This is a genomic window from Amnibacterium endophyticum, from assembly GCF_042680685.1.
Lineage (GTDB): Bacteria > Actinomycetota > Actinomycetes > Actinomycetales > Microbacteriaceae > Amnibacterium > Amnibacterium endophyticum.
Genome location: NZ_JBHUEA010000014.1, coordinates 54833 through 97996, shown reverse-complemented (window position 1 = coordinate 97996; position 43164 = coordinate 54833). Strand labels below are relative to the sequence as shown.

General features: G+C 76.1%; 45 protein-coding genes (1 of these 45 running past the window's edge). 24 read left to right on the top strand and 21 right to left on the bottom strand.

What is annotated here, in order from left to right:
* On the top strand, positions 1 to 631 hold a 631-nt coding region (locus ACFSBI_RS10350), incomplete at its 5' end, for a ketopantoate reductase family protein (protein WP_377934643.1).
* A gap of 3 nt (positions 632 to 634) precedes the next feature.
* On the opposite strand, the gene ACFSBI_RS10345 is transcribed toward ACFSBI_RS10350, so the two are convergent.
* Positions 635 to 1636: an NADP-dependent oxidoreductase gene (locus tag ACFSBI_RS10345; RefSeq protein WP_377934641.1), complete on the bottom strand. Its 1002-nt coding sequence runs from the start codon at positions 1634 to 1636 to the stop codon at positions 635 to 637.
* Positions 1637 to 1819: 183 nt separating this feature from the next.
* Here ACFSBI_RS10345 and ACFSBI_RS10340 point away from each other — a divergent pair, with 183 nt between their 5' ends.
* Both ACFSBI_RS10340 and ACFSBI_RS10335 read left to right on the top strand, forming a co-directional pair.
* Positions 1820 to 2521 (top strand): response regulator transcription factor, encoded by a 702-nt coding sequence (locus ACFSBI_RS10340; RefSeq protein WP_377934640.1) that lies wholly within the window; start codon positions 1820 to 1822, stop codon positions 2519 to 2521.
* Complete coding sequence (locus ACFSBI_RS10335; protein WP_377934638.1) at positions 2521 to 3732, top strand: sensor histidine kinase; 1212 nt, start codon at positions 2521 to 2523, stop codon at positions 3730 to 3732. Before ACFSBI_RS10340 ends, ACFSBI_RS10335 begins: the two co-directional genes overlap by 1 nt.
* An 82-nt stretch (positions 3733 to 3814) precedes the next feature.
* Here the strand turns inward: ACFSBI_RS10335 and ACFSBI_RS10330 are convergent, their stop codons facing one another.
* The 7 genes from ACFSBI_RS10330 to ACFSBI_RS10300 form a co-directional block, all read right to left on the bottom strand.
* Positions 3815 to 4381 carry a DJ-1/PfpI/YhbO family deglycase/protease gene (locus tag ACFSBI_RS10330; protein WP_377934636.1) on the bottom strand — a complete coding sequence of 189 codons (567 nt, stop codon included), beginning with the start codon at positions 4379 to 4381 and terminating at the stop codon, positions 3815 to 3817.
* 93 nt (positions 4382 to 4474) lie between these two features.
* Positions 4475 to 4696, bottom strand: a complete 222-nt coding sequence (locus tag ACFSBI_RS10325) for a hypothetical protein (RefSeq protein ID WP_377934634.1) — start codon at positions 4694 to 4696, stop codon at positions 4475 to 4477.
* A gap of 61 nt (positions 4697 to 4757) precedes the next feature.
* On the bottom strand, positions 4758 to 6404 hold the full coding sequence (locus ACFSBI_RS10320; protein WP_377934632.1) for an APC family permease: 1647 nt from the start codon (positions 6402 to 6404) through the stop codon (positions 4758 to 4760).
* Between the two features lie 103 nt (positions 6405 to 6507).
* Positions 6508 to 6987, bottom strand: a complete 480-nt coding sequence (locus ACFSBI_RS10315; RefSeq protein ID WP_377934630.1) for a BLUF domain-containing protein — start codon at positions 6985 to 6987, stop codon at positions 6508 to 6510.
* Positions 6988 to 7117: 130 nt separating this feature from the next.
* The gene (locus ACFSBI_RS10310; RefSeq protein ID WP_377934628.1) at positions 7118 to 8053 is read right to left on the bottom strand and encodes a helix-turn-helix domain-containing protein; all 936 of its coding nucleotides are present in this window, start codon (positions 8051 to 8053) and stop codon (positions 7118 to 7120) included.
* 57 nt (positions 8054 to 8110) lie between these two features.
* On the bottom strand, positions 8111 to 8554 hold the full coding sequence (locus ACFSBI_RS10305) for a MarR family transcriptional regulator (RefSeq protein ID WP_377934626.1): 444 nt from the start codon (positions 8552 to 8554) through the stop codon (positions 8111 to 8113).
* Between the two features lie 53 nt (positions 8555 to 8607).
* On the bottom strand, positions 8608 to 9831 hold the full coding sequence (locus tag ACFSBI_RS10300; protein WP_377934624.1) for an alpha-amylase family glycosyl hydrolase: 1224 nt from the start codon (positions 9829 to 9831) through the stop codon (positions 8608 to 8610).
* 85 nt (positions 9832 to 9916) lie between these two features.
* Between ACFSBI_RS10300 and ACFSBI_RS10295 the strand changes: the two genes are divergently transcribed.
* The 4 genes from ACFSBI_RS10295 to ACFSBI_RS10280 all read left to right on the top strand — a co-directional run bounded on the left by ACFSBI_RS10295 (position 9917) and on the right by ACFSBI_RS10280 (position 12355).
* A complete protein-coding gene (locus ACFSBI_RS10295) occupies positions 9917 to 10315 on the top strand; it encodes a hypothetical protein (RefSeq protein WP_377934622.1) in 399 nt (132 codons plus the stop codon).
* A 15-nt stretch (positions 10316 to 10330) separates the two neighbouring features.
* The gene (locus ACFSBI_RS10290; protein WP_377934620.1) at positions 10331 to 11389 is read left to right on the top strand and encodes a DNA glycosylase AlkZ-like family protein; all 1059 of its coding nucleotides are present in this window, start codon (positions 10331 to 10333) and stop codon (positions 11387 to 11389) included.
* Positions 11390 to 11553: 164 nt separating this feature from the next.
* The gene (locus ACFSBI_RS10285; RefSeq protein WP_377934618.1) at positions 11554 to 12102 is read left to right on the top strand and encodes a DUF2306 domain-containing protein; all 549 of its coding nucleotides are present in this window, start codon (positions 11554 to 11556) and stop codon (positions 12100 to 12102) included.
* On the top strand, positions 12062 to 12355 hold the full coding sequence (locus ACFSBI_RS10280; protein ID WP_377934616.1) for a DUF503 domain-containing protein: 294 nt from the start codon (positions 12062 to 12064) through the stop codon (positions 12353 to 12355). The genes ACFSBI_RS10285 and ACFSBI_RS10280 overlap by 41 nt, the downstream gene beginning before the upstream one ends.
* A gap of 7 nt (positions 12356 to 12362) precedes the next feature.
* Here the strand turns inward: ACFSBI_RS10280 and ACFSBI_RS10275 are convergent, their stop codons facing one another.
* The 4 genes from ACFSBI_RS10275 to ACFSBI_RS10260 all read right to left on the bottom strand — a co-directional run bounded on the left by ACFSBI_RS10275 (position 12363) and on the right by ACFSBI_RS10260 (position 15667).
* Positions 12363 to 13115: a class I SAM-dependent methyltransferase gene (locus ACFSBI_RS10275; protein ID WP_377934614.1), complete on the bottom strand. Its 753-nt coding sequence runs from the start codon at positions 13113 to 13115 to the stop codon at positions 12363 to 12365.
* 79 nt (positions 13116 to 13194) lie between these two features.
* Entirely contained in the window at positions 13195 to 13929 is a 735-nt protein-coding gene (locus tag ACFSBI_RS10270) for an amino acid ABC transporter ATP-binding protein (protein ID WP_377934612.1), read from the bottom strand.
* A complete protein-coding gene (locus ACFSBI_RS10265; protein ID WP_377934610.1) occupies positions 13926 to 14795 on the bottom strand; it encodes an amino acid ABC transporter permease in 870 nt (289 codons plus the stop codon). Before ACFSBI_RS10265 ends, ACFSBI_RS10270 begins: the two co-directional genes overlap by 4 nt.
* Entirely contained in the window at positions 14792 to 15667 is an 876-nt protein-coding gene (locus tag ACFSBI_RS10260; protein WP_377934608.1) for an ABC transporter substrate-binding protein, read from the bottom strand. Before ACFSBI_RS10260 ends, ACFSBI_RS10265 begins: the two co-directional genes overlap by 4 nt.
* A 149-nt stretch (positions 15668 to 15816) precedes the next feature.
* On the opposite strand from ACFSBI_RS10260, the gene ACFSBI_RS10255 reads away from it, so the two are divergent.
* On the top strand, positions 15817 to 16191 hold the full coding sequence (locus tag ACFSBI_RS10255; RefSeq protein ID WP_377934607.1) for a hypothetical protein: 375 nt from the start codon (positions 15817 to 15819) through the stop codon (positions 16189 to 16191).
* A 1-nt stretch (position 16192) separates the two neighbouring features.
* On the opposite strand, the gene ACFSBI_RS10250 is transcribed toward ACFSBI_RS10255, so the two are convergent.
* The 4 genes from ACFSBI_RS10250 to ACFSBI_RS10235 all read right to left on the bottom strand — a co-directional run bounded on the left by ACFSBI_RS10250 (position 16193) and on the right by ACFSBI_RS10235 (position 19840).
* A complete protein-coding gene (locus tag ACFSBI_RS10250) occupies positions 16193 to 16573 on the bottom strand; it encodes a nuclear transport factor 2 family protein (protein ID WP_377934605.1) in 381 nt (126 codons plus the stop codon).
* Positions 16570 to 17028, bottom strand: coding sequence for a cupin domain-containing protein (locus ACFSBI_RS10245; RefSeq protein WP_377934603.1), 459 nt, complete (start codon positions 17026 to 17028; stop codon positions 16570 to 16572). Before ACFSBI_RS10245 ends, ACFSBI_RS10250 begins: the two co-directional genes overlap by 4 nt.
* Before the next feature lie 51 nt (positions 17029 to 17079).
* Positions 17080 to 18363 (bottom strand): amidohydrolase family protein, encoded by a 1284-nt coding sequence (locus tag ACFSBI_RS10240; RefSeq protein ID WP_377934602.1) that lies wholly within the window; start codon positions 18361 to 18363, stop codon positions 17080 to 17082.
* An 85-nt stretch (positions 18364 to 18448) separates the two neighbouring features.
* Positions 18449 to 19840 (bottom strand): adenosylhomocysteinase, encoded by a 1392-nt coding sequence (locus tag ACFSBI_RS10235; protein WP_377934601.1) that lies wholly within the window; start codon positions 19838 to 19840, stop codon positions 18449 to 18451.
* Between the two features lie 52 nt (positions 19841 to 19892).
* Here ACFSBI_RS10235 and ACFSBI_RS10230 point away from each other — a divergent pair, with 52 nt between their 5' ends.
* The 9 genes from ACFSBI_RS10230 to ACFSBI_RS10190 all read left to right on the top strand — a co-directional run bounded on the left by ACFSBI_RS10230 (position 19893) and on the right by ACFSBI_RS10190 (position 27573).
* Positions 19893 to 20954 carry a trans-sulfuration enzyme family protein gene (locus ACFSBI_RS10230; RefSeq protein ID WP_377934599.1) on the top strand — a complete coding sequence of 354 codons (1062 nt, stop codon included), beginning with the start codon at positions 19893 to 19895 and terminating at the stop codon, positions 20952 to 20954.
* A complete protein-coding gene (locus tag ACFSBI_RS10225; RefSeq protein ID WP_377934597.1) occupies positions 20951 to 21793 on the top strand; it encodes an alpha/beta fold hydrolase in 843 nt (280 codons plus the stop codon). The genes ACFSBI_RS10230 and ACFSBI_RS10225 overlap by 4 nt, the downstream gene beginning before the upstream one ends.
* Before the next feature lie 258 nt (positions 21794 to 22051).
* Entirely contained in the window at positions 22052 to 22927 is an 876-nt protein-coding gene (locus ACFSBI_RS10220; RefSeq protein WP_377934596.1) for a DUF4349 domain-containing protein, read from the top strand.
* Positions 22924 to 23520, top strand: a complete 597-nt coding sequence (locus ACFSBI_RS10215; protein WP_377934595.1) for an RNA polymerase sigma factor — start codon at positions 22924 to 22926, stop codon at positions 23518 to 23520. Before ACFSBI_RS10220 ends, ACFSBI_RS10215 begins: the two co-directional genes overlap by 4 nt.
* Positions 23517 to 24047, top strand: a complete 531-nt coding sequence (locus tag ACFSBI_RS10210; RefSeq protein ID WP_377934593.1) for a hypothetical protein — start codon at positions 23517 to 23519, stop codon at positions 24045 to 24047. Before ACFSBI_RS10215 ends, ACFSBI_RS10210 begins: the two co-directional genes overlap by 4 nt.
* Positions 24048 to 24103: 56 nt before the next feature.
* Positions 24104 to 24685, top strand: coding sequence for a nucleoside deaminase (locus ACFSBI_RS10205; protein WP_377934591.1), 582 nt, complete (start codon positions 24104 to 24106; stop codon positions 24683 to 24685).
* Positions 24682 to 25644 carry an NAD(P)/FAD-dependent oxidoreductase gene (locus tag ACFSBI_RS10200; RefSeq protein WP_377934590.1) on the top strand — a complete coding sequence of 321 codons (963 nt, stop codon included), beginning with the start codon at positions 24682 to 24684 and terminating at the stop codon, positions 25642 to 25644. The genes ACFSBI_RS10205 and ACFSBI_RS10200 overlap by 4 nt, the downstream gene beginning before the upstream one ends.
* A 127-nt stretch (positions 25645 to 25771) precedes the next feature.
* Positions 25772 to 26335 carry an RNA polymerase sigma factor gene (locus ACFSBI_RS10195; protein WP_377934589.1) on the top strand — a complete coding sequence of 188 codons (564 nt, stop codon included), beginning with the start codon at positions 25772 to 25774 and terminating at the stop codon, positions 26333 to 26335.
* Positions 26332 to 27573 carry a hypothetical protein gene (locus ACFSBI_RS10190; RefSeq protein ID WP_377934587.1) on the top strand — a complete coding sequence of 414 codons (1242 nt, stop codon included), beginning with the start codon at positions 26332 to 26334 and terminating at the stop codon, positions 27571 to 27573. The genes ACFSBI_RS10195 and ACFSBI_RS10190 overlap by 4 nt, the downstream gene beginning before the upstream one ends.
* A 134-nt stretch (positions 27574 to 27707) precedes the next feature.
* On the opposite strand, the gene pepN is transcribed toward ACFSBI_RS10190, so the two are convergent.
* Positions 27708 to 30242, bottom strand: coding sequence for an aminopeptidase N (gene pepN / locus ACFSBI_RS10185; RefSeq protein WP_377934585.1), 2535 nt, complete (start codon positions 30240 to 30242; stop codon positions 27708 to 27710).
* 83 nt (positions 30243 to 30325) lie between these two features.
* Entirely contained in the window at positions 30326 to 31354 is a 1029-nt protein-coding gene (locus ACFSBI_RS10180; protein WP_377934583.1) for an Atu2307/SP_0267 family LLM class monooxygenase, read from the bottom strand.
* A gap of 133 nt (positions 31355 to 31487) precedes the next feature.
* On the opposite strand from ACFSBI_RS10180, the gene ACFSBI_RS10175 reads away from it, so the two are divergent.
* The gene (locus ACFSBI_RS10175; protein WP_377934581.1) at positions 31488 to 32054 is read left to right on the top strand and encodes an HhH-GPD-type base excision DNA repair protein; all 567 of its coding nucleotides are present in this window, start codon (positions 31488 to 31490) and stop codon (positions 32052 to 32054) included.
* A 172-nt stretch (positions 32055 to 32226) separates the two neighbouring features.
* Here ACFSBI_RS10175 and ACFSBI_RS10170 read toward each other — a convergent pair whose 3' ends face one another.
* Positions 32227 to 33405 (bottom strand): MFS transporter, encoded by a 1179-nt coding sequence (locus ACFSBI_RS10170; RefSeq protein WP_377934579.1) that lies wholly within the window; start codon positions 33403 to 33405, stop codon positions 32227 to 32229.
* A 149-nt stretch (positions 33406 to 33554) separates the two neighbouring features.
* On the opposite strand from ACFSBI_RS10170, the gene ald reads away from it, so the two are divergent.
* Positions 33555 to 34640, top strand: a complete 1086-nt coding sequence (gene ald, locus ACFSBI_RS10165) for an alanine dehydrogenase (protein ID WP_377934577.1) — start codon at positions 33555 to 33557, stop codon at positions 34638 to 34640.
* Between the two features lie 51 nt (positions 34641 to 34691).
* Here ald and ACFSBI_RS10160 read toward each other — a convergent pair whose 3' ends face one another.
* Positions 34692 to 35651, bottom strand: a complete 960-nt coding sequence (locus ACFSBI_RS10160; protein ID WP_377934575.1) for a DUF5937 family protein — start codon at positions 35649 to 35651, stop codon at positions 34692 to 34694.
* A gap of 65 nt (positions 35652 to 35716) precedes the next feature.
* On the opposite strand from ACFSBI_RS10160, the gene ACFSBI_RS10155 reads away from it, so the two are divergent.
* Positions 35717 to 36916, top strand: a complete 1200-nt coding sequence (locus tag ACFSBI_RS10155; RefSeq protein WP_377934574.1) for an MFS transporter — start codon at positions 35717 to 35719, stop codon at positions 36914 to 36916.
* Positions 36917 to 36950: 34 nt separating this feature from the next.
* On the opposite strand, the gene ACFSBI_RS10150 is transcribed toward ACFSBI_RS10155, so the two are convergent.
* Positions 36951 to 38156 carry an MFS transporter gene (locus tag ACFSBI_RS10150; protein ID WP_377934572.1) on the bottom strand — a complete coding sequence of 402 codons (1206 nt, stop codon included), beginning with the start codon at positions 38154 to 38156 and terminating at the stop codon, positions 36951 to 36953.
* 101 nt (positions 38157 to 38257) lie between these two features.
* On the opposite strand from ACFSBI_RS10150, the gene ACFSBI_RS10145 reads away from it, so the two are divergent.
* The 4 genes from ACFSBI_RS10145 to ACFSBI_RS10130 all read left to right on the top strand — a co-directional run.
* A complete protein-coding gene (locus ACFSBI_RS10145) occupies positions 38258 to 38851 on the top strand; it encodes a PadR family transcriptional regulator (RefSeq protein ID WP_377934571.1) in 594 nt (197 codons plus the stop codon).
* Positions 38848 to 39567, top strand: coding sequence for an ABC transporter ATP-binding protein (locus ACFSBI_RS10140; RefSeq protein ID WP_377934569.1), 720 nt, complete (start codon positions 38848 to 38850; stop codon positions 39565 to 39567). Before ACFSBI_RS10145 ends, ACFSBI_RS10140 begins: the two co-directional genes overlap by 4 nt.
* Positions 39567 to 42326: an FtsX-like permease family protein gene (locus ACFSBI_RS10135; protein WP_377934567.1), complete on the top strand. Its 2760-nt coding sequence runs from the start codon at positions 39567 to 39569 to the stop codon at positions 42324 to 42326. Before ACFSBI_RS10140 ends, ACFSBI_RS10135 begins: the two co-directional genes overlap by 1 nt.
* Before the next feature lie 120 nt (positions 42327 to 42446).
* Positions 42447 to 43164 carry the 5' portion of an SDR family oxidoreductase gene (locus ACFSBI_RS10130; RefSeq protein WP_377934565.1) on the top strand. Its footprint extends 176 nt past the window's final position, so the window shows 718 of its 894 coding nt (coding positions 1-718); it begins with the start codon at positions 42447 to 42449; its stop codon lies off the right edge, out of view.

Below are 43164 nucleotides of genomic sequence, written 5' to 3'. Positions count from 1 at the left end.
GGGTGCGGCGGCGGGCGCGGCCGCGCGCGTGGTCGCGCAGAACGGGGTGGAGCACGCCGAGCGCGTCGCCCCCTTCGCAGGCGCCGCGCCGGTGGTGCCGCTGCTCGCCTACACGCCGGCCGAACGCCGCGGCCCCGGCCTCGCGGTGCTGACGCGGCCGGGCGGCCGCGAGGCCGTCGTGCCCGACGACGCGCCCTCCCGCGAGGTCGCGGGGCTGCTCGGCCCGGGCGGCCTGGCCGTCGAGACCGCGGCCGACTTCCGCAGCGCCGCGTGGCGGAAGCTGGTGCTGAACACGGCGAGCATGACCGCGACGACGCTGACCGACCGCCCGATGGACGTGCTGCGGGAGCCGGCGGTCGCGGCGTTCGCGGAGCGGCTGCTGGCCGAGGTCGTCGCCGCGGGCCGGTCGGCGGGCGCGCGGCTCGCGGACGACCTGCCGCGCGAGTCCGTCGCCTGGCTGCAGTCGATGCCGGACGGCACGACGACCTCGATGCTGCAGGACCGGCGAGCGGGCCGGCCGCTCGAGCACGAGGCCGTGCAGGGCGCCGCCCTCCGCGCCGCCGACCGGGCCGGGCTGCCCGCTCCCCTGCTGCGGTCGGTGACCGCGCTGCTTTCGGCGCTGCGCCCCTGAGCGTCAGCCGGCCGCTGCGGCCCGCTCGTGGTGGGCGCGGAGCGTGCCGCGCAGGTACTCCGACGGCGGCGCCGTCGTGTCCATCCCGACCACCACGACCCCGCGGCTGTGCCGGGCGTCGAGGTCGACGAGCGCGCGATCGAGCGCCTGGAACGGGTAGAAGCCGGAGACGAGGATCCGCACGTTCCACTCCGCGACCAGCTCGGCGACGTCGCGGAGCCGCACCGCGAGGCGCGGGTCCGCGCCCGCCGTCCAGAGCTCGATCTCGGCGTCGCGGCGGCGCTCGGTGCGGACGAAGCGGTCGCCCGTCACCTCGAGCGCCTCGGCGAGCGCCTCGTAGCGCCCGTAGTTGTCGAACAGCGCGGTGACGGGCCTCGAGTCCGCGGCCTCCCGCACCGCCTTCTCGACGTCGTCGCCGTACGCGACGGGCTTCACGCCGATCGAGCGCAGGTAGTCGTGGTTCTCCCGGCCGGCGATGCCCACCACGCGGGCGCCCGCGAGCCGGGCGAGCTGGCACTCGATGTGGCCGACGCCGCCCGCCGCGGCCGTCACCACGACGACGTCCTCCGCCCCGAGCCGCACGGACTGCACCAGCTCGTACGCGGTCAGGCCGGTGAGGTACAGGCAGCCGGCCACCTCCCACGACAGGCGCCGCGGCTTGCGCACGACCGCGGCGGCGTCGACGACGACGTGCGTCGCGTGGGCGCCGTGCGCCGGGTCGTGCCCGAAGACCTCGTCGCCGACCCGTAGCTCCCGCACGCCCTCGCCGACCGCGCGCACGATGCCGGCGAGGCTGACGCCCTGGCGCGCTGGCAGGGCCAGCTCGATCGCGTCCTGGAAGCGCCCCTCGCGCACGTAGGCGTCCATGTGCGAGACGCCCGCGGCGACCACCTGGAGCAGCACCTGGCCGGGGCCCGGCTGCGGTCTCGGGGCCTCCTCGACCCGTACCTGGGACACGTCGCCGTACCCGTCGAACACCGCGATCATCGTGGGCCGCTTCGCCATGCACGGAACCTAGAGCCCGTCGCTCCCGCGTCGGGCGGGCGCACAGCGTCCTTGCAGACGAGGAGGCCGTCGCGCGACTCGACGCTCGCGGCTCCCCGCGATCGGCGCCGGCGGGACGTGCGCGCCGAAAGCGGACCGAAAGGGCTCCCGGCGGGTGCGGGCGCGCGTCGGTACCGTGCCCGCATGCGCGTGCTGGTCGTCGAGGACGAGGAGGGCCTGGTCGGCGCGCTGCGGGTCGGGCTGCGGCGCGAGGGCTACGCCGTCGACGCCGCGCTGACGAGGGGCGAGGCGGAGCAGAAGCTCGCCGTGCACGCGTACGACCTGCTGCTGCTCGACGTGAACCTGCCGGACGGCAGCGGCTTCGACCTGGCGGACGCGGTGCGCGGCGGACGGGTGGACGTCGCGGGCGACGGCCCGCGGATCCTCATGCTGACCGCGCGGACCGGGCTCGCGGACCGCGTGCGGGGCCTCGACGCGGGCGCGGACGACTACCTCGTCAAGCCGTTCGCACTCGTCGAGCTGACCGCGCGGATGCGGGCGCTGCTGCGCCGCGACGGCGCCGCCGGCGGCTCGGTGCTGCGGCACGGGCCGATCGTGCTCGACGACGCGCGGCAGCTCGCGCACCGGGGCGAGCGCGAGCTGCCGCTGACGCTGAAGGAGTTCGGCGTGCTGCGGTACCTGATGCGGCGCCCGGGGCACGTCGTCAGCGCGGAGGAGCTGCTCGAGCACGTCTGGGACGAGAACGCCGACCCGTTCACGCAGACCGTCCGCGTCACGGTCGGCACGCTGCGCCGCAAGCTCACGGTCGCCGGCGAGGCGCCGGCGATCGAGACGGTCACGGGCCGCGGCTACCGGCTGCGCGACCTGCCCGAGGACGCGGGCTGATGCGGATCCCGCCGGCGCTCCGCACGATCCGGGTCCGTCTCGCGCTGACCTACTCCGCGCTGCTGTTCGGGATCTCCGCGCTCGCGATCGGCGCGGTGCTGCTCGCGCTGTCGGCGACGCTGCCGAACGAGCCGCTCAGCCCGGTGACGCTGAAGAAGTTCACGCGCCTGTCCGACGGCACGCTCGTCTACAAGCCCGGCGAGCAGGTGCAGGTCGCCGACATCGAGAGCGTGCAGCGCGCCGTGAACTTCCAGGCGCTCACGGCCATGCGCGACTACTCGATCGCGGCGCTCGCGGTGATGTTCGTGCTCAGCCTCGTCATCGGGTGGTGGGTGGCGCGGCGCGCGCTCCGGCCCGTGGCGCGCATCACGGCGACGGCGAAGGAGATCGGCGCGACCGACCTGTCGCGCCGGGTCGGCGCGAGCGGCCCTCCCGACGAGCTGCACGAGCTCGCGGACACGATGGACGGGATGCTCGACCGCCTGGACGGCGCCTTCCGCGCCGAGCGGATGCTCGTCGAGGACGTCAGCCACGAGCTGCGCAACCCGGTCGCGGTGATCCAGGCGAACGTCGAGGCGGTGCTCGCGACCGAGGACGCCAGCCCGGCGGAGCGGCGCGAGGCGGCCGCCGTGGTGCTCGGCGCGACCGAGCGGATGCGGCGCCTGCTCGAGGACCTGCTCGCCTCCGCCCGCATCCGGTCGGCCGCGTTCGAGGAGCGGGAGGCCGACCTCTCGGCGATCGCGGCGGCCGCGGTGGAGGAGCACCGGGTGCTCGCCGGGCAGCGGGACCTGCCGCTCGACGAGCGGCTGCCGGGCGGGCCGCTCGTGTTCGCCGACCCGGTCGCGCTGTCGCGGGCCGTGGGCAACCTGCTGTCGAACGCCGTGCGGCTCGCGCCCGCGGGCAGCACGGTCGTGATCGCCGCGGGCAGCCGCGGCGGGTGGGCCTGGACGGCCGTGCGCGACGAGGGCCCCGGCATCCCGCCGGACGAGCGCGACCGCGTCTTCGAACGGTTCCACCGGGTGCCGGGTGGCGACCGCGGCGGCTCCGGGCTCGGTCTCGCGATCGCCCGGCAGATCGTCGAGAGCCACGAGGGCCGGCTCGCGCTGGTGCCGGCGGGCGCGGGCAGCACCTTCGTGCTCTGGCTGCCGGACCGCGCCACCGTCGCGCCGGACCGCCGCGGCGCTCCCCCGGCCGCCGACCCGCTCGCCTGAGCGACCCGCCCTCGGTCCGCGTCGCGACCCGGCACGGTGCAGCGGCGGCGCACCGTGCCGCGTCGCGACGCGAGCGCCCCGGTCAGGCGGGGGCGAGGGCCTCGTCGATCGCGCCGACGAAGTCGTCGAGGTCCTTCGGGTTGCGGCTCGTGATCAGCGTCCACCCGTCGCTGTCGTCCACGACGACGGAGGAGTCCTGCCAGTCGCCGCCGGCGTTGCGCACGTCGGTCTTCAGCGACCAGAACGAGGTGAGGCGCTTGCCCTTCACCCGGCCGGTCTCGATCAGGGTCCACGGCGCGTGGCAGATCGCGGCGACCGGCTTGCCCGCGGTGATGAAGCCCTCCGCGATCGCGACCGCCTTCTCCTCCAGCCGCAGCTGGTCGGCGTTCACTGAGCCGCCCGGGATCAGCAGCAGGTCGTACTGCGACAGGTCGTCGATCGCGTCGAGCGTCGTCGTCGCCTCGACCTCGCGCCCCTGCTCCTTGTCGTCGACGAGGGTCTGGATCGCGCCGTCGTCCGCGGTCGCGATGTCGACGGTCGCGCCGTCGCCGCGCAGGTGCTCGACCGGGACGACGATCTCGTCCTGCTCCACCCCGTAGTTCGTCGCGATCGCGAGCACCCTCTTGCCCGTCAGGTCCACGTGCGCCATCTGCTGCTCCTCCTGCTCCCCGCGCGGTCCGCGCGGCCCGAGCACGCTAGGCACGCGGGATCGGAGCCCGCCGGGCAGCGGCTGCACGCCCGCTCAGTCGGGGCAGACCAGCCGGGTGGCGCGGGCCGGGTCGGCGCTCCTGATCACCTCGTGGCGGTCCATCGGCGCCCCGCAGAGCGGGCAGGGCGCATCCGTGCGGCGCACCTCCGGCGCCTCCGCGTAGCCGACGCCGACCTGCGCGGGGCCGAGGAACGGCAGCAGGGACCGGTCCAGACGACGCGCCCAGCCGCGCATCCGCTCGCGTCGATCCGCCATGCGCCCAGCCCTCCCGGTCGGAGCAGCCAGGGTACTCGCGCGCCCGGAGGCACCCGCGCGGTCAGACCGACACCGCCTCGGGCTCGTCCTGCGCCTCCCGCTCCGCGTCGGCGATGTACTCGTCCATCCGCTCGCGCGGCAGACGGCGGGAGACCGCCAGCGCGTAGACCGCGATCGAGATGACGGCGATGATCGGGAAGCCGAGCAGGAACAGCGTCGGGTGCGTCTCCGGATCGAGCAGCCAGGCGACGAGGGCGAGCGCGCCGAGCCACGGCAGCACCCACCAGCCGGACGCGAGCTCGAGCGGCGGCTTCGTGCCGCTGCGCCGCCCCACGAGCTCCAGCACGACGAGCACCGCGTACCCGATCAGGATCGTGATGAACAGCTTGGAGTTCGTCGCCCAGCCGGTGAAGTAGACGATGAGGTTCGCGCTGAAGAAGCCGAGCAGCGGGATCGCGTGGCCGCCGGGCAGGCGGAACGGCCGCTCGCGGTCGGGCTCCGTGCGCCGCAGCGCCGTCACCGCGAGCGGTCCGGCGGCGAACGAGATCACCGTGCCCGAGGTGATGAACCCGACCAGCTGCTGCCAGCTCGGGAAGGGCAGCAGCAGGACGAGGCCGATGCCGTAGACGAGCACGAGGCTCCACCACGGCACCCCGCGGGCGCTCGTCGTCGCGAGCCAGCGGGGCGCGTTGCCGTTGCGGCCGAACGCGTAGGAGACCCGCGAGGCGATCGTCGTGTACACGAGCCCGGTGTCCGCCGGGGAGATGATCGCGTCGGCGTAGAGCAGGATCGCGAGCCAGGTCAGCCCTGCGGCGCCCGCGATCGCCGCGAGCGGGCCGAAGTCGTTCTCGAGCGACAGGGACCGCCAGCCGTCGGCCCGCGCCAGCGCGTCGGCCGGGACCGCGAGGGTGAAGGCGACCTGCAGCAGCGCGTAGATCCCGGCGACGACGAGGGTCGCGGTGATCACGGCCCACGGCACGTTCCGCTTGGGGTCCTTCGACTCCCCCGCCAGCTCGATCGACTGGCGGAACCCGAGGAAGGAGAACACGATGCCGGCGGTCGAGATCGCGATCATCACGCCGTCGAAGCCGCCGGGCGCGAACTGCTTCGTGCCGTAGTTGGCGAACCCGCCGGTGCCGCCGAGCCCGAGCAGCGCGGTCGCGATGAACACGGCGACGACGAGCGCGATCACGCCGAGCTTCCACCACACGAGCACGTTGTTCACCTGCGCGAACAGCTTCACGCCGACCGCGTTGATCGCGACGAAGACGGCGAGCAACACGGCGGCCGTGCCGATCCCGAGCGGGGTCAGCGTGTAGACGGTCTCGCCGCCGACCTGCTCGGGCGACGTGAACGGGGCGTACTGGGTGGCGTACTGGAGCGCGCCCTCCACCTCGATCGCGGGCACCGCCGCGGTCGAGATCCACGTGATGAAGCCGAGGGAGTAGCTGCCGAACGAGCCCCACACGATGTGCGGGTAGCGGATGACGCCGCCGGAGATCGGGAACATCGGCCCGAGCTCGGCGTACGAGAGCCCGATGAACAGGATCATCACCCCGCCGATGAGCCAGGAGAAGATCGCGGCCGGACCGGCGATCGCGCTCGCGTTGAACGCGCCGAAGAGCCAGCCGGAGCCGATCATCGACCCGATCGCAGCGAAGAGCAGCCCGATCCGGCCGACGTCCCGCTTGAGCCCGTGCTCCGCCATGACGCCCCGCTTCCCCGGCCCGCGGCCGACGCCCCGGTCTACTCCCCGCTGGGCGTCCTCTTCCTGAACGCGCAGCGGAAGCCCAGGAGCGCGCGGGGCGGCGTCAGCGGTGGCGGAACCAGTCGAGCAGTGCGGCCGCCCGGCCGGCGCCGGCCGGGCCCGCTCCGTCGGCGGAGCCGAACCACTCGGGCACGGCCTCCCGGTCCGACTCCTCGATCCCGCGGTACGCCATCGACCAGGATCCGAAGCGACGCGCGCCGACCCGCTCCTCGTCGAGCACCCACACGCCGCTGTGCCGCGGGTCGGCCGCGATGGTGGCGAGCAGCCCGCGCACCGCGCGCTCCGGCCCCTCCAGCACCTGCATGAACTGCCCGTCGCGGTGCAGCAGCAGCCCCGTGAGGTCGCGTCCGGCGTTCCGCGCGCGGCTGAGCGCGAGCAGCTCCACCAGCGCTGCGTCGCTGAAGGGCCGGGTGGCGACGCTCGAGTAGACGACCGAGAGCAGCACGCCCTCGAGCGGCGGGTCGTCGATGCGCTGCGGCACGGGGGCGTCCTCCTCCTGCCCGCGCCGTGCGGGACGGAGCACAGGATGCAGGATCACCGCGCTCCCGCGCTCGCCCTCGAAGTGGGCGTGGATGCGTTGCCCCGCGCGCCCTATCGGGTCGGGAGGGGTGCTCGCCGGGCCGCGACCCGGCCCTGGACGCATCGCGGGTCGGCTAGGCGCCTGCGCGCTGCGTGGCCGACGGCGCCTCGCCGAAGGCCTCCCGGTAGTGGGCGCTGAAGCGACCGAGGTTCGTGTAGCCGAGCCGCCTCGCGATCGCGCCGACCGGTTCCGTCCCGCGGAGGAGGGCCGCGCGTGCGGCCTCGAGACGCATGCTGCGCAGGTGCAGCAGCGGCGTCGAGGCGCGCTTGCGCTGGTAGAGCAGCTGCAGGCCGCGCAGCGAGACCCCGGCCGCCGCCGCGATGTCGGAGACGGCGAGCGGCTCGCCGAGCCGCTCGCGCATCCAGGACTCGGCGCGCTGCAGCACGGCCTCGTCGCGATCGAGGTCCGAGTCCGCCCGGTCGACCAGGTCGAACGCCTCGATCGTCGTCGCCGCGAGCACGTCGATCATCTGCGCCCGGACGAGGTCCCGCTGGTACAGGTCCGGCGCCTCGAGCACCGTGCCGGCGAGCACGCGGGCGAGCCGGTCCCACAGCTCCCCGAGCTCCGGGGACTGCGGGGTGATGCGCGCGTCGGACAGCCTCGGCGGCCGCCCCTCGGCGCTCAGCAGCCGGACCATGGAGGAGGCGCCGATCGAGACGGCGTCGACGACGACCCCGTCCCAGCGCAGCTCGGCCGCGGTGCCGGTCGGCACGAGGCCGAGATCGCCGGGGCCGAGGTCGGCGGAGCCGCCGGAGCGCGCCAGCGTGAGCCGCCCCTCGCGCACCGCGAAGACCACCAGCTCGGGCGACGGGCCGGTGTCGAGGCGCACCCCGCGGCCCGAGGAGGCGATCCGGGTGACCGTCACGCCGTCGTCGACCGCGGAGAGGATCTCGAGCGACACCCCGCCGTCCGCGGTGACCGCGCCGTCGCCGAGGACGGACCGCACGGCGGTGGTGGCGTCCTCGGCGTTCGCGGCGGCGAACCGCTGACGGAGCAGGGCACCGGGCATGGGTACGACGCTACGGGAGCCCCCGGCGCCCGACCGCACGCGGCGCGGCGGTGTCGGTCACCTCTGGCGCACCACCCGGTCGAGCACCGCGGTCGCGGCGAGCACGCAGCGCAGGTCGTCGGCGTCGAGGCGCTCGTCGAGCGTGCGCGCCAGCCACTCCTGGCGCGCGGCGCGGTCGCCCGCCCAGCGCGCGTGCCCGGCGTCGGTCAGGCGCACGACGGCGCGGCGCGCGTCGGCCGGGTCCGCGGCGCGGGCGATCAGACCGCGCTCCTCGAGCGCGCCGAGGGTCGCCGCCATCGACTGCGGCCGCACGCCCTCCGCCGCGGCGAGGGCGGCCGCGCTGTCGGCCTCCCCGCGCGCCAGCCGGGCGAGCACGGAGGTCTGCGAGGCGGAGAGCGCCCCCTCGTTCGACACCTCGCGCAGCCGCCGCCGCAGACGCCCGACGGTCGTGCGCAGCTCCCGCGCGGCCTCGGCCGCGAGCCGCTCCGACGCCTCCGCCACGGATCGGCAGCCTAGGCCGACCGCCGCGGCAGGTGCGGGGCGGCCCGACCCGCTCAGGCGCGCAGCACCGCCCAGCCGCGCCCGGCCTCCAGCGCGGCGCCATCGATCTGGCCCCCGTCGAGATCGAGTACGACCTCGACGGCCTCCGCGCCGTCGCGGCGGGCCACCCGGAAGCGCAGGCGCGTGTTCGCGGTCTCGAGCACCTCGAGGCGCCCGTCGACGAGCCAGGGCAGCCGGCGGCGCAGCGCGATCATCCGCTGGTGCAGCGCGAGCACGGCCGGGTCGCCGGGCTGGTCCGCGGGCGCGTCGGGCAGCACGGGGCGGATCGCGTCGTCGCCGCCCTCCCGCTCCTCCTTCACGCCCTCGAGGCCGACCTCGTCGCCCGCGTAGACGAGGGGGTGCCCCGGCAGCGTCGCGAGCAGGACGACCGCGTGCTCCAGGTGGTGGCGGTCCGTCAGCCGGGAGGCGATCCGCGTGACGTCGTGGTTGCCGACGAAGGTCATCGGCACGAACGCGTCGACGAGGGCCGCGTGCCGGGTCAGGGCGTGCGACAGCTCGAAGAGGTTCGCGTCGTTCAGCGAGCTCCAGACCGCCTTCCACAGCTCGTACTGGGTCACGGAGTCGAGCCCCGACTCCGCCGCGAAGGCGGCGTAGTCGCCGTGGATCACCTCGCCGTAGAGGAAGGCGTGGGGATGGCTCTCCCGGATCGCCGCCGCGACCGTCCGCCAGAACGCCGTCGGGACCGCGTAGGCGGCGTCGAGCCGCCACCCGTCGACGCCGCGGTCGAGCCAGTGCCGCAGCACCGCGATCACGTGCTCGGCGACGGCCGGCTCGTCGTGGTCCAGCGCGACGAGGTGCCCGTGGCCCTCGAACACCGCCCAGCCGTCGCCCTCCCGGCGGAACCAGCGCGCGGCCTCCGGGTCCCCCGCCTCCGCGGCCCGGAACCGCTCGAACGAGCGCCCGACGTGGTTGAAGACCCCGTCGAGCACGACCTGCACGCCCCGCCCGTGCGCCTCGGCCACCAGCCGGTCGAAGTCGGCGTCGTCGCCGAGGCGCGGGTCGATGCGGAAGTGGTCGGTCGTGTCGTAGCCGTGCGTCTCGCTGGCGAACACCGGGCCGAGCTGCAGACCGTTCGCGCCGAGCTCGACCACGCGGTCGAGCCACGGCAGCAGGCGCGGCAGGCGGTGCCGCACCCCGTCCGCCTCCGCCGCCGTCCGCTCGGCGCCGGTGGCCTGCAGCGGGAGTACGTGCCAGAGGATCGTGTGCTCGAAACGCATCCCTCCAGCCTGGCCGACGCCCGCTGGCAGGTGCCGCCCGGGCAGCACCGCCCGCTCCGGGCCGCGCTGCGGGAGGATCGGAGCCATGCAGACGCCGATCGAGGACACGCTTCCCGACGTCCCGGACGACGCCGACACCGTCGCGCTCGCGGAGGTCGTCGACGAGCTCGCGCAGATGAACAGCGACGACTGGTCGACCTTCGTCGACTCCTCCACCACCGGGGAGGCGCGCGTCGAGTTCGCCTTCAGCGCGCCGAACGAGGACGTCGCGACGACGCTGTCCGAGTCGCTGATGGACGACGCCGCCTACGAGGCGGGCACGAAGGCGCCGGAGGACGAGCTGGCGGAGTGGACCGTCGAGGGCAGGACGCCCGGCGTCTCCGTCACCGAGGCGGGCCTGCGGGTCTGGGTGGAGCGCCTCGCCGCCTACGGGATCGACCACGACGGCTGCGTGCTCGACGGCTGGGCCGTCGTCCTGCCCTGAGCCGACCCCGCTGACATGGCCGCGGACCCGCTGGTCGCCGCGCGCTGCACCGCGCAGCGGCTCGCGGGCGAGCCCGCGACGTCGGCGCAGGACGCGGTGCGCCGCGTGCTCGCGGTGCAGGGGCAGGACCCGCGCGGCTTCCGGCTCGCGGTCCGAGCACGCACGGCCGGCGTCGCGGCCGCGGACCTCGACGCCGGGCTGACCGACCGGCGCAGCCTGGTCGTCTCCTGGCTGAACCGCGGCACGCTGCACCTCGTCGCGGCCGAGGACTTCTGGTGGCTGCACGCGCTGACCACCCCGCAGCTCGCCGCGACGTCGCTGCTGCGGCTCGGGCAGGAGGGCGTGACGCCGGAGCTCGCGGAGGTCGGGGTCGAGGTCGTGCGCCGGGAGGTCGCCGAGCACGGCTCCCGCAGCCGCGACGAGCTGCGCACCGCGGTCGCGGCGGCCGGGGTGCCGACCTCCGGCCAGGCGCTCGTGCACGTGCTGCTAGCCGCGACCCTGCGGCACCGGCTGATCCGCGGGCCGGTCGACGGCGGCGACCACCGCATGGTGCTCGCGGAGGACTGGCTCGGCCCGGCGCCCGACCTGCCGCCGCGGGAGGTGCTGCTGGCCCGGCTGGCGGAGCGCTACCTCGCCGCGCACGGGCCCGCGTCGCCGCGCGACCTCGCGACCTGGGCCGGGCTGCCGCTGCGCGACGCCCGGGCGGGGCTCGCCGCGATCGAGACCGTGCCGGCCGGGGACGACCTGGTCGACCTGCCGGGCCGGGCGGCGCCCGCGGCCCCTCCCCCGCGGCTGCTCGGGAACTTCGACCCGCTGCTGCACGGCTGGCGCTCGCGCGCCGCGGTGCTCGGCGCGCACGACGCCGCGGTCGTCACGGGCGGGATCTACCGCTCGTGGGCGATGGTCGACGGCCGTCCCGTCGTGCTGTGGCGCATCGAGGGCGGCCGCATCCGGATCGCGCCGTTCGCCCCGCTGCCGCAGCGCACCCGGGTCGCGCTCCTCGCCGACGCGGAAGCGGTGCGCGCCTGGCTCGCCCTGCCGGACCGCGCCCCGCTCGTCCTCGACCCCGCCTGATCTCGCGGATCCGCAGTTCCTGCGCCGGTCTGCAGTTCCCGCGCGACACGCCGCGGTCGGGCGCATGAGCGCGGCGTGTCGCGGAGGATCTGCGGATCCGCGGGAGGCGGACGCTCCACCGATCGGTCGATGCGCGCACGGCCGGCCCCGGCGAGGCTCGGCGCATGGACGGATGGACCCTGCTGGTGGCGTCGCACGCGACCGCCGCGACCCTCGCGCTCGTGACGGGGGCGGCGCAGCTGCTGCGCCGCCGCTACGGCGACCGGCTGCATCGATGGAACGGGCGGGTCTGGGTCGCGCTGATGCTGTTCGTCTCCGCGTCGTCGTTCTGGATCCGGGATCTGCGACCCGGGCACCTCTCCTGGATCCACGTGCTCAGCGTCGTCACGCTCGTGAGCCTGGTCCGGGGCGTCGTCGCGATCCGGCGGCACGACCGCATCACCCACGCGATCACCATGAGCGCGACCTTCGCCGGGATGGTCGGCGCGCTGATCGGGGTGGTCGCGGTGCCGGTCCGACTCGTTCCGCGGTCGTTCCAGGCCGACTGGCTCGCGATGAGCGGCATCACCGCGGGGATCGCGCTCGCGGCCCTCGCCGGCATCGCGGCGCTGTCGTTCGCCGCCCGTCGTCTGCCGCACCGCCCGGACCGGCGGACGGACGAGGATGGGCTCGATGTGGATCGGATGGATCGAGTTCGACTTCCTGCTCGGTGACGTGCACTCGCTGAAGCAGAAGCGCGCGATCGTGAAGCCGATCGTCACCGAGCTGTGGCGGCACCACCCCGTCGCGGCCGCGGAGGTCGGGGACCAGGACCTGCACCGCCGCGCGAGGGTCGGCATCAGCGCCGTCTTCGCGGACCCCGCTCGGCTGACCGAGGTGCTCGACCGGGCCGAGCGCGCGATGGCGGAGCGCCCCGAGGTGCAGCTGCTGTCGGCCCGCCGCCGCATCGTCAGCAGCGACGACTGACGCCGGGTCAGCGGTTGCCGGAGGCGACGACCGCGGTCGCCCGGACCTCGATCCGCGGGCCCGGCACGACGGACTCGTAGGCGGCGCGGAGCCGTGCCCGGCCGTCGGCGCCCTCCGCCCGCCAGGTCGCCCCGATCACACCGATGCCCGCCTCGACCGCGGACCACAGGTCGTCGCGCGGCAGCGGGGTCGTGAGCGGCACAGCCTCGGCGCGCACGGCCGCGAGCCCTGCGTCGGACAGCAGGGCGGCGAGCCCGTCCGGCGTCCGGGCGAAGTCCCGCTCGGGCGGCAGGCGCGACCCCGGCAGCGGTGCGACGCCCGCGCGCGCGAGCACCTCGCTCCACAGCGCCGAGAGCGAGGCCGGGCCGGTGCCCCAGATCGACACGGCGACGGCACCGCCCGGCGCCGCGACGCGCACGAGGCCCGCGACCCCGGCCCGCGGGTCGGGCAGGTGGTTGACCACGAGGTTCGCGGCGACCGCCTCGAACGCGCCGTCCTCGAACGGGAGCACCGGGAGCGCGCCGTCGACGGGCTCGAGGCCCGCTGCGCGGGCGAGCCGCCGCATCGCGGGCTCCGGCTCGACCGCGGTCACCGACCAGCCGCGCGCGGCAGCGGCGAGCGCGAGCGTGCCCGGCCCGCTGCCGACGTCGAGCAGGCGCCCGCGCGGGGTGCCGCGCGCGTCGAGCGCCGCGGGCACGGCGTCCGCGCACACGACCGCGAACGAGCACGCGTAGGCCTCCGCCCCCGACCAGTCCGCCACGGGAGCGATCCTTCCCTGGTCGGTCGGAAGCCGCGCCGTCGTGGCGCGGTCGGAGCGGACCGAGCACCGACCGACGGCGTCAGCGGGGGCGGAGCCGGGAGAGGAACGCGCGGGTCGACTCGTGCTGCGGGTCGCGGAGCACCTGCTCGGGCGGCCCCTGCTCGACGATCCGCCCGCCCTGCAGGAAGACGACCCGGTCGGCGGCGTGCTCCGCGAAGTGCATCTCGTGCGTCGTCATCAGGATCGTGGAGCCCGCGTCCTTCAGCTCCGCGACGAGGTCGAGCACCTCGCCGACCAGCTGCGGGTCGAGCGCTGAGGTGATCTCGTCGAGCAGCAGCAGGCGCGGCTCGGTCATGATCGCCCGCGCGATCGCGACCCGCTGCTGCTGGCCGCCGGACAGCCGGTCCGGGTACTCGCCGGCGCGGTCCGCGAGCCCGACCCGCTCGAGCAGCCGCCGGCCGCGCGTCTCGGCCTCCGCCTTCGGCGTGCGGTGCACGTGCCGGGCCGCGAGCGTCACGTTGTCGAGCACCGAGCGGTGCGGGAAGAGGTTGAACTGCTGGAAGACGACGCCGATCCGCGCGCGGACCGCGTCCGCGTCCGTGCGCGGGTCGGTCACGTCCTCGCCGTCGAGCCGGATGCGGCCGTCGTCGACCGGCTCGAGCAGGTTCACGCACCGCAGCAGCGTCGACTTGCCCGACCCGGACGCGCCGATCAGCACGACGACCTCGTGCTCGGCGACCTCGAGGTCCAGCGCGTCGAGCACGACCTGGTCGCCGAACGCCTTCACGACGCCCTCGAGCGCGAGGACGCTCACACGACGCTCCCCTGCAGCTCCCGGGCCCGGGCCCGCCGCTCGAGCAGGTCGGTGACCCGGATGAAGGGCAGGCTGAGCAGCACGAACAGCAGCCCGGCGACGACGTACGAGGTGTAGTTGTACGAGTTCGGCACCTCGATGCCCGCCTGCCGGATGACGTCGACGACTCCGAGCACGCTGATGAGGCCGACGTCCTTCTGCATCGAGACGAAGTCGTTCATGAGCGCCGGGGTGACGCGGCGCACGCCCTGCGGCAGCACGACGAGCCGCAGCGTCTGGCCGTACGTCAGGCCGAGCGAGCGGGCGGCGAGTCGCTGGGAGGGGTGCACGGACTCGATGCCGGCCCGCAGCACCTCCGCGACGTAGGCGCAGTAGCAGATCACGAGCGCGACGCCGCCGAGCAGCCGGGGGTCGATCAGGCCGAAGAGCCCGAGCGCGGGGACGCCGAACCCGATCAGGTAGAGCATCACGATCACGGGGACGCCGCGGAACACGTCGACGTAGACGGTCGCGGCGAGCCGCAGCGGCGCGAGGACCGGCGCACGCGTCGTCCGGACGATCGCGAGCGCCGTCGCGCCGATCGCGACCCCGATCGCGGCGAAGACGAGCACGTAGACGTTCACCCAGAGGCCCGCGAGCAGCGCGGGCAGCACCCGCACCGCCTCCGCCGGGTTCAGGAAGGTGCGCTGCGCGACCGCCCACCCGGGCGACGCCACCAGCACCCCGGTGAGGATCGCGGCCACGACGACGGTGGAGGCGACGGCGACGAGCGCCGACCGGGTGGACCGGCTGCGCCGGTACGCGCGCCGCCCCGCCTCGAGGTCGCTGACCGGGCGGCCGCCGGGCAGCGTCGCCGCGCCCGTCACGTGAGGACGGGGACGTCGACCTCGGACGACAGCCAGCGGTCGGTGATCGTCTGCAGCTCGCCGGACGAGCGGAGCGCGTCGACCGCGTCCGACACCGGCTGCGTCAGCGGCGAGCCCTTCGGCAGGACGTAGGCCAGCTGGTCGCCGCCGCCGCTGGACGCGAACTGCGCGCTGACCACGCCGTCGTCGAGCTGGGCGCCCGCGATGTAGAAGGCGCCGGGCAGGTCGGTGACCAGGGCGTCGATCTGATCGTTCTTCAGCGCCTGCACGGCGTCGTCGACGGAGTTGAAGACCTGCGGCTGCTTCCCGAGCTGGTCGGTCGCGACGGTCAGGCTCGTGGTCGCGGCCCCGACACCGACCCGCAGCGGCTTCAGCGCGGCGAGCGTCGTCGCGGACGCCGCCTTCGAGCCCTGCTTCGTCACGACCGCCTGCGCCGTCGTGTAGTACGGGCTCGAGAAATCGACCGCCTGCTTCCGCTCCGGCGTCACGCTGAACTGCTGGATGTTCATGTCCCAGGGCTTCGCGCCGGGCGTGATGGCGGAGTCGAAGGTGGAGCGCACCCAGACGACGTCCGACTTCGCGTAGCCGAGCTGCTCCGCGACCGCGTAGGTCACGGCGGACTCGAAGCCCTTGCCGCTCGACGGGTCGTCGTCCTCGACCCACGGCGAGTAGGCGGGCTGCCCGGTCGCGACGGTCAGCTTGCCGGGCGTCACGGTCTGCAGCGATGCGCCGCTCGCGGCCGCGGAGCCGCCGCTCCCGGCCGTCCCGCCGGCGGCGGGCGCCGACGTGCCGCTGCACGCGGTGAGGACGAGCAGTGCTGCGGCGCCGACCGCGGCGAGCGCGGCGCGACGGGTGGGGCGGGGTCGGGTCATGGCCGGCTCCTCAGGTGCGGGGAAGGGCGTCCACCTGCCGCCTCGTCGCGGGGTGCTCGATGCGACCAGGCTATTGGGACGCGCCGACACGTCGAGCGCCGAAAGTCGCAGGACGTCACGTCCAGCCTGCGGAGGGCACGCTCGACCGGGTGAGCGCCCACCCGACCAGCGACCACCCCGAGTTCCCCGGTGCGACCGAGCGCGAGGACGCGCTGCTGCGGCACGTCGTCTTCACCGGCACGGTCTGGTTCTGCGGGGCGGTGGTCGCGGTGCTGCTGCCGCTGACGGGACTGCTCGCCTCCGGGTGGCGTCCGCACGACCTCGCAGGCGGCGCGCAGGCGGTCTGGTGGTCGGGCGGCGCCGTCGCGCTCGCCGGGGTGCTCGGCATCGCCTGGGCGGGCTGCCCGGTCGTGTCCGCGGATCCGGGCCGCGCCGCCGCGCGCAAGTCCGTGACGATCCGCGCGGGCATCGCGCTGCTGCTCTTGGGCTTCGTCGTCGCGGTGACGACGACGCTCGTCGCCTGAGTCAGCGCTCCTGGGCCGCTGTGTACCCGCGGCCCGGCCAGTAGGGCCACTCCTCGAACTCGACCGCGAGCCCGTCCTCGGCGAACCGCAGCACCCACAGGTCGACGTACTCCTGGTCGGGGTCCCTGTAGTGCACGCGCGACCGGATCACGGCGCGGTCGCCCTCGGCGGCGACGACCTCGGTCTCGAGGTCGAAGACGGCGCCCTCGTCCTCGGCCCAGATCCCGCGGATCGCCTCCAGGCCCACGACCGGCGGCTCGACGGGCGAGCGCCGGTAGACGGCGTCGGGCGTGAAGAGGCCGTCGAGCAGCGCCGGGTCGGCGGCGCGCCAGGCGCGCTCGTAGCCGTCGGCCCAGGCGGCCGCGGCCGCGCGGTCGGTCACGGCTCCGCCAGCGCGAAGTCGGCGAAGTCGAACCCGGGACTGACGACGCAGCTCACGAGCGCCTCGCCCGCCGCCGGCAGGGTGCGCTGCCAGACGCCTCCGGGCACGAGCGCCTGCGGGGCGGTGGCGTCGAGGGTGCGCCGCTCCCCCTCCTCGGGCGCGTCGCCGTCGCCGCCGAGCTGCAGCACGACGGGGTCCGGACCGTGCCACAGCCACACCTCGTCGGAGGCGACGCGGTGCCAGGCCGACGCCTCGCCGGGCGGCAGCAGGAAGAGGATCAGCGTGGCCGCCGCCCGCTCGCCCGCGTCCGTGGGCACCGCGGCGGACGAGGCCCAGGTGCGGCGGTACCAGCCGCCCTCCGGGTGCGGCGCGAGCCCGAGCGCGGCCGCCCGGGGCGGCACCTCCAGCTCCTCGAGCACGTCGCCCTCGACCGAGTACCGCACCGCCGTCGCCATCGCGCCCCTCCCCACCTCGCCGACATGCTGCCGCACGCGTCGGACCGCCGCTCAGGCGACCCAGAGGTCGGCCCCGGAGCGGGGCTCGCCGCCGATGACGGTGGCGCGCGCCTCGGGCGCGGCCTCCGCGAGCTCGGCGAGGGCGTCCGCCTCCGCACCGACCGCCATCGGGAATCCGGCGAGGTCCGCCAGCGCGCCGACGGCCAGGTAGCCGAACCGGGCGGGACCGGTGTCGAGGCCCATCGCGACGGCGCCGCCGAAGGTCGCGGCGGCGAGCAGCCGGGCGTGCAGGTCGCGCTCGCCGTAGCCCTGCCGGCGCGCGATGCGCACGAGCTCGGCGACGTCCGCCATCGGGTCGAGCGACGGGCTGGACGCCGACGAGTCGGTGCCGACCGCGATCGGGCTGCCCTCGGTCAGGTAGGCGGCGACCGGCGGCGCCTCGAGCCCGATCACCTCGTTGGAGCGCGGGCAGAGCGCGACCGAGGTGCCGCGGGCGCGCAGCAGCGCCCGGTCCGCCGCGGTCATGTAGACGCCGTGCGCGACGTGGCAGTCGGGCCCGAGCACGCCGAGCCGGTCGACGAACGCGGTCGCGCTCGCGCCGTAGCCGGCCTCGCGCAGCGCCCGGAAGCTCGGCACGCCCGCGAAGTGCCAGTCGGGGCTCTCGCCGTCCGGTCCCGGCCGCTCCCCCTCGAAGTGCGACTCCCCGAGGTGGATGTGCAGGCGGCCGCCGTGCGCGCGGACGATGTCGGGGATGTCGAGCAGCGGCTCCGCGTCGAGCGAGTACGGCGCGTGCGGTGACAGCCCGGAGCCGGGCGTCGTCGGCAGCCGCTCCAGCTCGGCGATCACCCGCTCACGGCCGCCCGCCGCCCAGGCGGCGTTCGACCAGTTCATGACCTCCCAGAAGGCGATGCCGCGCAGGCCCGCGTCGGCGAGCGCGGGCGCCGCGGGCGGGTCGGTGACGATGTCCGCCGCCGCGGTCACGCCGTGCGCGATCGAGCGCCGCGCGCCCTCCGCGGCCGCGGCCCCCCAGTCCTGCCCGCGCTCGTAGACGCGGGTGAAGGCGGCCGCCCAGTCGTCGAAGCCGCGGTAGCGTCCCTCCCCCACCTCGCCCATCCGCGTGTACTGCAGGTGGGTGTGCGCGTTCACGAGGCCGGGCAGCAGCGCGCCCGCCAGGTGCCGCTCGTCGACGTCGCGGCCGCGCAGGTGCTCGAGCACCCACGCGCGCGTGCCGACGTGGAGGATGCGGCCGCCCTCGACCGCCACGGCGCCGTCCGCGATCGGCGGGGCGGTCATCGGGACGACGAGGTCGGCGGAGTAGACCGTCACGCCCTGCACCCGACGAGCCTAGGGATGCCGGACCCCCACGGCAGGACGTCCGCCCTTCGGCAGGACACCCGCCCGTCGGATCTCCTGCCGCACGTCAGCTGTCCTGCTGCAGGGCCTCCCCCGCGGGCAGGTCGAACCGGGTGCGGCGCCAGTCGACCGTCGACGGCGCGGGGGCGGGACCGCCGCCGGCCGCAGCCCGGTCCTCGTCCTGCGTCAGGCGGTGGACGCCGAGCGGGAGCGCGGGCCCGAGCAGCCGGCGGATCGCGGTCAGCTGCACCGCGAAGGACAGGTCCATCACGTCGATGGGGTTGCCCTCGCCGGCCACGATGTTCACGCAGTCCCCGCCGGCGAGCAGCCGGACCGCGCCGCCGCCCGGCAGGTGCAGCCGCTCGAGGTGGGGGCCGAGCCGCTCCGCGCGGGTGGCGGGCGGCGGCAGCACCTCCTCCGGGGCGCCGCCGGCGACCGCGACCGCCGCATCGGGCGCGCAGGCGGCGAGCACGGCCGCGTCGACGGTGCGCGGCGCACCGGTCGCCGAGACGACGAGGTCGGCGGTGCGGACCGCCTGGTCGAGCGGCGCGACGCGGTGCCCGGCGAAGCGAGCCGCGAGCGCCCGGCGCGGGTCCAGGTCCGCGACCGTCACGCGGGCGCCGAGCGCCGCGAGCCGCTGCGCGACGCCCTCCCCGACTGGCCCGAACCCGGCGACGACCGCGTCGCGGCCGGCGAGGTCGTCGCCCAGCACGCGGATGATCGCGAGCACGCAGGTCTCGCCGGTGCCGTGCCGGTTGTCGAACCACGACTTCGTCACGGCGTCGTTCGCCGCGATCACCGGCACGTCGAGCGCGTGCTCGGCGTGCATCGCCTCGAGCGGCCGCACCCCGCTCGTCGTCTCCTCGGACGCGCCCGCCATGCCGGCGACGACGTCCGGCCGCTCGCGGTGCGCGAGCCGCAGCACGTGCGCGCCGTCGTCGACGAGCACCCGCGGCCGGGCGTCCAGCAGCGCGAGCGCGTGCGCCCGCTCCTCGGCCGGCGTCGCGGTCGCCGACGCGTGTACGGCGACGCCGCGGCGGCGCAGCTCGGCCGCCACCGCGTCGTCGGTCTCCATCGCGAAGGCGAACACGTCGACCTCCGCGCCCGCCTCCTGCAGCAGCAGCGCGAGCACCGCGGTCTTCGGCTCGAGCACGAGCGACAGCCCGACCCGCACCCCGCGCACGGGCAGGCCGGCCGCGGCGGCGCGCGAGGCGGGCATGTGGGCGCGGGCGAAGTCGATGCGCTCCGCGGCGGAGGGCCCGCGGGTGGCGCCGTCCGCGAGCCGCAGGCCGTCCGCGTCGAGCACGAGGTCCGCCCCCTCGTCATCGACCCGCGCGCCGAAGCCGGAGAGCAGCGCGGCGTCCCGGTCGGTGCGCACCACGCGACCGGCGAGCCCGAGGTTCGTCGCGGCGGAGAAGGCGAGCAGCGCCGCGACGGGCGAGTCCGCGATCCCCGTCACGCGGTCAGGCTAGCGAGCGCCGCTGTCGCAGGGCGCGGCCAGGATGGAGGCCATGGCCGACGCCTCCCGCCCGCTGCACCTGTCGACGCGCGCGATCACCGCGGGCCGGCCGGCGCCCGGACCGGACGTGCCGCTGAACCCGCCGCTCGTGCTCGCCTCGACCTACGGCTCGTTCGGCGAGATGGAGTACGGCCGCTACGCGAACCCGACCTGGTCCGCCTTCGAGGAGGCCCTCGGGGCGCTGGAGGGCGGGCGCTGCGTGTCGTTCGCGAGCGGCATGGCGGCGATCGGGGCGGTGCTCGACCTCGTGCCCGTCGGCGGCCTGGTCGTCGCTCCGCGCCACTCCTACACGGGCACGGTCATGCGGCTGCGGCAGCTCGAGGAGCGCGGTGCGGTCCGCGTCGCGTGGGTCGACGTGACCGACGCGCGGCAGGTCGTGCACGCGGCGGAGGGCGCCGCGCTCGTGTGGCTCGAGTCGCCGACGAACCCGGCGCTCGAGCTGGCGGACGTGCCCGCGGTGGTCCGCGGGGCGCACGCGGCGGGTGCGCTGGTCGCGGTCGACAACACCTTCGCGACCCCGGTGCTGCAGCGGCCGGTCGAGCACGGCGCCGACCTCGTGGTGCACGCGGTCACGAAGTACCTGGGCGGCCACAGCGACCTGCTGATGGGCGCGGTCGTGACGCCCGACGAGGACCTCGCGGCGCGGGTGACCGCGCAGCGGTCGCTGCACGGCGCGGTGCCGTCGCCGTTCGAGGCGTTCCTCGCGCTCCGCGGCATGCGGACGCTCGCGGTGCGGGTGGAGCGGGCGCAGGCGAGCGCGCAGCGGCTCGTCCGCCGGCTCGAGGGGCACGCCGGCGTCGTCGAGGTGCGGTACCCCGGCTTCGGCGGCATCGTCTCCGTCGTGCTCCCCGACGCGGCCGCCGCCGACGCGCTGGTGCACGGCGTGCGGCTCTGGATCGCGGCGACGAGCCTCGGCGGGGTCGAGTCGACGCTCGAGCGGCGGCGGCGCTGGGCGGCCGAGGCGCCGACGATCCCGGAGGGGCTCGTGCGGCTGTCGGTCGGGCTGGAGGACCCGGACGACCTGTGGGCGGACCTCGCGCAGGCGCTCGCGTGACCGCCGTCGAGCACCGCTTCCGCGCTCCCGACGGCCGCACGATCGCGGTCGTCGAGCGGGGCGACCCGGCCGGCGTCCCCGTGCTCGAGCTGCACGGCACGCCCGGGTCGCGGCTGGACGGACCGGACGGGTCCGCGCTCGCGGGCGTCCGGCTGCTGTCCGTGGACCGGCCCGGGTACGGCGGCTCCGACCGCCTGCCCGGCCGTCGGGTCGTCGACACGGAGGCGGACGTCGCGGTCGTCATCGGGGCGCTCGGCCTCCCGCGCGTCGCGGTGACGGGCGGTGGCGGCCGCGGTCCGCACGCGCTCGCGGCCGCCTGGGCGCTGCCGCACCGCATCGCCGTCGCGGAGTGCCGCACCGCCCTCGCGCCGGCGGACGCGGACGGCCTCGACTGGTCCGAGGCGCTGCCTGCGTCGCTCGTCGCGGAGCTCGGCTGGGCGCGCGAGGGCGTCGCGCGGCTCGGCGCCGAGCTGCACCGCGAGGTGCTCGCGGACCTCGACGGGGCCGGTCCGGTCGCCCCCGTGACCGCGCCGACGCTCCCGGACCTCGGCCCCGGCCCCGCGGCGCGGCCCGCGTCCGGGAAGGACCTCGGCGAGGCGCTCCGCTCGGGCGTCCACGGCTGGGTCGACGACGACCTCGCCCTCGTCGCGGCGTGGGGCTTCGACCCGGCGGAGATCGAGGTGCCGGTGATCGTGCGCTGGGACCCGCACGGCCCCGCCGCCCCGCACGGCGCCTGGCTGGCGGGCCGCATCCGCGGCGCCGAGCCGGTGCCGCAGCTGGCGGACGACCCGGCCGAGCGCTCCCGGCAGCTGACCGAGCTGGCGGCCCGCCTCCGCTGATCGCTCCGCTCCGTCCCGTCTGCGCTCCCGCCGACGCGACCCGCGGACTTGCCCCTACTTGTCGCGACACGCGGGCGCGGACCACAACAAGCGGCAAGCCCGCGCTCCCCGCACCGCGGACTTGCCGCTGCTTGTCGCGACACGCGGGCGCGAACCGCAACAAGCGGCAAGTCCGCGGTTCTGGGTGAGAGGGAGGAGCACCGAGCGGACAGGAGGAGGTGGAGGCGCCGCCCGGGCGCCGGAGCAGAAGGAGCCGCCGTGCGCCGCCGCCTCGTCCCCGCCCTCGCCGGCCGCCGCCTCGTCCCCGCCCTCGCCGTCGTGCTCGTCACCGCGGGCGCGCTGACCGCCTGCACCGCTGGAGCGTCGAGCGGCTCCACCGCGGGCGGCGGCGCGAGCAGCGCCCGGTTCCAGGCGGGCGAGGGCCGGATGCCGACCGCGAGCGGCGGCACCGCTGCCGCCGCCTCGAGCCAGGCGCGCTCGGTCGTCACCACCGGCACGGTGCGCCTCGTCGCGGACCGGCCGATCGCAGCGGCGGAGGCGATCACCCGGCTGGCGGAGGGGGCCGGCGGCCGGGTCGGCACCTCGAACGAGGACCCGGCGGGCCGCGCTTCCGCCCGGCTCACGCTGCGGATCCCGGCGGACCGCTTCGACGACGTGCTCGCGGGCGTGAAGCGGCAGGGCGAGGTCCGCGACGTCTCGATCGACGCCACCGACGTCACCGCGCAGGTCACCGACTTCGCGGTGCGCATCGCGAACCTGCGCGCCTCCATCGACCGCCTGCGCACGCTGCTCGCGCAGGCGCAGGACGCCGACGCGCTGGTCCGCATCGAGAGCACGCTGACCGAGCGGCAGACGTCGCTGGAGCAGCTCCTCGCCCAGCAGCGGGACCTCGCCGACCGCGTGTCCTACGCCACCCTGTCGGTCTCGGTCGTGACGCCGGCGGCCGCACCGGCGCAGGGTCCCGGGGACTTCCTCGCGGGCGTCGCGGTCGGCTGGGACGGCCTCGTGCGGGCGGTCGCCGCGACGCTCGTCGGGCTGGGGGTCGCGCTGCCGTGGCTCGCCGTGCTGGCGGCGGCCGGCGGTGCGGGCCTGCTGATCCGCCGCAGGGTCCGGCGGCGCCCGTCGTCGGCGTGAGCGTCGCGCTGCCCGGCGGCACCGCCCGCTGGCAGGATGCGGCCGAGCAGGAGGTCCGGGTGGAGGGTGCGCCGAGCGACGCCGTCCTGCTCGCGCGCACCGGGCGCGGCGCGGACGCGGGCTTCGCGGAGGTCGTGCACCGCCACTCCGGCCCGCTGTACGCGGTCGCGTACCGGCAGCTGCAGTCCGCTGCGGACGCGGAGGAGATCGTGCAGGACGCGTTCGTGCTGCTCTGGCGCAAGCGGGCGCGGGTGCATCTCGTGGGCGAGTCGGCGCTGCCCGCCCTGATCGTGATGGTGAAGCACCTCGCGTCGAACCGGCGACGGGCGCGGGCACGGCGGCAGGCGCACGAGGGCGAGGTGCGCCCGCCCGCGCCCCTCGCGCTCGACGAGGGGACGGCGGTCGCGGACCTGCTCGCCCGCGCCTTCGCGGCGCTGCCGCCGCTCGACGCGCAGGTGGCACGGCTGTGCCTGGAGGAGGACGTGACGTACGCGGACGCCGCGACGCGGCTGGGCCTCACGGAGGGCGCCGTGCGCAACCGGCTCAGCCGGGCGCGCGCGCGGCTCAAGCGGGACCTGGAGGCGGACCGGTGAGCGACGGGCTGCCCACCGACGAGCAGCTGCGGCGGATCGCGCGCGGCGTGCACGAGCGCATCGACCGTCGGCGGCGGGTCGTCCGCGGGATCGCCGGCACGACCGCGGGCGTGCTGCTGCTCGCGGGCGGCGTCGCGCTGCTGCCGCGCACCATCGGCGCCTTGTCCGGTGCCGGCGGCGGGTCCGGCGGCTCCGCCGCCCGTCCGGCGTCGCAGGCCGCCGAGGGCTCAGCCTCGTCCGCCGCCTCCGTCGTCCAGGTGCGCTGCCACGAGCGGGGCGGCGGGGTCCGCACCACGACCGCGGCCGACGACCCGGCGAGCATCGCCGCCGCCTGCGGCACGGTCGACTTCCAGTCCGGAGCCGGTCGGATGCCGCGCCCCGCCTCCACCCCGCCCGCCGACCTGCCGAGCATCGCCTCCGCCTCGCCGGTCGTGGTCTGCCGCGCGGACGACGGCGTGCGGGACGTCTTCCCGGCGGGCGACGCGCCCCGCACGCTCTGCGAGCGCCGCGGGCTCCGGCCCTCCTGATCGCGCTCGCCCGGCTCGCCCAGGGATCCGGCACCCTCCGCCGCCAGGATGGCCGGATGCAGACGAGGGGCTTCGGGGCAGAGCTGCCCGCCTGGGTGGACGAGGAGGTCGCGGCCGCACCCGGGCTCGCGACGGACGAGGGGCGGATGCGGCTGCTGAACCGCCTCGCGAAGCGGAACGTCGAGGACGGGGGCGGTGGCCCCTTCGCCGCGCTCGCGGTGCGCGACGGCGGCGAGGTCGTCGCCGCGGGCGTGAACCGGGTGCTCGCCTCCGGCCTGTCGTCGATGCACGCCGAGGTCGTGACGATCTCGGTCGCGCAGGCCCGGCTCGGCACCTGGGACCTCGGAGCGGAGGCCGATCCGCTGCAGCTCTGGGTCAACTGGCGGCCGTGTGCGATGTGCTTCGGGGCGGTGCTCTGGTCCGGCGTGCGCACGCTGGTGATCGCCGGCGAGGGGCCGGAGGTCGAGGAGCTGACCGGGTTCGACGAGGGCCCGATGCGCGACGACTGGGCGGCGCAGCTCGAGGCGCGCGGCATCGCCGTGCGGATCGGCGTGCTGCGGGACGAGGCGGTCGACGTCTTCCGCGGCTACCGCGACACCCCGGGCGTCACCGTCTACAACGCGCGGACCTCCTCGTGAAGGACGTGCTGATCGTCGGGGCGGGCCTCGCCGGTGCCGCCTGCGCCCGCGTCTGCCTCGAGGCGGGGATCGCCGTGCGGGTGCTGGACCGCGGGCACAGGGCCGGCGGGCGGATGGCGACCCGCACGCTGCGCGACGCCCCGGGCGGCGAGCACCCCGTCGACACGGGCGCGCCCTACTTCACCGTCTCGGACGACGGCTTCCGCGAGGTCGCGGACCGCTGGCGCGACCGCGGCCTGATCCGCGAGTGGACGGACACGTTCTGGACGGCCGGGCCGTTCGGCCTGCGCGAGCCGAAGCCGGGCCCGATGCGGTACGCGTCGACGCGCGGGATCCGCTCGCTCGTGGAGGACCTGCTCACCGGGATCGAGGTGCGGCAGGAGGCCGACGTCGACGCGGTCGGCGTGCACCGCCTGGTCGACCGGGCGCACCCGGAGATCGTGGTGCTCGCGATGCCGGGCCCGCAGGCGGCACGGCTGCTGCAGGCGCACCACGCCGACCTCGCGGCGCTCGCCGACCAGGCCTACGCGCCGGCGCTCGCGCTCGTCGCCCGGTTCGAGGAGCGCACGTGGCCCGAGTTCGACGGCGCGTTCGTGTCGAACGTGCCGGAGCTGTCGTGGATCGCCGACGACGGGCGCAGCCGCGGCGACGGCGCCCCCGTGCTCGTCGCGCACTCGACGCCCGAGCTCGCGGCCGACCACCTGGACGACCCGTCCGCGGCGCAGCCGGCGCTGCTCAAGGCGCTGCGCGGGGTGCTCGGCGTGCACGCGGACCCCGTGGAGGCCCGCGTGCAGCGCTGGACCTACGCCAAGCCGACGAGCGGCCGGCAGTCGACCTTCCACCTCAGCGCGGACGGCATCGGCCTCTGCGGCGACGGCTGGGCGGAGAAGAGCAAGGTCGAGGCCGCGTGGGTCAGCGGCACCGCCCTCGGCGAGGCGATCGTCGACCGCCTCGCCTGACCCGTGCTTCCGTTTCGAAGGTGATCCGGCGCAGCCGGATCACCTTCAGAACGGAAGCAACGAGGTGAATCGCACGCGGGTGTAACGCCTCCCCGCCCTGCGGACATGTCCGGGCATGATGACGACGGTGCCGGACGAGGTCGCGCTCTGGTCGCGTGCCCGCTCCGGCGACGGACGGGCCTTCGCGGCGCTGTTCGACACCCACCGCGACCGCGTGTACCGCCACGTGCTGCGGCTCGTGCCCACCGCCTCCGACGCGGAGGACGTCGTCGCGGGCGTCTTCCTCGAGCTGTGGCGCAAGCGCGACGCCGTCGCGGTCGTCGACGGCTCGGTCCTGCCGTGGGCCCTGGTGACGGCGACGAACGTCGCCCGCAACACGCACCGCGGGCTGCGCCGCCACCGCGCCGCGATCGACCGCCTGCCGCGCGCCGAGCACCTCGTCGACCCCGCCGAGTCCGCGGAGGAGCGCGTCGAGCGCGAGCGGCTGCTCGCCGCCGTCCACGCGCTCGGCACCGCGGACGCAGGCCTGCTCCTGCTCGTCGCGCTCGAGGGCTACGGCGTCGCCGAGGCCGGCGCCGCGCTGGGCCTCTCGCCCGGCGCCGCCCGCGTGCGCCTGCACCGCGCCCGGAAGCGCCTGCAGGCGCGCCTCACCGACCCGCTGCCCGTGCTCCAGGAGGGAGACGCCCGATGAAGACCCGAGAGTTCGACCCCGTCCGCTCCGCCGCGCTGCGGAACGAGCTGGAGTCGCTGCCGACCGCGCGCAGCGCGCCCTCCGTCGCCGAGCGCCTGTGCCGCCCGCAGGTGTGGGTCACCGCCGTGACGGCGATCCTGCTGCTCGCCGCGACGGTCGGCGTGCTGCAGGTGACCGCCGCGCACGAGCCGCAGCCGGCGCGCACCGGCGGGCTGGACGCGCTGCAGCAGGTGACGGATCCCGATTCGGGCGCGTTCGTCGCCCGCGCGGTGCACGTGCTGCTGCAGGCCCGCGGCGAGGGGCTCGGGGAGCGCCGGTTCGAGGTCCCGAGCGGGACGGGCTCGGTGCGCGTCCTCCTCGTCTGCGCGAGCGACGAGCACTTCACGATCGACCTCTCCGGAGGCGGGGGCGCCCCCGCCTCCGGCGCATCGACGCTGTCCGGCGGGTGCGGGAGGACGATCGGCGGGACGGGCGACGTGCCGGTCGAGGCCGGAGCGCACCGGGTGGCGGTGCACACGCCCGCCGACGTCCGGTGGGACCTGCTGGTCATCCGGACGCCCGATCCGACCGTGAGGACGGGACCGGTGATCGACCCGCTCGCGGCCGTCCGCGACCCCTACGACCCGGACTCGCTGCCCGGCGACACCCGCCCGCTGCTGCAGGGCAGCGGCCGCGGGTCGGACCGCGTCTCCGGACCGACCGCGCCGGCCGGGGTCCGGCTCCGCGCCTACCTCGTCTGCTCCCCGTCGTCGTCCTCGACCACCGCGACGATCGACGGCCACCGAGTGCGCGGTTGCATGAACTCGATCGCGCACTGGTTCGACTTCACGCCCACGGACGGCCGCCTCGTGGCCGACGTCCGCGCGTCCGGGGACTGGGCGCTGCTGGTCGTCCGGGCACCGGCCGGAGCGGCCGGCGACTCCCCGGACGCGACCGTGCTGCCCTACCCGGCGGAGCAGCACGACGTACTGGCCCGGACTCGCGGATCCGGCGCGAGCGCCTCCGGCACCTATGTCCGCCGGTCCGCCTGGCTGACGCTGGTCATGACCTGCCGAGGCAGCGGCTCGCTCGAGGTCGAGACACCGGACGGCGGCACGCGGCTTCGCGGACGCTGCGACGGACACCCCATCGAGACGAGCTTCGGCGGCGAGGACGACGGCATCGGGAGGACGCGCACCTGGACGGCTGTGCCGCACGGCGACATCTCCTGGACCTTCCAGATCCTGGACGGCTCCTAGGCTGCGGCGACACCGCGCCGACCCCCTCCCGAACGACGGAGTCCTCCCCGACCCGTACCTCGAGATCGGCGTGTTGCTCCGTCGTTCGGGGAGGACTCCGTCGATCGGCGGGATCTCCGTCGTTCGAGAGCGGGTCAGGCGCCGTCGCGGGCCTGGGCGGCGAGGGCGCGCTCCGTGCGGCTCAGGTGCTCGGCGACGATGCGGCGCAGCGGGCCCGGCGCGTCCGGGTGCTCCTCCAGCCAGCCGCGGGTCGCGGTCGCGAGCCGGTCGGAGGCGAGCGGCGCCGGGTACAGCCCCTTCGCCAGCTCCTCCGCGATCACGAAGGACCGGGACGACCACAGCCCCTCGACGGCCGCGAAGTAGCGGTCGACGTAGGGCTCGAGGAGCGCAGGGTCCAGCACGCGCAGGAAGCCGCGGGTCGTGGACCGCACCTGCTCGTTCGTCAGGTCGTCCGCGTCGACCACCGACGACCAGGCCGCGTCCTTGCCGGCCGGCAGCGCGGCGCGGGCCGCGATCGCGGACTCGCGACCGGTCGCCGTGTCGTCCTCGTCGTGCATCGCGGCGATGCGTGACTCGTCCGCGCGGCCGCCTGCGACGAGCGACGTCAGCAGGGACCAGCGCAGCTCCGGGTCGAGCGGCAGGCCGGGCGCCGCGCCCGACTCGAGGTCCGCGACCCCGTCCAGCTGCTCGTCCGTCCGCGCGGCGCGGGCGAAGGCCCGCGCCAGCTGCAGCTGCGCGTCGCTGCCGGGCGCCGCCTCCGCCAGCAGCCGGTGCAGGCCGTCGGCGTACCGGGCGAGCACCTCGTCCCGCTCCCCCGGCGCGACGTACTGCTCGCCGGCGAGCTGCGCCTGCTTGAGCAGCGTGTCCCGCAGCGCCGCGCTCGTCTCGGCGCCCAGGTGGTCGAGCACCAGCTGCAGGAAGTCCGACGGCCGCGCCTCCCCGTCCCGGGTCATGTCCCAGATCGCGCTCCAGAGCAGCGTCCGCGGCAGCGCGGCGGGCACGTCGGAGAGCCGCTCCTGCGCGACGGCGAGCGACTGCGGGTCGAGCCGCACCTTCGCGTAGGCCCAGTCGTCGTCGTTCAGCAGCACGATCGCGGGGCGGTCGCCGTCGGCGAGCGCCGGCAGCTCGGTGCGCTCCCCCGTCACGTCGACGTCCTCGCGCTGGACGCGCACGAGCTGGCCGTCCTCGCCCTCCGGCTCGTACAGGCCGATCGCCAGCCGGTGCGGCCGCAGCACCGGGTCGCCGACCGGCGCGGGCTCCTGCCGCACGCAGAAGCGGGTGACGCCGCCGCGCGCGTCCGCGTCGATCTCCGGCACGAGCGTGTTCACGCCGCTGGTCTCGAGCCAGAGCGCGCTCCACGCGGTCAGGTCCTGCCCGCTCGCCTCCCCGACGTGCCGCAGCAGGTCCGCGAGCGTCGCGTTGCCCCACGCGTTCTCGGCGAGGTAGGCGGAGACGCCGGCGAAGAACTCGCGCCGGCCGACGTGCGCGACCAGCTGCTTCAGCACGCTGCCGCCCTTGGCGTAGGTGATGCCGTCGAAGTTCACCCAGACGTCCTCGACGGAGGCGATCTCGGCGACGACCGGGTGCGTGGAGGGCAGCTGGTCCTGCTCGTAGCCCCAGTTCTTCTCCGTCGTGGTGAAGATCGCCCAGGCGTCGGTCCACCTGGTCGTCTCGGCGGTGGCGAGGAACGACATGAAGGTCGCGAACGACTCGTTCAGCCACAGGTCGTCCCACCAGCGCATCGTGACGAGGTCGCCGAACCACATGTGCGCCAACTCGTGCAGCACGACCATCGCCCGCTGCGCCCGCTGCGCGTCCGTCGGGGTGGAGCGGAAGACGTAGACCTCGTTGAAGGTCACCGCGCCCGGGTTCTCCATGGCGCCCCAGTTGTACTCGGGCACGAAGACCTGGTCGTACTTGTCGAACGGGAAGGGGATGCCGAAGGCGTCCTCGTAGAAGCCGAAGCCCCCGCGGGTCGTCTCGAACACCTCGTCGGGGTCGATGTGCCGGGCGAGCGAGGCGCGGGTGGCGACGCCGAGCGGGATCGTGCGGCCGTCGCTCGTCGTCAGCTCGCTCGAGTGCACGACGTAGGGCCCCGCCATCAGCGCGACCAGGTAGCTGGAGATCGGGCGGGTGCGCCCGAAGCGCCACCAGGAGGCGCCGTCGCCGACGTCCTCGCGCGCCTCGACGGGCTGGTTGCCCATCAGCGTCCACTCCTCCGGCGCCGTCACCTCCAGCAGGAAGCGGCCCTTCAGATCCGGCTGCTCGAAGACGGGGAAGACCCGCCGGGCGTCGGTGACCGCCAGCTGCGTGTAGAGGTACACGCGCTCGTCCGCGGGGTCGACGAAGCGGTGCAGGCCCTCGCCGGAGGTCGAGTAGCGCATCGTCGCGACGACGGTCAGCTCGTTGCGCTCCGCGAGACCGGGCAGCGGGATGCGGACCCCGTCGCCGTGCGGGATCTCCCGCCCGTTCAGCCGCACCGACTCGACCTCGACGGTGAGGGCGTCGAGGAAGGTGTCGGCGCCGGGCGTCGCCGCGAAGCGGATCGTCGTCGTCGACCCGAAGGTCTCCGGGCCGCGGGTCAGGTCGAGCGCGACGTCGTACTCGAGGTCGGAGACGACGCTCGCGCGCTCCTCCGCCTCGACGCGGGTGAGGTTCTCCCCAGGCATGGCGACCATCTCAGCGCATCCCGCCGACGTCCCGCTCCAGGCGGGTCGGGAACCGGGCGGCCCCGGTCGTGACGGGGTCGCGCTCAGACGTCGGCGACGAGCGGGGCGACCTCGGTGCCGAGCAGCTCGATGCCGCGCAGCAGGTCCTCGTGCGCGAGCAGCGGGTTCGTCATCTGCAGCGACATCCGGTCGACGCCGCCGACCTGCGCGGCGATCCGCCGGATCTTGTCGGCGACGGTCTGCGGGTCGCCCATGAAGAAGGCGCCGTCGGGGCCGGAGGTCGCGTCGAACTGCGCGCGGCTCGGCGGCGCGAAGCCGCGCTCGCGGGACACGGCGGTGAACATGCGGTGCCAGCCGGGGAAGATCGTGTCCGCGGCCGCCTGCGTGCTGTCGGCGACGAAGCCGAAGACGTGCAGGCCGACCTGCAGGCGCTCGGGCGCGTGCCCGGCGTGCGCGCCCGCGCGGCGGTACAGGTCGATGAGCGGCGCGAACTGGCGCGGCTCGCCGCCGATGATCGCGACCATGAGCGGCAGGCCGAGCAGGCCCGCGCGGGCGAAGGACTCCGGGGTGCCGCCGACGCCGACCCAGATCGGCAGCGGGTCCTGCAGCGGCCGCGGGTAGACGCTCTGCTGGTGCAGCGGCGGCCGGTGCCGGCCCTCCCAGGTGACCTCGACGGAGTCGCGGAGGCGCAGGAGGAGGTCGAGCTTCTCCTCGAACAGCGAGTCGTAGTCGGCGAGGTCGAGGCCGAACAGCGGGAACGCCTCGGTGAACGAGCCGCGGCCGACGACGAGGTCGATGCGGCCCTTCGAGATGAGGTCGAGCGTCGCGAACTGCTGGAAGACGCGCACCGGGTCGTCGGCGGAGAGCACCTTGACCGCGCTGCCGAGCCGGATCCGCTCCGTGCGCGCGGCGGCCGCGGCGAGGATCACGGGCGGGGCCGAGTCGTAGTACTCGGCCCGGTGGTGCTCGCCGATGCCGAAGGAGTGCAGGCCTACCCGGTCCGCCAGCGCGATCTCCTCGAGCAGGTGGGCCATCCGCTCCGCGGGCCCGACCACGTGGCCGGTGCGCGGGTCCTCGACCGCGGAGACGAAGCTGTCGACACCGAGATGCATGGCTCGATCCTCGCAGCCGCGGCGCCTCCGCCGGTCCCCGCGCAGCTGCGGCCCCCAGGTGCAGTTGCGGCGCACCGTGCCGCCGCAACTGCACCTGACGACCGCACGGGGGCGCGGCGCTACGGTCGCCGGCATGGACGACCTGCACATCACCGGCGACGAGGCCGCGGACGCGCTGCTCTCCGCCGACCCCCTCGCCCTGCTGACCGGGATGCTGCTCGACCAGCAGGTCCCGATGGAGACCGCGTTCGCCGGGCCGGCGAAGATCCGCGAGCGGCTGGGCCGCTTCGACGCTGCGGCGCTCGCGGGCGAGGACCCGGAGCACCTGACCGAGGTCTTCCGCGTCACGCCCGCGGTGCACCGCTACCCGGGCTCCATGGCGGGCCGCGTGCAGGCGCTCGCCGGAGCGGTGCAGGACGAGTGGGGCGGCGACGCGAGCGCGATCTGGACCCGCGACGACCCGGACGGCGCGGAGGTGCTGCGGCGGCTGAAGGCGCTGCCCGGCTTCGGCGAGCAGAAGGCCCGCATCTTCCTCGCGCTGCTCGGCAAGCGCGGCCGTTTCTCGGGCACGGGCTGGCGGGAGGCCGCGGGCGACTACGGGCAGGACGGCTTCCGCAGCGTCGCCGACATCACGAGCCCGGAGTCGCTGGCGAAGGTGCGCGAGCACAAGCAGGCGCAGAAGGCCGCCGCGAAGCACTGACGCCGTCCACGGCAGTCCGCGCCGGCCCGGCCTGCGCCCCTCGCGGATCCGCAGAAGTCCCGTCGATCCGCAGAAACCGGTCGACACGCCGCTGCTCGGGCGCGAGTGGCGGCGTGTCGCGCCAGAACTGCGGATCCGCGCAGGAACTGCGGATCCGCGAAGGGGCGGGCGGTCAGACGCGGACGGGGTGCCGCGCGGCGAGCGTCGCGGCGAGCACGCCGAAGACGAGGAAGCCGGCGGTCGTACCGAGCACCACCAGCATCGGCGCGAACCACCCGCCGACGACCTGGTGCACCGCGCCGACGACGGGCGGTGCGGCGGCGGCGACGAGGTAGCCGCACGATTGCACGAAGGCGGAGAGCGCCGTGGTGCGGCGGGCGTCGCCGCCCACCTCCGAGATGATCGTGAAGATCGCCGTGAAGCCGCCGCCCTGCGCGATCCCGCCGGTGATGCTGCCGATCAGGAAGTGCTCCGGCGCGACGAGCAGCACGACCGGCAGGCTCATCCAGAGCACCCCGAGCAGCGCGATGACGGTGCGCGGCCGGAACCGCAGCGCGAGCACCGGCACCCCGATCGCCCCCGCGATGCCGGCGAGCTGGAACACGGAGGACGCGGATCCGGCGGTCGTGGCCGAGTAGCCGCGCTCGTCCGCGAGCAGCGTCGGCAGCCACGTCGTGATGCCGTAGTAGCTGCTGGACTGCGCCGCGAAGGCGGCCGCGAGCAGCAGCACGAGGGCGTCGGGGCGGAAGCGCGGGGACGCGGCCGTGGGCGCGGGCGGCGCGTCGACGGTGCGGCCGCGGCGCAGCACGACCAGCCAGACTGCGGCGGTCAGCACCCCCGCGATGCTCCAGACGGCGACGGCCGGCCGCCACCCCACGGCGGCGGCGAGCGGCACCGTGATCAGCGCCGTCACCATGGTGCCGACGTTGATGGCGACCGAGTAGACGCTGGTCGCGGCGCCGCGGCCGCGCGCCGGCACGTCCCGCCGGATCACGGTGGGCACGAGCACGTTGCCGATCGTGATCGCGAGCCCGAGCAGCACGACGGCGGCGAGCGCGAAGCCGAACCCGTCGATCGAGCGGAGCACGGTGGCGACGACGATGCCGCCGACGCAGACCTCGATCGCGCCCTCGAGCCCGACGCGGCGGGCGAGCCAGGGGGCGATCGGCGTCGCGAGGCCGAAGCAGAGCAGGGGCACGGTCGTCAGCAGCCCGAAGGCGGCCGGCGACACCGCCCAGTCCCGCTGCGCCTCGCCCGCGACGGGCGCCAGCGCGACGAGCGGGCTGCGCAGCTGGAACGCGAGCAGGACGATCGCCGCGAGCAGCAGCCCGATCCCGCTCCCCCGCCGCACCCCGCAACCCTTCCAGGCCGACGCTGAGCGCGCGGACGGCGCACCGGACGACGCCGTCCGCCGTGACGACGGGCCTCCCGCCCGGAGGGGCGCGGCGCCAGAATGACCGCGACGCGCGAGATCCGCCGCGTCGGGTGAGGAGTGGCGACGTGCTGATCGGCGTGCCCGCGGAGGTCAAGAACAACGAGTTCCGGGTCGCGGCGACGCCCGGCGGGGTCGTGGAGCTGTTGCGCCGCGGCCACGAGGTCGTCGTGCAGGCGGGCGCGGGCGTCGGCTCCGGCTTCGCGGACGCGGCCTACGAGGCGGCGGGCGCCCGCATCGCGCCGGACGCCGCCGCCGTGTGGGGCGACGCCGCGCTGCTGCTGAAGGTCAAGGAGCCGGTCGAGTCCGAGTACGGCCTCCTGCGCGCGGACCAGACCCTCTTCACCTACCTGCACCTGGCCGCCGACCGCCCGCTCGTCGACGCGCTCCTCGCCTCCGGCACCACCGCGATCGCCTACGAGACGGTGCAGCCGGCCGACCGCAGCCTGCCGCTGCTGATCCCGATGTCGGAGGTCGCGGGTCGCCTGTCCGTGCAGATGGGCGGCTTCCACCTGCTCGCCGCGGAGGGCGGGGCGGGCCTGCTGCTCGGCGGCGTCGCCGGCACGCCGAAGGCGAAGGTCGTCGTCATCGGCGGCGGCACGGCGGGCGAGCACGCGACCGCGGCGGCGGTCGGGCTCGGCGCCGACGTGACGGTGTTCGACATCAGCCTGCCGCGCCTGCGGGCGCTCGAGGTGCGCTTCGGCGACCGCATCCAGACCCGCACCAGCACCTACGCGGAGATCGGTGACCAGGTCGCCGCGGCCGACCTGGTGGTCGGCTCGGTGCTGATCCCGGGCGAGCGCGCGCCGAAGCTCGTCACGGACGAGATGGTCGCCGCGATGCGGCCGGGCAGCGTGCTGGTCGACATCGCGATCGACCAGGGCGGCTGCTTCGAGGGCTCCCGCCCGACGACGCACGACGACCCGGTGTTCCGGGTGCACGACGCGATCTACTACTGCGTCGCGAACATGCCGGGCGCTGTGCCCGCGACGTCCACCCGGGCGCTGACGAACGCGACGCTGCCGTACGTGGTCGCGCTCGCGGAGCAGGGGCCGGAGGCGGCCGTGGCCGCGGATCCCGCGCTCGCCGCGGGCGTGAACGTGCGAGCCGGCGACGTCGTGAACCCGCACGTCGCCCACGCCCTCGAGCGCTGAGCTCCGTTTCGAAGGTGATTCCGCCTGCCGGGATCACCTTCGAAACGGAGCTCAGGGGCCGGCGAGGGCGTCGCCGAGCGGCGTGCGGCGGTAGACGACGGAGCGCGCGAGCCGGCTCCGCGTGACCAGCCCCGCGTCCAGCAGCACCCGCAGGTGGTCGCCCGTCGCGCCGAGGGACGCCCCGGTCAGGCGCGCCAGCTGGGTCGTGGACGACGGCACGGCGAGCGCCAGCAGCAGCCCCGCGCGGGTGCGGCCGAGCAGCGGCGCGAGCGGGTCCACCGGCGCGGGCGCCTCCTCGAGCACCAGCCCGGCGCCCCGGGCCGGGTAGACGACGGTCGGCTGCCAGGGGGCGTCGTCGATCACGGCGAGCCGCTGCGCGACGAGGAACACCGAGGGCACGAGCAGCAGGCCCCGGCCGGCGAGGTCCTCCACGCCGTCCGCGGACGACTCGATCTCGACGCCGCCGTCGCGCCACGCGAGGCCCGCGTGCACGCCGGACAGCGCGGCGGACCACCCGTCGCGCGCGAGCCGCTCGGCACGGAACCGCACGTCGCGCTCCAGCACCGCCCGCACGCGCGCCCAGTCCGGAGCGAGCAGCCGGTCCCACGCCCGCTGCACGCCGTCGGCCAGCCGGGAGGTGACGTCCGGCGCCGCGAGCAGCGCGCCGACGGCCGCGTCGGGCCGGCGGCGGCGCAGCACCTCGCGCAGGCCGGTCGCGACGTCCGCCGGCTCCGCACCGCGGAGCGCGCGGAGGTCCGCCTCGATCGTCTGCTCCATGCCGGTCGGCGGCGGGGCGGCGAAGGAGGCGCCGTAGCCCGGGCCGTGCAGGAAGACGAAGGCCCGGACCGCGTCGTCGTCGCGGAGCGCGTCCAGTCCGGAGCCGAAGCGCCGGGTAAGCGAGCGGGGCGGCGAGCCGACAAGGGCGCGCAGCAGCATCGCCAGCTCGAAGACCGGCGAGACGGCGAACCGGGTCGCGGCGAGGTCCGCGGGCCCGACGAGGAGGCGCAGCACCGCTCCTCCTTTCGCCACACGGCGAAACTCTCGCACGGGAGGCCTGCTCGGCGCACGCTGCTGCCGTGACCGAGGCGCGCACGACCTACCGCTCCGTGTTCGCCTCCCGCGGCTTCCCCGCGCTGTACGGGGGCGCCGCGCTCGCGATGGCCGGCGCCTCGCTGCAGGTGCTCGCGTTCTCGGTGGCGGTCTACGACGCCACGGGGAACCCCGCGCTGTCGTCGGCGGCCTTCGCCGCGGGCTTCCTGCCGCAGGTCGTCGGGGGCGCGGTGCTGCCCTCGCTCGCCGACCGGGTGCCCGCCCGTCTGCTGCTGCCGCTCGGCTCGGTGACCCGCGCCGTCGTCGCGGCGCTGCTCGCGGCCGGGCTGGGCGGCGTCGGCGGCGGCATCGCCCTCGTCGCCGCCGCGGCGCTCGTCCAGCCGCTCTTCACCGCGGGGCAGTCGGCGCTCGTCTCGCGGCTGCTCACCGGCGACCGGTACGTGCTCGGCCGCAGCCTGTTCACGATGACCTCGATGGTCGCGCAGCTCGCGGGCATCGCCCTCGGCGGCGCGACGCTGCAGGCCCTCGGCCCCGCCCCGGCGCTGCTCGTCGCGGCGGGCGTGGAGGCGCTGTCCGCCGTGGTGCTCGCCGTCGGCCTGCCGCGGCTGCCCGTGCCCGCCGCCGCGGAGCGCTGGCACCTCGCCCTCACGCTGCGCGGGTACACGGCCGTGCTCCGCGCGCCGCTGCTGCGCGGCCTGCTGCTGCGGTGGTGGGTGCCGCTCGGGCTGTTCGTCGGCGCGGAGTCCCTCGCCGTCGCCTACGCGGGCGAGCTGCGCGCCGACGGCATCACCACGGCGCTGCTGATCGGCGCGCCGCCGGCCGGCGCGTTCGCCGGCGAGGTGCTGATCGGCCGCTTCTGCCGCCCCGCGACGCGGGAGCGCCTGGTGCTGCCCCTGCTGCTGCTCCTCGGCGCGGCGCCGCTGCCGCTCGCCCTGACCCCGCCGCCGGCGGTCGCGGTGCTGCTGCTCGGGGCGTCCTCCGTCGGCCTCGCCTACGCCCTCGGCGGGCAGGCGGCCTTCCGGGAGGGCCTCCCCGCCGGCCGGGAGGCGATCGGCTTCGGCCTGATGGGCGTCGGGATGATGACGGCGCAGGGGGGCGGCCCGCTGCTCGCCGGCCCGGTCGCCGCCGTCGTCGGCGCCGGACCCGCGATGGCGGTCTGCGGCGTCGCGGTGCTGGTCGTCGCGGTGCCGCTCACCCGCTCCGCACCCGCGCCGCAGCCCGCCTGAGGGGTTCGCGGATCCGCGAGCGCCGCGGGCGCGCTCAGGCGGCGGCGCGGCGCAGCAGCACCACGGGCACGAGCAGCACCGCGAGCACCCCGCAGCCGATCGCGAGCGCGCTGTAGCCCGCCGCCGCCGCGACCACGCCCGAGATCGCGCCGCCGCCCGCGCCGGAGAGCGCCACCAGCACGTCGACGGAGCCCTGCACCCGGCCCCGCTCCTCCGGGGTCGTCGCGTCGACCACCATCGCCGTGCCGGTGATGAGGCCGATGTTCCAGCCGAGCCCGAGCAGCACGAGCGCCGTCGCGGACGCCGCGACCGAGTCGCCGAGCACCGCCGCGGCGACGCCTGCGGTGAGCAGCACGACGCCCGCCGCCACGGCCATCCGCGTGCGGCCGATCCGGTCCACGAGCAGGCCGGTGCCGAGCGACGGCAGGTACATCGCGGCGACGTGCAGCCCGATGACGAGCCCGACGGCCCGCAGGTCGTGGTGGTGCTGCGCCAGGTGCACGGGGGTCATCGTCATGATCGCGGTCATCGCGACCTGCGCGATCACGAGCACCGTCGCCCCGACGAGCACGCCGCGGCGGAGCCCGCCGGGCGGCGCCGCGTCCCGCACCGGCGTTGCCGCGCGGAGGCTGCGTGCGAGCAGGAACGGGTCCGGGCGGAGCAGCGCGGTGAGCACGGCGGCCGCGGCGAGGTAGGCGGCGCCCGCGAGCAGGAAGGGGCCGACGAGCGCGGGCAGGCCCCAGGCGGCCGCGAGGGCGCCGGTCGCCGTGACCAGGTTCGGCCCGGCGACGGCGCCCGCGGTCGTGGAGACGAGCGCGATGCTGACGGCCGTGGCACGACGCTCCGCGGGCGCCAGGTCGGTGCCCGCGTACCGCGCCTGCAGGTTGGTCGCCGACCCCGCCCCGTAGACGACGAGCGCGGCGAAGAGGAGCGCGGCCGAGCCGGTCGCGCCGGCGACCACGACCCCGGCCGCTCCCACCGCGCCCGTCGTGAAGCCGGCCGCGAGCGCCGGGCGGCGCCCGTACCGCTGCACGCCGCGGCCGATCAGGAAGGCGGAGACCGCGGACCCGAGGGTCAGCGCCGCGACGGGCAGGCCCGCGTAGACGGCGCCGCCGAGCAGCTGCGCCGCGAGCAGCCCGCCGACGGTGATGCCGGCAGCGAGTCCTGCGCCGCCGAGCACCTGGCTCGCGACGACCACCCGCAGCGTCCGCCGCTGCACCGCGACCGGGTCCGCCTCCACGCGCACATCGTCCCGCACCGCGGCGGCCCGCGCTCCGGCGCGCCGCGCGCGATGCATACGGAGTATTGCAATACTCCGTATGCATCGAGAGAGGAGGGCGCATGAGCGTCCGACAGAGCCTGCTGGCGATCCTGGATCAGGCCCCGTGCTACGGCTACCAGCTGCGCGGGGAGTTCGAGTCGCGCACCGGCGGCACCTGGCCGCTGAACATCGGGCAGGTGTACACGACGCTCGAGCGCCTGGAGCGCGACGGGCTCGTGGACCGCGACGGCGCCGACGAGCAGGGGCGCGTGCGCTACGCGGTCACCCCGGCCGGCTCCGCCGAGGTCGCGACCTGGCTCGGCAGCCCCGTGGTCCGCGTGCAGACCCGCGACGAGCTGGCGATGAAGCTCGCGGTCGCCTGCACCCTGCCGGGGCTCGACGTCGCCGCCCTGATCCAGACCCAGCGCACCGCGACGATGCGGGCCCTGCAGGAGCTCACCCGCACCAAGGCGGACCAGGCGACGCCCTCCACCCCCGCCGACCTCGCGTGGTCGCTCGTCGTGGAGTCCATGCTCTTCGCCGTCGAAGCCGAGGCCCGATGGCTCGACCACGCGGAGGCGACGATCGCGCGGGCGACCCGGACCGGCGCGATCGGCGCCGCGCCCGTCGCCGCGCGCCCCGCCCGGACGACCGCCGAGGAGGGCCGGCGATGAGCGCGCCGCTGCTGCGCCTGACCGGTGTCGTCCAGCGCTACGGCACGGGCGAGACGGCCGTGACGGCGCTCGACGGCGTCGACCTCGAGGTCGTCCCCGGCGAGCTGGTCGCCGTGATGGGCACGTCGGGGTCCGGCAAGTCGAGCCTGCTGTCGATCGCGGGCGGGCTCGCCGCGCCGACGTCCGGCACCGTCGAGGTCGACGGGGTCGACATCGCCTCGCTCGCGCCCCGCCGGGTCGCGGCGCTGCGGCGCACGACGCTCGGCTTCGTCTTCCAGGACTACAACCTCGTGCCGACGCTGACGGCGGCGGAGAACGTCGGCCTGCCGCTCGAGCTGGACGGCTGGCCGCGCCGGAAGGTGCGTCGGGCCGCCCTCGACGCGCTGGCGGCGGTCGAGCTGTCCGCGCAGGCGGGCCGCTTCCCGGACGACCTGTCGGGCGGTCAGCAGCAGCGGGTCGCCATCGCCCGCGCCGTCGTCGGGCCGCGCCGGCTGATCCTCGCCGACGAGCCGACCGGCGCCCTCGACTCGCACACCGGCGAGATCGTGCTGCGGATGCTGCGCGCCCGCATCGACGCGGGAGCGGGCGGCGTGCTCGTCACCCACGACGCCCGGCACGCCGCCTGGGCGGACCGGATCGTCTTCCTCCGCGACGGCCGCGTCGCCGACACCGCCCGCGCCTCCCGTCCGGAGTCGCTGCTCGAGGACGTCCGCTGATGCGCGGCCGGCTCGCCCGCTGGCGCGTCGCGCTCCGGATCGCCCGCCGCAGCGCGCTGCGCTCCTGGGGCCGCTCCCTGCTGATCGTCGCGCTGATCGCCGCACCCGTCGCCGGTCTCGCGGCGGGCGCGGTGCTGCTGCCCAGCGCGCAGTCGACCCGCGCGGAGCGGGTCGCGAACACCCTCGGGCACGCCCAGGCGAAGCTGACGGTCGTCGGCAGGCCGGGCGACGGGGTCCGGCAGGGCGTCGAGGGCGGCGCCGACTACGTCGTCGGCGACGCGACCGGGGACGCGGCCCAGGTCGATCCGCGCACGCTGCTGCCCGCCGGGACGCGCGTGCTCGCGATCGGCGGCGGCGCGGCCGTGCTGCGGACCCCGAACGGCTCGACGAGCCTGCAGGCCGTGACGGGCCCGACCTGGGACCCCGCCTTGGACGGCGGGCCGTACGAGCTGCTCTCGGGCCGGCGTCCTGCGGCCGCCGACGAGGTGCTCCTCTCCCCCGCGGCGCTGACGCGGCTCGGGACGCAGGTCGGCGGCACGGTCCGCATGCTCGAGCCGAGGCCGCGCACCCTCCACGTCGTCGGCACCCTCCGCGACCGCGCTGAGGCGCGTGAGGCGCAGGTCGTGTTCGGCGCCGCCGGGCTGCTGCCGGCCGCGGACGCGACGCCGGACGCCTTCCAGTACTGGGTGCCGGACGCACCGGTCGACTGGGCGACGGTGCAGCGCCTCAACCGCGCCGGCACGACGGTGCTCTCCCGGGCCGTCCTCGCGGACCCGCCCGCGCTGCCGGCCGCGCTCGACTTCGACGGCGGGTCCAGGTTCCTCAACCCCGCCACGACCGTGCTGATCGGCATCGCGATCGCCTTCTCCGTGCTCGAGGTGGCGCTGCTCGCGGGCGCGGCGTTCCTGGTCGGGGCACGACTGCAGCAGCGCGCGCTCGCCACGGTCGCCACGGTCGGCGCCGATCGGGCGACGCTGCGGCAGGTCGTGGTCGGCTCGGGCGTCGTGCTCGGGCTGCTCGGCGGCCTCGTCGGGGTCGGTCTCGGGATCGGCGGCGCCGTCCTCGTGATGCGACTGACCGACGACGGCAGCTGGAACCGCTGGCCCGGGCTGCACCTCGAGTGGCCGCTGCTGATCGGCATCGTCGTCTTCGGGGTCGTCGTGGGCTGGATCGCCGCGCTCGTCCCCGCGCGGGCCGCGAGCCGGTTCGACCTGGTCCGCGCGCTGCGCGGGGCCCGCACCCCGCAGCGCATCCGCGCGAGACGCCCCGTCGTCGGCCTCGTGCTCGTGGTCGTGGGGATCGCGGCCACGCTCGCGGGCGGCGCCGTCCTGTTCGGGGCGCTGCGGCAGTCGGGGGGCGGCGGCACCAGGGCGCAGCTCGGCGCGGCCGCGCTGCTCGGCGGCGGGCCGGTGGTCGCGCAGCTCGGCATCGTGCTCTGCGCCGGCCTGCTGCTGCGCGGGGTGACCCGGCTGCTCGACCGCGCGCCGCTCGGCGTGCGGCTCGCCGCCCGCGACACCTCGCGCAACCTCGGGCGCACGGTGCCCGCAGTCGCGTCCGTGATGACGACCGTCTTCCTCGCGTCCTTCGCCATGTGCATCGCCAGCACCGCCGCGGAGCAGGACGACGCCGCCCACTTCTGGGTCGCACCCCGGCCGGGGCTCGCGGTGTCGCAGATCGGCTGGTCGCCGGACGCGACCCGACCGACGGCGGAGGAGGTGCGGGCGTGGGAGGGCACCCTCGAGCGGACGCTCCCGGTCGCGCGTGCCGCCGTGCTGCGCGACACCCGCGAGGGGTCGGACAGCGAGCACCCGTCGGACCGAGAGGTGCAGCCGATCGTCCGCTTCCCGCGCGACGCCGTGTGCGACGCGCGCTCGAGCCGAGACGTCGCCGACCGGTCCTGCGGCCCCTGGTCGACCGCGTCGTCCGGCTCCGCGCAGCGCACCGTCGGCGTCGGCGACGCGGACGCCCTCGCCCTGCTGCTCGGGCACGCTCCCTCCGCGGCCGCCGTCCGCGCGCTCGAGGAGGGCGGCGCCGTCTCGCTGCGCAGCGATCTCGCGCCCGGCGGAGTGGTCCCCATCGACTGGTTCAGCCCGAAGCAGCTCGCCTCGGGCGACGTCTCGACCCTGGCGCCCCGGAGGACGACCCGCCTGCCCGCGGTCGTCGACCTGCCGGAGCACCCGGTCGGCACCTCCGTACTCGTCTCCAGCGCCACCGCGAAGGCGCTCGGGATGCGCCCGGTGGCCGACACCGTGCTGCTCTCCTTCGCCCGTCCACCCACCGACGCGGAGCGCGACGGCGCCGACGCCGCGCTCGGCGCACTCGTGAACCAGCCGAACTCGCGCTGGGTCCAGGTGGAGACCGGGCCCGCCCGGCTCGGGCCCGTGATCGCCTGGTACGTGCTGCTCGCCTGCCTGCTGATCGCCGTCGCCGCCGGCGCGACCGCGATCGGGCTCGCCCGGGTCGACGGCCGCGCCGACGACCTCACGCTCGCGTCGCTCGGCGCCGCCCCGCGCCTGCGGCGGACGGTGGCCGCCGTGCAGGCGCTCGTGGTCTGCGGCCTCGGCGCCGTCGTCGGCGGGCTGCTCGGGCTGATCCCCGCGATCGCGATCGGCGGGGCGACGAACTCGTTCCCGTTCTCGCCGCCGCAGGCGCAGCTGGCGCTCCTGATCGCGGGCATCCCGCTCGCGGTCGCCGCGGGCAGCTGGCTGCTCTCCGGCGGTCGTCGAGGCGACCTCACCCGACGGACCGCGATCGCCTGAAGGACCCGCGGGCCCCTCCGCCGAATACGGGCTGGACATCCACCGGACAGGAACTGGAAGTCCGGCTCCGGCGGCCGCGGTCCGAGCCCGCGCTCGGACCGGTTGCCTAGCGTCCACCACATGGCAGACGCACCGTCCCTGATCGACCCCACGAAGCTCTACGCCGACATCGACACCCCGAAGCAGTACCTCGAGGGGTCCGGCCTCGACTCCGAGATGGAGAACCCGAACGACCTCGGCTCGAAGTCCTACGAGGGATCCGGCAAGCTGACCGGGCGCCGCGCCCTGATCACCGGCGGCGACTCCGGCATCGGCGGCGCGACCGCCATCGCCTACGCCCGCGAGGGCGCGGACGTCGCGATCGTCCACCTGCCCGAGGAGCAGTCCGACGCCGACGGCATCGTGAAGGAGATCGAGGCCGCTGGCCGCAAGGCCGTCTCGATCGCCGGCGACATCACCGACCCGGCCTTCTGCCGCGAGCTCGTGGAGCGCACGGTGCAGGAGCTCGGCGGCATCGACATCCTCGTGAACAACGCGGGCAAGCAGCAGCACGTCGAGGACCTCACCGACCTGTCGGACGAGGAGTTCGACACGACGATGAAGACGAACCTCTACGCGATGTTCTGGATCACCAAGGCGGCGCTGCCGCACCTGCCCGCGGGCTCCTCGATCATCAACACGACGAGCATCCAGGCCTACTCGCCGACCGAGTACCTGGTGCACTACGCGATGACGAAGGCGGCGATCAACAACTTCACGAAGGGCCTCGGCCAGCAGCTGGCGCCGAAGGGCATCCGCGTGAACGCGGTCGCGCCGGGCCCGATCTGGACGCCGCTGC

Excerpts from the sequence above, each read along its gene's own strand:
- ACFSBI_RS10345 (WP_377934641.1), bottom strand. The coding sequence starts at position 1,636 with ATGGCGAAGCGGCCCACGATGATCGCGGTGTTCGACGGGTACGGCGAC.
- ACFSBI_RS10340 (WP_377934640.1), top strand. The coding sequence starts at position 1,820 with ATGCGCGTGCTGGTCGTCGAGGACGAGGAGGGCCTGGTCGGCGCGCTG.
- ACFSBI_RS10335 (WP_377934638.1), top strand. The coding sequence starts at position 2,521 with ATGCGGATCCCGCCGGCGCTCCGCACGATCCGGGTCCGTCTCGCGCTG.
- ACFSBI_RS10330 (WP_377934636.1), bottom strand. The coding sequence starts at position 4,381 with ATGGCGCACGTGGACCTGACGGGCAAGAGGGTGCTCGCGATCGCGACG.
- ACFSBI_RS10325 (WP_377934634.1), bottom strand. The coding sequence starts at position 4,696 with ATGGCGGATCGACGCGAGCGGATGCGCGGCTGGGCGCGTCGTCTGGAC.
- ACFSBI_RS10320 (WP_377934632.1), bottom strand. The coding sequence starts at position 6,404 with ATGGCGGAGCACGGGCTCAAGCGGGACGTCGGCCGGATCGGGCTGCTC.
- ACFSBI_RS10310 (WP_377934628.1), bottom strand. The coding sequence starts at position 8,053 with ATGCCCGGTGCCCTGCTCCGTCAGCGGTTCGCCGCCGCGAACGCCGAG.
- ACFSBI_RS10300 (WP_377934624.1), bottom strand. The coding sequence starts at position 9,831 with ATGCGTTTCGAGCACACGATCCTCTGGCACGTACTCCCGCTGCAGGCC.
- ACFSBI_RS10295 (WP_377934622.1), top strand. The coding sequence starts at position 9,917 with ATGCAGACGCCGATCGAGGACACGCTTCCCGACGTCCCGGACGACGCC.
- ACFSBI_RS10290 (WP_377934620.1), top strand. The coding sequence starts at position 10,331 with ATGGCCGCGGACCCGCTGGTCGCCGCGCGCTGCACCGCGCAGCGGCTC.
- ACFSBI_RS10285 (WP_377934618.1), top strand. The coding sequence starts at position 11,554 with ATGGACGGATGGACCCTGCTGGTGGCGTCGCACGCGACCGCCGCGACC.
- ACFSBI_RS10280 (WP_377934616.1), top strand. The coding sequence starts at position 12,062 with ATGTGGATCGGATGGATCGAGTTCGACTTCCTGCTCGGTGACGTGCAC.
- ACFSBI_RS10260 (WP_377934608.1), bottom strand. The coding sequence starts at position 15,667 with ATGACCCGACCCCGCCCCACCCGTCGCGCCGCGCTCGCCGCGGTCGGC.
- ACFSBI_RS10245 (WP_377934603.1), bottom strand. The coding sequence starts at position 17,028 with ATGGCGACGGCGGTGCGGTACTCGGTCGAGGGCGACGTGCTCGAGGAG.
- ACFSBI_RS10230 (WP_377934599.1), top strand. The coding sequence starts at position 19,893 with ATGGCCGACGCCTCCCGCCCGCTGCACCTGTCGACGCGCGCGATCACC.
- ACFSBI_RS10205 (WP_377934591.1), top strand. The coding sequence starts at position 24,104 with ATGCAGACGAGGGGCTTCGGGGCAGAGCTGCCCGCCTGGGTGGACGAG.
- ACFSBI_RS10190 (WP_377934587.1), top strand. The coding sequence starts at position 26,332 with ATGAAGACCCGAGAGTTCGACCCCGTCCGCTCCGCCGCGCTGCGGAAC.
- pepN (WP_377934585.1), bottom strand. The coding sequence starts at position 30,242 with ATGCCTGGGGAGAACCTCACCCGCGTCGAGGCGGAGGAGCGCGCGAGC.
- ACFSBI_RS10180 (WP_377934583.1), bottom strand. The coding sequence starts at position 31,354 with ATGCATCTCGGTGTCGACAGCTTCGTCTCCGCGGTCGAGGACCCGCGC.
- ACFSBI_RS10175 (WP_377934581.1), top strand. The coding sequence starts at position 31,488 with ATGGACGACCTGCACATCACCGGCGACGAGGCCGCGGACGCGCTGCTC.
- ACFSBI_RS10145 (WP_377934571.1), top strand. The coding sequence starts at position 38,258 with ATGAGCGTCCGACAGAGCCTGCTGGCGATCCTGGATCAGGCCCCGTGC.
- ACFSBI_RS10140 (WP_377934569.1), top strand. The coding sequence starts at position 38,848 with ATGAGCGCGCCGCTGCTGCGCCTGACCGGTGTCGTCCAGCGCTACGGC.
- ACFSBI_RS10135 (WP_377934567.1), top strand. The coding sequence starts at position 39,567 with ATGCGCGGCCGGCTCGCCCGCTGGCGCGTCGCGCTCCGGATCGCCCGC.